The organism is Nitrospira sp. (assembly GCA_029194675.1).
Taxonomy (GTDB): Bacteria; Nitrospirota; Nitrospiria; order Nitrospirales; family Nitrospiraceae; genus Nitrospira_D.
This window is the reverse complement of record JARFXP010000007.1, coordinates 1-57,671: the sequence shown is the minus strand read 5'-3', so window position 1 is coordinate 57,671 and position 57,671 is coordinate 1. Positions and strand designations below refer to the sequence as shown.

Genomic DNA, 57,671 nt, shown 5'->3' with positions numbered 1-57,671 from the left:
TGATTACCGGGGCTGAGCTCAAAACCATCCTGGAGGCGACCTGAATCGAGCATGACGATTTCCTTGCGGTCGTCGGAGAGGATTGTGACCGAGGAAATGTTCAATGGCGGGAAGAGTCAAGGCGACCGATGGAGTGAACCAGGTGGAAGAGGCAACCATCTCTGTGAAAGATAATGTGATCCATTGCCGAGGGTCTTGGACGCTTCCACACTTGTCTCAATTGGAACGTGGAGGCCGAGCGCTCCGATGGCCTGAAACCTCCACCGTCCTCTACGATGCCGGCGAAGTGACCGCTATGGATACGGGCGGCGCGCTCATCCTGCACCGCTGCATCGACGGCGTACGACGCAAGGGCCAGGAGACCACCCTCCAAGGGTTGAAACCTGAATTCGCCGAATTGCTTGAGATGGTGGAGTCGCAATGGGCCCAACTCGAGCGTCGAGCCCCCGTCCGTCGGTCGGGGTGGATCGATCGCGTGGCGGGCGCGCTGCGGTCTCGTCGCACGGCCACGATTCGCGCACTCGCATTCGTCGGAGAAAGCACCATCGCGTTCGGTCGAGCGCTGATGCGGCCACGTTCCATTCGATGGCGGACGCTCTTGCGGATCGTGGAACTGGACGGCGTGCGGGCCTTGCCGATCACAGGCCTGCTGACGTTTCTGGTCGGTGTCGTGATCGCCTATCAGGGCGCGGAACAGCTCCGTAAGTTCGGCACGAACATTTTTATCGTGGATCTGGTCGGCATCTCGCTGTTGCGCGAAATCGCTCCGTTGATCGTAGCAATCCTCATCGCCGGTCGTTCGGGATCCGCCTATGCGGCTGAGATCGGCACCATGAAGGTGACGGAAGAATTGGATGCGGTGCGGACATTGGGCATCTCGCCCATGAATTTGCTCGTGTTGCCTCGAGCGCTGGCCTTGGTCATCGCTCTGCCTCTGTTAACAGTGTACGCAGATGTGGTGGGCGTGTTCGGCGGCATGCTGATTGCCCTGGGTGAGCTCAACGTGAGTTTCGTAGAGTTTATCACTCGCTTCGAGGAAGCCGTTCCTGTGCGGCATTTTCTGATCGGCTTGGGGAAGGCGCCGTTCTTTGCGGCGATCATCGCGTTGGTGGGCTGTTATCAAGGATTCCAGATTCGAGGCGGTGTGGACGATGTCGGCCGACACACCACCATCAGTGTCGTGCAGGGGATTTTTGGGGTGATCGTGTTCGACGCGATCTGCAGCATCCTGCTCAATTGGTGGGATTTATAGAAGAGCAGTATGAAGGTTGACGTTCAGGCTGAAGCTAAACCCTTAACCTCATTCAGCGGTCTGGTCGGTTAAAAGGTAGTCCCTGATGCCCTCTGCCACGAGCATCGAAGCATCGGTGATCGACGTGAGGCACGTCTCGACGAAGTTTGGACAGGCTGTCGTGCATGAGGACGTGAGTTTGTCTATTCGTCGGGGCGAAATCTTCGCGATCGCGGGCGGCAACGGGTGCGGCAAGACCACGTTGTTGCGGGAAATCATCGGCCTGATCACACCGTCGGCGGGAACAATCCGGCTGTTCGGAATAGACAGCCGGCAATTGGAAGCGTGTGATGTTCATCCCATCCATCGCCGGTTCGGTGTGATGTTCCAGCATGGCGCACTGTTCAGTTCGTTCACCCTGGCGGAGAATGTTGCCGTGCCCTTGCGCGAGCATACGACGCTGAGTGCCGGATTGATCCGCGACATCGTCGCCGCCAAAATTGCGATGGTGGGATTACCGCCGGACAGTGCCGTGAAATATCCCAACGAACTCAGCGGAGGGATGCGGAGAAGGGCCGCGCTCGCCCGAGCGATCGTCATGGACCCGGAGTTGTTGTTTCTCGACGAGCCGACGGCCGGGCTCGATCCGATCATCGCCGCAGGATTCGATGATCTCGTCCTCTCCTTGAAGAGTCTCTTAGGGCTGACGGTGGTGATGGTGACACACGACCTGGATTCATTGTGGCGGATCGCCAATCGTGTGGCAGTGCTCGGTCGTGGAACGGTGTTAGGCATCGGCACTATGCAGGAGTTGTCTCGATCGGACGACCCCGTCATCCGTGAATACTTCCAAGGTCCACGCGGAAGGGCGGCGAGCGAACAGGCGGCCTGGAACCACGAGGGGCGCCGCGCGTGAAGCATCCCTTGATGGAAGAATCGTTCATCTGATGAGATACGAGCGGCGAGATTCGCGCGACTGAAGGCACAAACGATGGAACCCAAGGTCAACTATATTCTGGTCGGCTCGTTCGTGGCGTTTCTGGGCGCGGCTGTCCTGGTTGGGATTTTGTGGCTAGGGAAGACGGATTACCGTGGCTCTTACGATCGGTACGAGGCCTATATGAAGGAGTCGGTCGCAGGATTGAGCGTCAATTCCACCGTCAAATATCGTGGTGTCGACGTGGGTCGAATCAAGACCATCGTCTTGAATCCCAATAATCCAGAGGAAGTTCTGTTGACCATGGACATTCTGCATGGGACGCCGATCAAGACCGATACGATCGCCGTACTCGAGACGCAGGGGCTCACCGGTCTAGCCACCATCAATTTGACGGGAGGAAGCCGAGATGCTCCCTCGTTGCAGGCCCAGGAGGGACAGGCGTATCCGGTCATCAACACCGGTCCCTCCCTCTTCTTCCGTTTGGATGAAGCCGTCTCTCGGTTACTTTCAGAAGAAGGCCTGGCTCAACTCTTGGTCGATCTTGGTATGGCGGCAAGAGGGGCGGCGAAGGTCCTGGATGAAGACAATCGCGCCACGCTGAAGCGAACGATCAAGGATCTCTCGGATGTGGCACAGACCATTGCGGCCCACAAGACTCAGATCGAGCAAAGCTTGAACGGTGCTGCCAGGAGCGCCGACAATCTGGTCAAGCTGACGGCGTCGTTGAATGCGGAAGTTCCGACCTTGCTCGTCGGCATCAACAAGAGCATTGCGACGCTGGGCACGGCGACGGACGACCTGGCTCGTACGAGCAAGGCCGTTGGAGCGGTCGTCAATGAAGCCCGACCCGAATTACAACAGTTCACCCGACGGACTCTGCCCGAGGTCGGCTTGTTGGTGACGGAGCTTCGGCAGCTCACTGGTACACTGAGCCGTGTGGCGCGGGAGTTGGAGCGAGAGCCGAGCTCGCTGGTGTTTGGACGAAAGGCCCCGTCACGCGGACCGGGGGAATAACGGTAGGGTGTGTGTACGGTCATGACATGATGAACTATCGATTGGCACATGTTGCCTGTGCGCTGCTGGCGTTGACGGCTGGTTGCTTGTCGCCTCGCACGGATTCTTCGCATATCCATACCTATCAATTGAGCCTTGATGGGTGGCCCAGCGAGGCCCGGCCCGGCAAGCTTGACGGTCCTGTGCTGCTCGTGAGTCAGCCTCAAGCCGAGCCCGGATTTGAAACGCAGCGCATGGTGTATGTCAAGCGGCCGTACGAACTGGAGTACTACGCGGTGAATCAATGGGCCGACACACCGGTGCGCATGTTCGCTCCGTTGATGGTTCAGGCGCTCAATCAGAATGATGCGTGGCGTGCCGTGATTCCACTACCGAGCTCGGTCCGCGGAGACTATCGTCTTGATACGCACGGATTTCTGTTACAGCAGGAATTTCTCCAACAACCCAGTCGTGTGAGGGTGGTGGTCCGAACGCAGCTGGTCGACCTGAAAGGGGCGACGATCTTGAGTACGCGGGCTTTTGAGGTCGTGGAGAATGCCACGAGCGAGAATCCCTATGGGGGTGTGCAGGCTGCCAATCGAGCGGTTGCAAGTTTGCTCAATCAACTCAACTCATGGCTTGGAGAATGCGTTCGGCGCTCGCCGGAATGCGGTCGCTGATGGAGGGTTTACTGCTCTTCCGGACCGCACTGTCGAACCGAGTCTAACGTTTGAGCAGCCACCGCTGCTTCCCATCCATTTTCACAATGGAGAACACGAACCCGCAACGTAATCGAGAACTGCGCACCCAATCTGGCCCGAACCTCTGTGTCGCCTGCGTCTCCCTCAAGGAAGATCTCGCAGTCAGGCAGTCCCCGAAGGCCGATACCTTGTGTCTTGAGCAGCGCCTCTTTGGCGACCCAGTAGCGGAAGAATCTCGTGGCGCGCCGCTCCTCGGGAACCTGCATGACGGCCGTATGTTCAGAGCGAGTAAAAAAGCGCTTGGATAGATTCTCAACCTCGATATCCGCGCGAACGAACTCAAGATCGACTCCCACCTCCTGCGCTTTGGAGACGGCAATGAGCGCGCGGTCATGGGCATGGGACAAATTGAAGGTGATCGCCGACCGATCTCGTAGTTCCTTCGTCAGGAAGGGTTTGCCTGTTGCACTGCGATTCAGCGCGATCACATTCGGATCGACTCCAAGGTACCGACTCAGCACTGCCCTGAGTCCACCGTGAGCCAGCACGTAGCGCTGCCGGAGATCCTCCCGGACTAGGCGGGCCGCTCGGTGCCGCTCGACCTCATCCAACCAGCCCGTGCATCGCTCCAAACAGCGTTGGGATCCGTCGAGTTCGATCCCCCAGAGATGAACGGCATTCTCATCAAGACGGGTAGGATCGAGCGGTATTGTATCGGCGAGGCGCTCAATGGACAGGAACGAAATCAGCACATTGTTACCGTGAACACCGACATCGCCTTCGTTATTCGGCAAAGGAAGGTGACGAAGTCACGCAGCCCTATTGTTCGACCGGACGGGTGTATTCTGAGAACGTTCGGCGATATAGCGTCGAATATGGGAGGATACTTCTTCGACATATGGCGGAACAAGCAGGTCTGCCGTTCGAAGGGCTGCGGTATCAACAGTCTGGCATCCTCCCCCTGCCAGCTCTCTCCAAACATATCTGGTATCCCCCGTTTCAATTCGTTGCGAAGCCACAATGTTGAGTATGTGTCCGGAATATGGACGCATCGTATAGCGGGCGGCCGCATGGAACATGGCTTGCCGAACGAGTCTGCTCCGATGTTGTCTCAGCTCATTCCCAGTAGGACCGTGGAGAATGGACAAGAACGAATGGTATTTACGTCGTATGAGCGACAGCTCCTCTCTCATGGGCATACGCGAGAGCTCGCCGACGGTGCTCAAGGTCTTCGAGAGAATTCCAAACGGCAATGCGAGCCTGTTTGGGCGATCGACATCATAGTGCCGGTGATACGAACTCGGATGCCAGCTATTGACGATACCGAGGATGACCTCTGTGTCCTGCTCCGCCAATTGTTGGGCCATCTCATAGGCAATCAGCCCACCGGTACAGGCCCCAATGATGACGTATGGTCCCTGAGGGAGGCATGTGCGGATCTCAGTGATGTACTGCTTTGCCATCTCCTGGACCGAGCCGAATGGTGCCTCGTTCCCATCCAATCCTCGCGCTTGTAAGCCGTACACCGGGTGAGTTTGGCCTAGAAGCCTCCCCAACTGAGCGAGCCACAACACATTGCCCATTACTCCAGGAACCAAGAAAATAGGGATGGCCGACCCGTTCGGCTGCATTGCCACCAGTGACTGCCATGGGGGTGTCCAGTGCTCCTGCGTAAGAAACGACGTGAGACCGGCGATAGTCGGCGCGTGAAACAGCGTGGAAAGCGGAAGATGGCGGCCGTATACCTGCTCAATGAGATAAAACAGCTGAGCCGCTCTCAGCGAGTGGCCGCCGAGATCGAAAAAGTTGTCGTGAATCCCGACCTTGTCGATCCCGAACACCTGTTGCCACAAGACCGCCATTTGTATATCCATGCGATCGCATGGTGCAACATAAACAGCGCTACTCGCGAGAGTGGAGTCTGGAGCCGGTAGTGCTTTCCTGTCGATCTTGTTATTGGCCGTCAAGGGCATGGCCTTCAGAAAGATGAAGAGTGAGGGGACCATATACTCAGGAATCTCGGATCGTAGAAACTCGCGAAGTTCCGGCTGGCTTGGAGCAGGGCCATCCTGGCAGACCACGTAAGCTACTAACTGCCTGGTACCTTGCTGATCCTCCCGTGCCGTGACCACTGCCTGACGGACAGCTCGATGGCGGCTTAGCGCCGCTTCGATCTCCCCCAATTCGATTCGGAACCCTCTGATCTTGACTTGGTGATCCAAGCGCCCGAGGTGCACGATGCGTCCATCCGGGCGATACCGTGCCAAGTCTCCCGTTCGATACAATCTCGCCGGCTCTTGAGAAAATGGATGAGGGATGAACCGCTCCTGCGTCAAATCAGGCCGCCCGTGATAGCCTCGGGCCAACCCCTGGCCTCCGATATAGAGCTCACCGGAAACTCCGACGGGAACCGGTTGAAGGCATTGATCCAGGATGTACACTTCTGTATTGGCAATTGGTCTTCCGATAGTGATTTCCCGATCACTCCGTTCGATTCTCTCGATCGTGGACCAAATCGTAGTTTCGGTCGGGCCATACATATTCCACAGGGCGACGCTCCGATCCAACAATAGCGCCGCAAGATCGAGCGGAAGGGGTTCCCCACCGCAGAGTACCGTCAATCTGTTACTGCCCTGCCATCCCGCCGCGATCAACATTCGCCATGTGGCAGGAGTCGCTTGCATGATCGTCGGCTGAACGGCTTCACAGAGGACCCGTAATTGTCGTCCGTCCATTGCAACAGCGCGACCGGCGATCTCGACGCGGGCTCCGACCAGTAACGGCACATACAACTCCAACCCGGCGATATCGAAAGAGAGCGTCGTGACGGAAAGCATGACATCTTGAGCGGAACATCCCGGCTCCTGTCGTATCGAACACAAGAAGTTCACCAAGGCTCGGTGTGGAATTTCCACGCCTTTAGGCTGTCCCGTCGAACCCGATGTATACAGGATGTACGCCGGGTCTTGGGGCGTCGCGATCGGGCCAAGATTGTGGTCAGCCTCCTGCGCGATACTCTCCTCCTCGCAATCAAGACACAGCATGCTGCAGACTTGAGCATCAAACCGATCGGCCAGCGATTCGGAGGTAAGGACGATGATGAGCGAGGCGTTCTCTGACATATACCGAAGTCGATCCCCTGGATAGTCGGGGTCAAGAGGCACGTAGGCGGCGCCGGTTTTGAGCACGGCCATCAGCGCAATGACCATCTCCAAGGATCGTTCAAGCCCGATACCCACCGTCACACCAGGCTTAGCGCCCAGCGTTTGGAGATAGCGTGCCAGCTGATTCGCCCGGGCATTGAGCTCGCTGTACCGCAGCGTCTCTCGTCCCATCGACAATGCCGCGGCGTCAGGCGTCCTTTCGACTTGTGCTTCAAACAACTGGGGAAAACATTCAGATTGGGGGTAATCTCTTTGCGTGTGATTCCAATCCTGCAACATCTGTCGGTACTCAGGCGCCGTCAGGGTCGGAAGCTCGGACAGCTTGCTCTGCGGATTCGCCAATGCGCTCTGGAGCAGAGTCTTATACTGTCCCAACATCCGTTCGGCGGTCTGAGGCTCGAAGAGATCGGTATTGAACGTCAAGTAGGCTTTTCGGGAGAACTCCGTCTCGATCGTCAAACTTAAGTCGAATTGCGCGGCTTGCGTCTCCACCTCGAACGGCACCCAACTCAACCCTTGAACGTTGATTTCCCCTATGGGAGCATTGGGTACATTGAAGAGCACCTGCACCAGCGGGGCGGAGCTGTGGTCGCGAGCGGAGTGCATCGTCTCGACCAACTTATCGAACGGGAAGTCCTGATTCGCATAGGCCTCCAACGCCGTATCACGCACCCGCACCATCAACTCGATGAACGTCGGATCGCCGGAGAGATCGGTACGCAAGACGAGTGTATTGACGAACGAGCCGATGATCGACTCGACCGCGGATTGAGTCCGGTTCGCGATCGGAGAGCCTACGGCCACATCGGTTTGGCCGGAATAGCGACTCAAGAGAATCTGGAAACAGGCCAACAGGGTCATGAACACCGTCGCATTGTGCTCAGCGCTGAACTGCTTCAGTCGCTCGATCAACGAGGTGGGCAACTCCAGCATGCGATGTGAACCATTGAATGTTTGCATCACCGGCCGTGGATAATCGGTCGGCAACGAAAGCTTGGAAAGCCCGGCCAGCTTCTTCTGCCAAGAATCCGATTGTGTGCCGAGCCGGTCGTCGGTCAGGCAACCTCGCTGCCACACCGCGTAGTCGGCATACTGAAGGGGGATCGGTTTGGCGAAAGGAATTTCCTCTCGGCAAAACGCGTTGTAGAAGAATGCGAACTCATAACCGATGACCCCGAACGACCACTGGTCTCCGATGATATGATGCATCGTGAGCACCAACACATGGTCCTCGGGTTCGATCGCAATCAAGAGGAACCGTGCCAGCGGGCCCTTCTCGAGATCGAACGGCTGGTTCGCTTCCTGTTCGACAAGCCGAGCCGCCTGCTGTCGTCGCTGTTCGAGGGGCAGTTCCTGAAGATCCACTTCAGTCCAATGAGGAGGGCGAAAGGGGTGGATCACTTGGACCGGTCCATCACCCCGCATCATGAACGTCGTTCTAAATGCCTCATGTCGGCTACAGATGGCATCGATCGTGCTCCGGAGGGCTGCTTTGTTGAGTCGTCCCATCTGCCGCGACGCAAACGGCATGTTATACGCTGTGCTCGCAGGAGCCAGCTGATACATCAGCCACATGCGTTGCTGCGAATAAGAAAGGGGAAGCGGCTGATCTCTGGGCACCGGAACGATCGGCGGCATCACGGAAGCCTTTTCCCTCTGGCGCAACCGTACTATTTCTTCGGCCAATGCCGCGATGGTGGGTCGCTCAAAAAGCGCCGGTAGGGAGACATCGACCTCAAAAAGCTCGCGTATCCGGGAGACGAGCTGAGTAGCCACCAGGGAGTGGCCGCCTTGTTCAAAGAAATGGTCGTGCACGCCTGCCTCAGGTACTTGAAGTACGGATTTCCACAGCTCAGCCAAGGATTCTTCGACCTGGTTTCTCGGAGCAATCCTGGCTGCCGCCAGACCGGTGGCATGTTCCGGGACGGGCAGAGCATGTCGATTCACCTTTCCGGTGACACTGAGCGGCATCGTTTCCAGCCACAGAATGGCGGATGGCACCATGTAGTGCGGTAATCGAGCTGCGAGATAACTGCGAAGCTGGTCGAGCCCTTCTTTGATCGACGACTCGCCGGCGACATAAGCGACCAATCGGTGCTGGTCCGGTTTATCTTGCCGAAGCAGCACCGCCGCTTGATGCACGCCCGGGAAGTTGCTCAATACATATTCAATCTCTCCCAGTTCGATCCTGTAGCCACGCAGTTTGACCTGCTGGTCCATCCGACCAAGAAACTCTACATTGCCGTCGGCTCGGTACCGAGCCAGGTCACCGGTTCGATAGAGCCTGGTGCCGGCCACGAAGGGATTCGCAAGAAACCGCTCCTGGGTCAGCTGCGGTTGGTTGACATAGCCGCGGGCCAGACACTCTCCCGAGATATAGAGTTCTCCCGGTACGTCGATAGGCATCGGTTGCAGGCGTCCATCCAGCACATAGAGCTGCATATGGTCGATGGGTTTGCCGATCGGTACGCGGGCTCCTGTTTCCTCACGAGTCGTTTGATACACGCTACACCAGACCGTGGTCTCCGTCGGTCCATATTCGTTGTACAGCGTGGCATGAGGCAGGAGCTGGTAATGTCGTTGCACAAGGTCGAGGGGCAGGCTTTCTCCGGCGGTAATGATGACAAGGAGCGATTCCAGCTGAGTACTCAACGCCTCACCCAGCACGGCACGGTACAACGAAGGGACCCACACGACGTGCGAGATGCGATGATGCTCGATGAGCGCAGCCAGCTCCGTTGGGTCGCGATGGGCGGTCTCGGATGGAATGACCAGTTCCCCGCCCTGCAGCAACGTCCAAAATATGCCCGTCACGGACCCATCAAAGGCCAGAGAGAAGGTCAGTAAAGACCGAGAAACCGGTTCCGGATAGTACTGAAGTCTGGCATGAAGAGAGGTCACCAGACTGCGGTGTGGCACGGCCACGCCCTTTGGCCGCCCCGTCGAGCCCGAAGTGTAGATGATATAGGCGAGCTGATCCGGGGAAATGGAAAGTGTTAAGTTCTCTCCCTCCGCTGCGCCCACGGTGGACGTCGACAAGGTTTCGACGTCACAGATTTGGCCGCGATAGCTCTGTAAATGGTGACGGAGGTGCGCCTGTGTGACCACGATGGAAACTTGGGCGTCCTCCAGTATGAGCTGGAGGCGGTGACTGGGGAAGGATGGATCCAGGGGAACATACCCGCCCCCGGCTTTGAGAATGCCCAACAGCCCCACGAGGGCGTCCACCGAGCGCTCGACACAGAGACCCACCGGGAGATCTGCAACGACCCCTAATTTCTGGAGCGCGCGAGCGACTCGATTTGCTCGTCGGTTCAGCTCTTGGTAGCTGATGGACTGGTCTCTGCACGTGACAGCCGGCGCATGGGGAGTCCGATCAACCTGCGCCTCGATGAGCGTATGGATACCGGAGACCGAATGAGGCGGTTCGTTCCACGTCAGTTGAATGTACCGTTTCTCATCGGCGGTCAGCCATGAAAGTCGGTCAAGCGGAGCCTCAGGTTTCGTGAGAAATTCCTCAAGAAGGATCTCAAGCTGCTCCAACATGCGGTCGATCGTCGAGTCGTCGAAAATCGTAGAATCATGGAGCAACGCCAAGTCCAGGCCGTCCACCTTGTTGACCACCATCAACACGAGGTCGAACTCCGACGCAGTCGGCTCCCAGGGGAGGTGAGCGACCTCAAGATCCCTGACGGTGAACGTGGATAAGGGATCGTCTTCGCACACGATCATCACGTTAAACAGCGGGGACAGTTGACGCGCTCGTTGTAATGACAGCGCCTCGATGACCTCTTCAAACGGTAGGTCCTGATGGTCATAGGCACCTACCACCACCCGGCGTACCTGTTTCAGCAATTCTTGTCCTGTCATCCCATCCGACAGCTCGGCCCGCAGCGCCACCGTATTGACGCAATAGCCCATCACGTCTTCGATCTCTCTCCGACGCCTGCCGGCCACGATCGATCCAATGACGATATCCGACTCTTGTGTGTAGCGATGCAGCCAAATTGCAAAGACGGCGTACAGCACCATGAACGTCGTGACGTTCTGATGCTGACAGAAGAGGTCGAGGCCGGCTGAAAGTTTCGGAGAAAGCGATCGTGATCGCACGCCTCCCTCGAACGTGCGCACCCGCGGCCTCTGACGATCGACCGGTAGTTCAGCGGGAGAACGAGCGCCGCTCAACTGCCGAACCCAGTAGGCTCGGTGGACCTCACGAAGACCGTGATCAAGCCTGACTCTCTGCCAATCGGCATAGTCCGCATACTGAACGGTCAATGTGGGAAGGCGAGCCTTTTGAATATCACCGTCGGCCTTCCAAAGAAGGGCCAATTCCTTCCAGAAGATACGAAGCGACCACCCATCAGCAACCAGACGGTGGAATGTCAGCGCCAGGACCTGCACAGCCGGTTCAAGCGTTAGCAGGGTCATCCTGAATAGCGGTCCCTGTCGCAAGTCAAACGGGCGGCTCCTCTCCGCTCGTAAGAATTGCCGCACCTGAATCTCTTGCTCTGGAGGGTCCAATGCTTGAAAATCTTGCCGTCCGATCGTGACGATTGCCTCAGAGGAAACTTCCGCGAATCCCTCCCCTCGCTCCGATCCGAAACGAGTTCGAAGAATCTCGTGACGACGGGCGATTTCCTGCACGGACCGCTCCAACACCTCGGGGTTGACCGCCCCCCGTATACGCACTTCCATGGAAATGTGGTTGATCGCGCTCCCAGGGCGAACTTGCTCCAGGAACCACAGTCGCTGCTGCGAGGGACTGAGAGGAATTCTGCCTTCTCTTGTGGATGCCGAAGGAAGCGGAACGAGTGGAATCCCTGTTCCGCCGTCGACATTTGTGTACCCATGCTTCTCCCCGGCCGAGTCTGCGGCATTCGAACTCGTGCTCGGTTGACCGATCTGAGCGGCGAGGGAGGACAATGTCGGACATTCGAACAGCACGCCGAGCGGGAGTTCGACGTGGAAGACATCGAGGATGCGCGCCACAACCTGTGCCGCGAGGAGCGAATTGCCTCCGAGAGCAAAGAAGTTCGCATGGCGATGCGGATGAGGCCCTCCCAGCACCTCTTGCCAGATATCGGCCAGCCGTTTCTCGATGGCAGTTTGCGGAGTCTCGCTCGGTACCCCATCGGTTGCAGCCTCTTGAGCTTGGTCCAGCGTGCTTGCTGCGACTATAGCGAGTTGACCAGCGTCAAAGGCGGCTCTGCAGGCGCCCCGCTGAATTTTTCCGCTGGAGGTTCTTGGGATCGTGCCGGACTTGATCAGCAGCACCGTGTGGATTTCGAGTTCATATTCTTCAGCTAGGGCACGACGAATGCAGCTCACCACTTCCGTCAGGTCGGATTCAGACACCTGCTTCTCGATCTCATGGACCAGCACCACCAGCTCTCCGGTCTTGCACTCAATGGAGAAAGCCGCCCCATATCCTCGTCGCAAACCTGGATGCGCTTGTTGGGCCGACCACTCCAGATCGTGAGGATAATAGTTCCGTCCACGCACGATGATCAGATCTTTGAGGCGTCCGGTCAGGAACAGCTCTCCACGCTGGAGGAATCCCAGATCGCCGGTCCGTAAATAGGGACCCTCTCCTGACCCAGCGATTGTGGCCTTAAATGTGGCGGCGGTTTCTTCCGGCTTGTCCCAGTATCCGGAGCCGACCCCGGCTCCAGCCAGCCACACTTCTCCCACAAGGCCTGGCGGACACTCGCGGTGAGTCGCAGGATTCACAATCCGTACATGAGTCTCTTCGAGGGGCTCCCCGCATCCGACCAATGTCCGAGTTCCCTGTCCCGATGCGGGAGACTCTTTGACGATCGAGTCTGCCAACGCGTCGGCCTCAACATGCAAGAACCTCGGTTCCGCCCCGGCCCGCTTCATCGTGGCCAATAGCGTAGCTTCAGCAAGTCCATATCCAGGGGAAAATGCCGTTCGCCGGAAGCCCCGTGGATGAAAAGTATTGATGAACTGCTCAACCGTATCCGGATGGATCGGTTCAGCGCCGCAACTGGCGACCATCCACTTGCTCAAGTCAGCCTGCCATTCTTCCTGTTGCCGCACAGCTCTGAGACAAGCCTCATAGGAAAAATTCGGTCCCCCGCTGTGGGTAATCGCAAATCGAGACACGGCTTCGAGCCAACGTAATGGCCTCCGGAGAAACGTGACGGGCGACATGAGATAGGCGGGAATACCGGCATAAAATGGGGCGATGATTCCGTGCAGTAACCCATAGTCATGGAAATACGGCAACCAGCAGAGTGATCGGCTGCTGCCCGACACTTCTCCGGCCAGACTCAAGGCCCTGCAGTGAGAAAGGACGTTCCCATGGCTGATCATGACGCCACGAGGAGTGGCCGTCGATCCTGAGGTATATTGCAAATAGGCAAGAGCGGTGCTGGGAGGGCAGGGCAACTCAATCGAGTCGGCCTGATCGTAGGGTTGATCAGTCGCTACCCATTTAATCTGACCAGCTCCCTTCGCGATTGATGGCTCGGAAGATAGAGCCTGGATGCCAGCGGTCGTAAGCACAAGCGATGTCCGGGCATCCTCAATAATAGAGCGAAGTCTCGGCAGGCTGTGTTTCTGTCTGACGGGATCAGGAGCCGGAGTGGGAACCGGCACGAGACCGGCACAGGCACATGCCCAAAAGGCGCATGCCGCATCGAGTCCCTGTGGATAGAGCAGAAGGACTTTCGTTCCTGGTGGGACCGCTCGCACGAGATGGCCGGCAAGCGAACGCACTCTGCGTTCAAGCTGACCATAGGTCAGCCGACTCTCGATTTCGAGGTTGTCACGAATAAGGGCATAGGCAAGCGCTTCCGGCTGTTGCCGACATCGAAATTCGAAAAGGTCAAGGAGGTTTTGGATAGCCCGAGGAGGAAGTTTAGACATGTAAGCGAGCCCCGAGCCTTCTATTGGGGGAAAATTCTATTCAACTGCTACCGGCTCTCCCTTCACCGATGACTAGGGTAGTGCGCTTGATAACAAAATCAAAGAATTTCCCGGTTTCCAACCACAAAGGAATTTTGTCCCGAACGGTTCATGCTCCATCGAAGGGCACCTTTCCTTGTGTAGGATCCGTCGTCGCCTTGAGGTCGGTGGAAGTAAGACAAGGTACTACCCACTAAACGCTAATTCAAGTGGCTCAAGAGGCAATGTCAAGCCCAAATAGAAATGTCCGCTTTCTCCCAAAGTAGAAATGTCCGGTTTATGTTCCGGCCGCCGCCGGGTGGTGTCCTCGTTCCTGCCGCCATCGCTTGCGCCATGGATGATCCGCCGGCGGTTTGATCGGGCGCTGCGATCGGGACACCGCCGTGACCGCTGCCGCCGACACAGGTCGCGCCGCGATCGCGTGAAAGGCGAGCGCCCGTCCGTGGTGCGTGAGCCGCATCGTCCCATCCACATGTTCTTCGACCACCACACGAGTGGCGCGGAGATTGTCGTGAACCTGATAGAGCCGCCCTTCATGAGCAATGGTGAAGTCCTTCCGCAGACACCGGGATGTCTTGATACACAGGCTTCGCTCCAGCACCTGGGCCGTCGGCTTCGGCCGATGCAGATTGACTGCGTGCGCCGGCCGCACCGCGAACCGGCGGTTGTAGACCGGCAGATAGCCCTCCAGGAATCGGTTCGCCGCCTCGAAGGTCCCAATCCGTGCGAGGCGCAACTCCTTGACCAGTCGATCCTGGAACGTCTTAAACAGCCGCTCCACCCGCCCCTTGGCCTGTGGGGAGTGCGCCGCGATCAGCTCAACCCCCAGCTCATCCAGTGCCCGTCCGAACTGACTCTGGGGTGCCTCCCCGGCCAGCTGCTCCGCCACCGTGGGCTCAGCTGGCGACTGGTAGGTCGTATGCTTGTCCGCATAGATGGCCAGCGGAATCCCCTGGTGCCGAATGTAGCGCTGGAAGCTGTCCATCGCCGGGATCGTGCCCTCGTACTCATAGAACCGAGCAAAGACGCGACTGCTCGCATCGTCGATGTAGGCCATCAGGACACCCCACGGGCCGCGCCCCTCCAACCAATCATGATGGGACCCATCCAGTTGCACCAGTTCCCCGACATGCGCCTTGCGCGCACGCCACGCGCGATGCGGTCGCTTCCGGCGTGCGAAATGATCAATCCCCCGCTCCCGCAACCAGCGCCGCAGAGTCTCGTCGCTGACCTCGAGTCGGTGCCGCTCCGTCAACTTCTCCGCCGCCAACGTCGGCCCAAAGTCTCCATAGCGTGTCTCATACAGCCGCAGCATCTTCGCCTTGACCGGCTCCGCGATGCGCCGATTCGACGGCTTCCCCCGTCCCCGATGGACACGTCCCTGGTCGCCCTCCTCCTTTACCCGCCCAAGAAGGCGCCGGATCTGACGCTCCGTCAGCCGCAACATGGTGCCCGCCTCCTGTTGTGTGATCCGCTTGTCCCGCACCTGGCGAATCACATGGATCCGCCGCAACTCCTTGGCACTCATCATCACCCTGTCCTCTCCCACCATCCCGTCCTCCTTTGAAGAACGGGCAGTCTATCAACGAAGAGGACATTTCTACTTTGGTGAAACCGGACATTATCATTTTGGGATTACAGTGGCTCAAGAGGCAAGCTCTGTAGCATTCTGCATCATTGGCGAAGCGGCCCTGCGGGTTTTTCGCCAATCCACTCCTGCTCCTCCGCGCGCGACTTCAATAAAACGACAGAAGTAATTGACAAATAAAGGTACAAATCACCATGCACATTGGCGGTTAATGGCACAGTGATCGCAAGATGGAGGTCATCGAGGGGATGAAAGATGCATGCTGGTAGACGAAGGGTGGTGTTGTGCGCAGCGTTAGCCGGTTTGTCAGCGCTGGGATTGAGCAATATCGGAGTGAAAGATCTTACTGGTTCCCCAAATGGAGGTGATCCAGTCACTGGGCGAGAAATCTATGTGAATACTTGCATCCGTTGCCACGGAATCGACGGCAAGGGTGCGCTCGGAATCAAACTCGTTCCGCCTCCGGCCGACCGCACGTCGGCTATTGTCCAAAATCGACTCGACGGCACGTTGTTCCGGCGCATTCATGATGGCAAACCGAATACTGCTATGGGTGCGTGGAAATACAGTCTCTCAGACGAAGAGATTTGGGATGTCTTGACCTATGTGCGCACACTCGGAGTTGAGTCTAGTGGGCAACCATAGAGGTGAATCCAATGTGCGTGCGTTGTCTCATATCACGGTGACAGACAAATCAACAGCGCTCAGATTTATGGAGGAGGTGTTGCGATGACGTGCAATGTCGGAGGGATTGAGAGACCAATTCGAATTGGAGCAGGACTACTGGCGATCATGATCGGCCTCTTTGCGGGGTTTTCAACCGCCGTTGCAGGAGCAGCACTTGCGGTGGGGGTCATACTGCTGCTCACTGGGGCGGTGGGGTATTGCCCCCTATTCACGTTGTTCGAGATCAGTACCCGTTCTCCGGCGTCCGGTGTGAATAAATGAGGTCCAGTCTATGAACCGACCGGTCATTGTAGGCGTCGTGCTGGTGAGTACGTTCTTGGGGACGATCAGTTGTGTCCCACCTCCAAGTGTGACGGGGAATGAGGAGGCGGCTGGTCGTCGGAACGCGGAATCGCCGGTCGATGCGTTGCTTGCCCCACTTCCGGAGCCAGAAGCGACATGAAACTCACGGCCACTTTTCACGGCGGGACACGCTACGACATTGTGAGCGGCCAGCATCGAATCATCACCGATCAGGCAGTGGAGGACGGGGGGCAGGGTGCCGGAATGGGTCCGGTTGAACTCTTTGTCGGGTCCGTCGCTAGTTGCGTTGCGTACTTCGTCGGGCAATTCTGCGGGCGGCACGGTATTTCACGAGATGGCTTGACCGTCGACGCCGAATGGGCGATGGCTGAAAGCCCGCATCGTGTCGGTCGTATCGATATCGGAATCCACCTTCCCCATCGAATCACGGTGGAACAAAGAGAGCGGCTGTTGAAGGTGGCGCATGGGTGCACTGTGCACCAATCAATCGCGGTGAGGCCGACCATCGAGATCAAGTTGAATCCGTCCACACATCAGAAAGCCAACGGGTCGTGAGAGCACACACAAGACACAGCGTGAAATTAAGGCGTCATCAACCGAAGGAGAGGAAGATGGGTCTGGAAGAATTCAGGAGAGTGATTGCAGCCACTGTGACTCTGACGGCAGGAGTGGCTCTATTTCAGGACCCCTCCTTTGCGAGTGATCAATCCCGCGCAAAGGATCCGCTCCAACAAACCTGTGTGCAATGTCACCGGTTGGAAGGGACAGCCGACTCTCGGTTCAATCTCCGAGCTCCTGACTTGATCTGGGCTGGCAGCAAGTATCAACGGTCTTGGCTTATTCGTTGGCTCACCGGAAAAGAAGCCCCGATCTATGCCAAAGGCTATCGGTGGGATGTGACGGACGTTCCATCGAAGCACCCCATGGTGACAGAATCTGAGGCGAACGAAATCGCCGATTACTTCGCCCAACACAACAAAGACCCGCGCGTAACGGTCGGCGCATTTGATCTCTCAAAGGTCACGAAGTTCGACGTCAAGTTTGGTGCGGCGGCCTATAAGGCCCATGCCTGCCTCGGCTGCCACACGATCGAGGAGAACGGTAAATTGATTGGGGGGCAACAGAGCGCGGCTCTGCAGAAGTCCGGTCAGCGATATGACAAGGACTGGCTGTTTCGCTTCGGTCTGAACCCACAGGACTTCGTCCCGCACAGCGGTGAATTCCTGGCTGATGCGACGGAACCGCAACTGCGTGCCGTGATCGGCTATCTGATGGTCCAAGGAGTGCCCGACTTTCAATATTATGAGCCGTGGACGAGTCCTGAGTTCGGCAAGGCGGACGCGGAGCGCGGCAAGGTGTTGTACAAGGAATACTGCGCCCAGTGTCACGGGCTGACCGGCAAAGGTGACGGCCCTGCCGCGTCGGGCTTGGAGCCGAAGCCGGCGATTCACGCCAACATGCCGTTTGAAAAACTTCCGATGGAATATCTCTATACCGTGATCAACCATGGTGGTCCGGCTGTCGGCAAATCGCCGAATATGCCGTACTGGGGGCTGACCATCGGGCAGCAGGGGGTAGCAGATGTAATCGCCTATTTGAAGGTGACGTTCAAGGGACTACCGGATGTCGCCGCCGCGGGTGGCGGTGCTCAAGGCGCGGCCTGTGTGCAGCCGCGCAAGACGGCCAAGGCGCCGGAAGACTTCCTCTCCAAAACAAATCCGCATTCATCCTCGGCTGGTTCAATCCAAGCGGGCAAGGAGTTGTTTCTCAAGACAGCGCCACCCGTCGCCTGTGTCATGTGTCACGGCGAGCAAGGCGATGGCAAGGGCTTGATGGGCGCGGCCCTGGTGCCGCCGCCAAGAAATTTTACCTGTGGGACGATGATGCGAGACATTCCCGATGGTCAACTGTTCTGGATCATCAAGAATGGTTCCCCTGGAACAGGGATGATGTCGTTTGCCTTGCTGCCGGATGAACAAGTATGGCAGCTGATTCACTACATTCGTTCGCTGGCGAAGTAACGCATGAAGCGTGGCTTGTCTGTCGCTAGGATGGGAAAGGCAAGATTTGATGACCGCCTTGGCCCCACACGTGAATTGGGAATCCCGCTTGTCCAGCCGGATACGATTGAAGAACGACGGAGTAGAAAGGAATGACTGATGCCGACACCGCAACCTGGCGTCCTTGCAGCAGGAAGCCCTCATGCCTATTTTCTCACGTTTACAACCGGCCATGGTGCCGAACGCTCGGCATGGATCAAGGCAATACGGGATATTCTCCCGACAGCGAAGACGCTCGCAATTCGTGAGAAAAGGGCAGGGCTCTTCTGCGCGTTTGGTATCGGTTCCGGCCTCTGGGATCGGCTCTCACCGGAGAACCGTCCTGCCGGACTTCGGCCGTTCCGCGCCATTGAAGCAAATGGGCGCGTAGCACCTGCGACCGGAGGAGATCTCCTGGTGCAGATCCGTTCCGGGCGTCATGACTTGAATCTCGATCTCGCAATGAAGCTCGCACAACGTTTGCAGCACGTTGCGACGGTGAGCGAGGAGATACACGGATTCCGGTATCGCGATTCACGAGACCTGACTGGATTCATCGACGGAACAGAAAACCCCACAGGGAAGGCCAGGGCGGGCGCCGCCTTGATCGGAGCAGAGGATCGGCGTTTCGCCTGCGGCAGCTACGTGGCGGTCCAGCGCTATATTCACGATCTCGAACGGTGGCGGCGGTTGGGGGACCAGGAGCAGGAAGGGATTATCGGAAGGACGAAGCGGAACAGCGTCGAGCTGCCGAAATCGAGAAAACCCGACACGGCTCACATCAGCCGCGTGGTGATCGAGCGAGACGGGGAGGAACTGCAAATCCTGAGACAAAGTTATCCTTGGGGGACCGTCCGTGAAGCGGGGCTTTACTTCGTCGCCTACACGAAGTCTCTCAACGTTTTCGACCTGATGCTGGCTCGCATGATGGGGACGACGCACGATGGGAAGCACGATCGATTAATGGAATTCAGCCGGGCTGTCACAGGCGCGACATTCTTCGCGCCATCACTGGAAACGATAGCGTCACTCAAACCATGACAGTCCACACAGGAAAGGAGTACTAGACGATGGCGACTTTCATCATTTCCGGCAGCCGAGGAACCGACGATCCCACGATGGCGACCTTGCCGTTCATGGCCGCCAAAACGGCCAAGGAACAAGGACATGACGTGGTGCTGTGGCTGTGGAATGAAGCCGTGACGTTGGGACGGAAAGGTGCCGCTGATCATGTGACCGGTGTGAACCTGACTCCGTTGAAAGAACTACTCGCAGCTATCCAGGCGTCTGGTGTGTCGATCTGGGTGTGCGGTGCCTGTGCTGTGGCCAGACAAATTGGCGGAGGAGATCTGGTGGCCGGTGCTTCCATCAAAGGCATGCCGGATTACATCAAAGCCGTCGCCGAGCGCGATCGGAACGTGATGTTCTGATTTCTGGAATGAAATGAATGGGGGAACAGGGTGATGAAGACGAGCCGGTTCCTGTTATTGGTCGTCGTGGTTGTCTTTGCGATCCCCGCCGCTTCAGCAGAGCGGCACATGATGCAGCCGAGAGTGCCTGCCGATAAGCTGGCTGAAGCAAGGGCTCTCAGAAGCCCCTTGTCGAATTCGCCCGAGGTAATTGAGCAGGGCAAAGCGCTGTATCATGGTAAGGGCACGTGCTTCACCTGTCATGGAGCGGACGGAGACGGCAAAGGACCAGCGGGCGCCAAACTGAATCCCGCTCCTCGCAATTTTCAGCACCACGGATTTTGGCGCCATCGCACCGAAGGAGAACTTTTCTGGGTCATTAAACATGGCTCGCTCGGCACCGGCATGATCGGATTCGGGCCGGTCTTATCCGATGAAGAGATCTGGGCCCTCATTCAGTATGAACGGACCTTTTCCAGGAGACATGGACCAGGCATGAGGGGTCATAGAGGGGGCATGGGACCGAGTGAGGGCATGGATGGGATGCAAGGCAGGGAACATCAAGGCCGAAGAGACGGTATAGATGAGTGAAAGCCTTTGCTGTTTCTTAACGAAGCACGCATCACCTGACCGAGGGTCGATTACGAGGTCATTGGAAGCATTGACTAAGCGTTCAGAAGCCATCGGCCCATCACACTCTTTTGTCGCGTTTTTCCCCACCTGATAATATCGCCCTGGGTATTCCTGCATCACATCGGCCTCTCACCGCTTGGTTTAGCTCTCACAAGCCGCAGTTTCACTCAATACCTATCGCACATGTCTTGCAACGTGGTGATGGTATTAGGATCGTACTCAACTTTTCTGAATCCAATGTTGGGGGGGAAGGCTCTCAGTCAATAGAGGAAAGGGAGGCTTACGTGAAAACAACGGATTCAGCTATATCAGCCATCAATCAGGAGGAGGCGCAATGAGTACGCTAACCGGGCCAGGGGTTCCTATGGGAGGGTTCAAGACCGTCGGGCAGATACGTGCAACGAACGAGCTTGTTTTTCGTCGTGATCAGAATGCGATGGGAGTTGCCGTTGAACTCCTGGCCACTCATACCCCCGGCGCACCGATCGTCGACGAACGAGGTAGCTTCATCGGCTTCATCAGCGAGTTCGACATTCTTCGGGCGTTGGAAGCCAAAAAGGATCTCAACCGTTTAACAGCCGAAGATGTGATGGTGAAGGAGCACATCGCCGTGACCGAGGAGACGAGTGTCGATGAAGCTGTGAAAATCATGGAGGACAAACGACTCTTAAGCTTGCCGGTGAAGAAGAATGGGAAGGTGGCGTACTCAATCACCCGTCACGATCTCTTAAGGGCCTGGATCGGACTTGGAGTGTCTATCGAAGATGGGGGTGTGTAGGGACAGAGGATCCCGCGTAGATCTGGTGGTGTCGTAACCCTCCCTGGCTCAACCACGGTTTGAGTACCGTCTGATCGAGGTCCCGCCGGACAGGCGAGGCACCCAGGCCGCGCTTGACGAGTACGGTCATGCGGGGTGGGAGCTTATGGCGTTTGAGATGAAAGAACTGCAAGGCCAGCGGATGATCGTCAAGAAATCAATTTCCACCGTCCCACAAGGGAGGGAGGGAAGGATTCGCCATTTTTATCATGTTGTTGTGCCGGTCTCCCAGCTGGACGAAGTTCGGTCGAAGGGAGGGTGTCATGTCAACAAGGAAGTGTCTTATCGCAGGATTGAGCGTTACGCTCTGCGTACTCGGGAGTTGGGGAATGGGTAACGCCGGCAAGGAATCGACCGGCAGCGTTCCATTGGAGACGGTGGCGGACTATATTTATTCAGTCCTGGCAGCCGACAGGACATTTTATACAGTCCACGTCGTGGAGCGAATGCAGAAGAGAGGTGCGATCAAATCGTCGGAAAAATGGCGTTTGGAAAGCGCACTCCCTCTCCCGGCTCAATTCGTTCAGGAGTCATCGAGCTTGGCCGAGCTGACGGGAAGCAAAGTGCGTTATCGGTTGATCAGCCTCAACCCGATCAACAAGCAGAGCGGCCCGCGAACCGAGTTTGAACAGAAAGCGCTCGAGGCGGTTATGACGCATCCCGATCAGCCATACAAGGGCTTTGTCAGGGAGGGAGGCGGTCGATATTTCCAAGCCGTCTACGCAGACCAAGCCGTTTCGCCAAGCTGTGTGACCTGTCACAACGCCGACCCTCGTAGCGCGAAGCATGACTATAAGCTCAACGACGTGCTGGGCGGCGTCCTGATTTCACTCCCGGCATCCGAGTGATCGGAGGCTGTTGGGTCGTAGGAACAGGCCCTCAGCACGCGGGATCCAGGATTTCCGATTGTCTAAGGTGGGAGGTAATGGTCATGACGAAGTGGATTGTTGGGTTAAGGGGAGCGGCGGTGATTATCGCGATGGCCGCACTCCTGGGCCTTGCGGACGAAGGCCGGGGGATGATGACACACGGTGGTCATGATCAGGAAGACCAAGATGACCATGGCGGGCACTATCTGAAACATCTGCTGAAGCATGCCAAAGAGTTTGGGTTGACGCCGGAACAAATCGGCAAGCTCAAGGCCTTGCAACTGGATTTCAGACGAACCGAAGCTCGGTTGGAAGCCGATGTCAAGGTGGCAAGACTTGAACTCCATGCGCTGGCGGAAGATGAACCGGCAGACCTCAATGCGATTCAGGCGAAAGTCGAGCAACTAAAACAAGCGGAAGGGGCCTGTCTATTCGAGGCGATCAAAAGTAAGCGCAGCGCCATGGCACTATTGACTCCTGACCAACGAGAGAAGGACAGTGCCCATCACGAACAAATGAAGAGCGAAACGCGGCACGGAGGCGGAATGGGTCGCGGTGGGATGGGTGGCATGGGTCGTGGGGGCATGGGAGGTAGCGGGCAGGGGCAGGGTGGTAGCGATCATGGGAGTGGAGGATCCGGCGGAGGGGAGCAACATCAACACTGACAATCGCGCGCCGATGTCCGTTCTCGATTGCGCATGCATTGCCGGTTGATACGGTGCCCTGGAAACAATCTAACCGGAGGGATGGGTAGGTACTCACGTATTGTGATGAGTCTTGTCGCAGTCGCTTTGACCGGATCCGTCGCGCTGGCGCAACACTCCCCGGGAAATCAAAAGAACGGAGAGAGAATTTACCAACAGCACTGTGTCGGTTGCCACGGAACCTCCGGTGATGGGCTGGGGCTTGATATCAAGGAGTTGATCGTTCCTCCCATAAGCTTTCGAGCAGTGAAATCGCCACCAAGACCGACATGGAGCTCTATCTGCCGATCAAACAGGGAATCCTCTTCAGTCCGATGCACAGATAGGTGGATCGGAAGTTTGGCTCTCTTAAATCCCATCGGCTGGAGCGGAGAGGATAAGGGGACAAGGGTTTTACCCGAGAGACTTTGGGGGTTACACTCTGACACGGCACCACGTATGCCTTGGGATTTGAAGGAGGAGGTATGTCGCGAAATCCGGCTGATCGCTAGCGACTCAGGCTGCCGCGAATTGCCCGGACCTTGACGTCTCGACAGGAGAGTCCCGCTCCTGATACCCTTTCTTCCCATGGCTCGCAACACCTCACCATCCGGCTCTTCCCGCGCTTCGAGTGAGCAACCGCCGGTTCTTGAAGGAAAGCTGTCTGCGGATCAGACAGCGTCGTTGGAAATCTACGATACGACGCTGCGTGATGGCGCCCAGGCAGAGGATGTCAGTTTTTCAGCCGAAGACAAAGTGCTCATTGCGCAAAAGTTGGATGGCCTTGGGGTTCATTTTATTGAAGGCGGCTGGCCCGGAGCGAATCCGAAAGACATTGAGTTCTTCCGGATGATTAAGACGATCCCGCTGCAACATGCCGAGGTCATCGCGTTCGGTTCTACGAGAAAAGCCGGCAATGCTGTCCGCAAGGACCCCAATCTTCAGGCATTGCTCCGTGCCGAAACAAAGACGATCACTCTGTTCGGAAAAACCTGGTCCTTCCATGTAACGGATGCCCTCGGGATCTCGCTGGCTAAGAATCTGGAGTTGATCGCGGATTCCATCGCATACCTCCACGGGAAGGGACGCCGGGTGTTCTACGATGCGGAACATTTCTTCGACGGATACAAGACTAATCCCGAGTATGCGCTCGCCACCATCAGAAAAGCGGTAGAGGCCGGAGCTGAGCGAGTGATCCTGTGTGACACCAACGGTGGAACGATGCCGTGGGAGATCGGAGAGATTTGCCGAGTGGTTCAACGCGAATGCCCGGTTCCGCTCGGAATTCACGCTCATAACGACTGCGAAATGGCGGTGGCCAATTCCCTGGTGGCGATCGAGACCGGCATCGTTCAGGTGCAGGGTACGATCAACGGGATTGGTGAGCGATGTGGGAACGCGAACCTTTGTTCGATCATTCCCAATTTGGAGTTGAAGATGAAGCGGCCTGTTTTGGCCGATCGCTTGAGCCATCTGAAAGCTGTTTCAGGCTTCGTCACCGAAGTGGCAAACCTGATGCCGAACAAGCATCAACCCTATGTCGGCGATGCCGCGTTTGCGCACAAAGGCGGAGTCCATATTCATGCGGTGCTGAAGAATTCTGCGACCTATGAGCATGTCGATCCGACCAAAGTCGGTAATCGACAGCGGATGCTGATCTCGGACTATGGTGGACGGAGCAGCCTGCTCGATAAGATTGACGCCTACGGCATCAAGCTTCCAAAGAACCATTCCAAGGTCGACGAGCTGATACATACGCTGAAAGACCGTGAGAACCAGGGCTATCAATTCGAAGGCGCAGAAGGATCGTTCGAACTGTTGATGCGGAAGGCGATGGGGAGCCACAAACCTTCGTTTCAATTGCTCGGATTCCGAGTCATCGTTGAAAAAAAGCAGGAGAACGGAGCTCCTCTTTCTGAGGCGACGGTAATGGTCAAGGTGGGAGAGGCTATCGAACATACGGCGGCTGTCGGGACCGGACCGGTCAATGCGCTTGACCATGCGCTGCGTAAGTCATTGGAAAAATTCTACCCTCAGCTTCGAGAAGTAAAGCTGCTTGACTATAAGGTGCGTGTGCTGGCGGCCAATCGGGGGACCGAATCAAAAGTACGTGTCCTGATCGAATCCGGAGACCACAAAGATAAGTGGGGGACGGTGGGGGTTTCAGAAAACATCATCGAAGCGACCTGGCAGGCACTCGTAGACAGTATCGAGTACAAGCTTCTCGCCAAGGGCTAGAGTATTTTTCATAAACATTCACCAAATTAATTCTTGACAGGTCTCATAACCTCACGTAACTTAAGCAAAACTCATCGAATCGCGAGAGGAGCCGGTCGGACAGAAACGCGGCGGGTTGCAGTGGTCACGTATGGGGGTGGCATGAGAAAGGCGGATATCGGTGACGAAATTTTCAAGCAAGTCGGCATCTCAAAAAATGAAGCAGCTGATATCGTTGAGTTTGTGCTGAATTTGCTGAAGTCCGTCTTGCAGAAGGGCGAATCGGTCAAAATCGCGGGGTTTGGAAATTTTGTTGTCCGCAGCAAGGGAGCCCGTAAAGGACGAAATCCTCGAACTGGAGAAGAAATCGGCATTACCCCCCGTCGAGTGGTGACGTTTCGGCCGAGCCAGGTATTCAAGAAATACGTCAATTCATAGCAGGATGCTGAAAAAAACCGCCCGCTTCGTTCTCGCATCGCTCAAAGCCTCACCGTACGACGCATTGTACGGCTCGGCTTGTCGCTCGCTGCGGCCTTGCGGGTGGTCTTTTTGATCATCCTGCGTAAACAAAGCAGACAGGTCAACAACCAGCTCGGCTCCGTCGACAAACGACAAGGCGTACCGTGAGGCCGGTCATGGGAACTGAACCCAGGCTGGGGAGCAAGGTTTTCTATAAAATCGGCGAAGTGAGTCGATTGACGAAGCTTCCCGCGTATGTGCTTCGTTTCTGGGAAACTCAATTCACTTTTTTGAAGCCCAAAAAGAGTCGAGGGAACCAACGCCTCTATATTCAACGGGATGTCGAAACCGTTCTGGAAATCAAGCGTATGCTCTATGAGGAGGGGCATACCCTTGAGGGCGTCAAGCGATACTGGGTACGTCGTGGGCAGGCTGCTTCACGTCGGCTGCGCCCGAAGGAGGTCGCCAAAAAGTTGAGGGGGGATCTCCAAGTGATTCTCAAGATTATCGACGCTCATTCGTTGTGAGAGAAGGGCAGTTTCACCGAAGACAGTCGCCTACTCATCTGCCAGGATGGGTACCTACGGAGTTAAGACCGTGTCGGGGCGTAGCGCAGCCCGGTAGCGCACTCGCTTGGGGTGCGAGTGGTCGTGGGTTCAAATCCCGCCGCCCCGACCAATCTCCAAAGTGCTGAGTGATGGGGGCTCAGAACTGAGCGGCTGTATCCACCGACTCGGTCTTGATCCAGCGCGCAGCTCTTTGTGTTGAAGGCTGATCATGCGCATCCTCGTGACCAACGACGACGGTATCTATTCGCCGGGGATCACCGCATTGGCGAAGGCGCTCGCTGCGATCGGTGAAGTCTGGATTGTCGCCCCGGATCGGGAACGCACGGCAGTCGCTCACGCCGTGACATTGCACAAGCCATTGCGCCTCCATGAACTGAGTCCACGCACGTATGCCGTGAATGGAACCCCTGTGGATTGTGTGAATCTTGCGCTGCTCAAAGTCATGCCAAAACCGCCTGCGATCGTCGTGTCCGGCATTAACAAAGGGGTCAACCTCGGCGATGATGTGATGTACTCGGGCACCGTGTCGGCGGCGATGGAAGGGACCATCCTTGGAATACCGTCCGTAGCGGTATCCCAAGAAGGAGTGCAGACATTTCGCTTTGACGTCGGTGCAACCTATGCGGTACGTGTGGTTCGGCTTGTCCTTGCCCACGGTCTGCCGGAGGAGACGCTCGTGAACGTGAATATCCCAAATCGCCCGCAACGCGGAATCAGCGGCGTGCGGGTCACCTGTCTCAGCCGAAGGCGGTTTCATAATCCGATCATCGAAAAGCTCGATCCGCGCGGGCGTAAATATTATTGGATTGCCGGTGAGCGGATATCGTGGAGTCGCAGTAAAGACGCTGATCACGAGGCGATCGAAGAAGGGTTTGTCTCCATCACCCCGATCCGTCTGGACACGACGCATCATGGCGTGCTGGATCAATTCCGCGAGTGGGCGCCGATCATTGCCAGGGGTGTCAAGAAGTCCTCAATCGCTCGGGCAGCGATCGGCCGTACAGGGCAGGTAGGGGCGTGATGGGAGGACTGATCGAGACCATCATCAGCGAGCTGAGCCGATTCGTCATTGCCTGCATTTCCAGGTTCGGCTATGGGGGCATCCTCTTCACGATGGCCGTCGAAAGTGCCTGCATTCCGCTCCCCAGTGAAATTATCATGCCGTTTTCCGGCTATCTGGTCATGACCGGACAGTTTACGATGCTCGGGGTCACGCTGGCCGGCGCGGTCGGCAATGTGCTCGGTTCGATTGTGGCCTACTATGCGGGCGTCTGGGGTGGGCGACCATTTGCAGAGCGCTATGGACCGTATTTCCTGGTCTCACAACACGATCTAGATATCGCCGATCGCTGGTTCGCCAAATATGGAGAGGCAGCCGTCTTTTTCGGCAGAATGCTCCCGGTGGTGCGGACGTTCATATCGCTTCCGGCCGGCATTGCGAAGATGAATTTCCCACGGTTTATCGTCTTCACATTTGTAGGGGCGCTGCCCTGGTGCTATCTGTTGGCCTATATCGGTCTTCGTATGGGTGAACAGTGGGAACATCTTCGGGATTACTTTCATCAATTTGACATCGTCATCGGACTTGTCCTGGCTGCAGCCATTGGGTACTTCCTCTGGTCTCACTGGCCAAGGCGACGAACGAGTCCGGAAGCTTAAACCGTATGCTTAAACTGTTCAATACCCTGACTGGGAGACAAGAGGCGTTCGAGTCGATTGAACTGCAGAAAGTACGTATGTACGTTTGCGGTGTGACGGTCTATGACTATTGCCACATCGGTCATGCCCGCAGCGCGTTGGTATTCGATGTGCTCCGGCGGTACTTGGAGTATAGCGGTTATGCTGTGGCTTTCGTCAAGAACTTCACTGATGTGGACGACAAGATCATCAAGCGGGCGAATGAACAGGGAGTTTCTTGTGATGCCGTGACGGCCAAGTTCATTCAGGCCTACCATGAGGATATGGGTAAGCTCGGGATCCGAGCTGCGACTGCAGAGCCCAAGGCCACGGAACATATAGGCGACATCATTCAGCTGACAGAACGACTGATCAAAAAGGGATTGGCCTACGCAGTGGATGGAGACGTGTATTTTGAGGTCTCGAAATATCCGGAATATGGAAGGCTGTCAAAACGACGGCTCGATGACTTGCAAGCCGGCGCTCGTGTGGATGTGGATGACCGAAAACATCACCCGATGGACTTTGCCCTTTGGAAGAGCAGTAAGCCAGGCGAGCCGGCATGGGAAAGCCCGTGGGGACCAGGGCGGCCGGGCTGGCACATCGAGTGTTCAGCCATGTCGATTCGACACCTCGGTGAAACCTTCGACATCCATGGCGGTGGGATGGATCTCATCTTCCCACATCATGAAAACGAGATTGCCCAATCATGCGGCGCGACAGGAAAAGAATTCGCACGCTATTGGGTTCACAACGGGTTCGTTCAGATCAACAAAGAGAAGATGTCGAAGTCTCTCGGCAACTTCTTCACAATCCGTGAAATTTTTGAGAAGTCGGAGTGGCCGCAAGAAATCATGGGGGAAATCCTCAGATACTTTCTCCTTTCAACTCATTACCACGGGCCACTGGATTTTTCTGATCAGGCATTGAAGGAGACAAAGAGCGCTCTCAATGGGTTCTATGACCTCTTCGGACGCTTAGCCGAGTCCGGCGGAAATGCGATCGTGGACCAGGGGCTTGACCACGCGATCGATCGCTGCAGGGCCGCGTTCAAGTCAGCGATGGATGATGACTTCAACACGCCGATGGCGATTGCGTCCTTACAGGCCTTGCGGAGCGATGTGAACAAACTCCTGGGAGCCGGACTATCCACAGAAGGTAGACAGACTGCGCGCCAGGTATTTCATTCCCTAGGCGCCGTGTTGGGTTTGTTTCATCTAGATCGGTGGGATTTCAACGTCCGCATTGTACCAGAGCCTGCTCAGCTGGTGCTTAAAACTTTTCCACCGACGGTAATAGTAGCAAAACAAATGACTGAAGCGGAGATCGACGGCAAATTGATTGAACGCATCGAGGCAAAGAAGAGAAGAGATTTCAAAAGAGCTGACGAAATTCGTGCCGACCTAAAGTCTTTGGGTATCACGCTAGAGGACAAGCCAGATGGCACAACCCGGTGGAAGCGTTAATTCCCAGGAGATTCTCTACGGCCTCCATGCCGTACGCGAAGCGCTGAAAGCCGGAAACCGACCATTGCAACGTGTGCTGGTTATTCGAACCGACAAACAGTTCACCGATTTGGTGCAGCTAGCTCGAGCACAGCATATTCCGATTCATGTTCAGCCTCTGACCTCCTTCGACCGTCTGGTTCCCAACGGCAAGCACCAAGGGGTGGTGGCCTTTACCTCAGCAAAGGCTTATCAGACGGAGGAGTCGATCCTCGCTCGAGCTGCCGAAAGGCATGAAGCGCCACTCTTGGTAGTCTTGGACGGAGTCGAAGATCCACACAATCTCGGCGCCGTGCTGCGCACGGCGGAGGGGGCAGGTGCCCACGGAGTATTTGTCCCCGAACGACGAGCCGCCGGACTTACGTCCGTGGTGGCCAAGGCCTCGGCCGGAGCGATCGACCATATTCCCGTTGCACGCGTGACAAACATGAGCAGATCGATCGAGTCGTTGAAAGCGGCCGGAGTTTGGCTCTATGGGGTGACGCCGTCAGCGAATAAGGTATATACGGACATCGACCTACGAGAAGCGGTCGGGTTGGTTCTGGGAGGGGAAGGAGCGGGAATCAGGCCTGGCGTCCTGCAACATTGCGATGACCGTGTCCGCATTCCTCTGAGGGGCCAGGTCCAATCGCTGAATGTGTCGGCTGCTGCCGCAATAGTTCTGTTTGAGGCGGTTCGTCAGCGCCGTCCGACCTAGGATGATGTTACCTGACCCTCAGCGCGCCACCCTGGATGGCGGTTTTCAACAGTTGAGCCGTATTCGACACTCGCATTTTCTTCATCATATTGGCGCGGTGGGCTTCGACGGTTTTGACGCTAATCTTCAACCGGTGACCGATTTCCTTGTTCTTAAATCCCGCCCAGATCAACTCCAAAATTTCCTGCTCGCGTGACGTAAGCGACTCAGGCCGTTTTGTGCGTGGAGGAGGTTCAAGATCGGCTAAAGATTTCCGAGGTCGTGGCTTCCCAATTGCTTTGGCCATGATGCTGAGTTCTCCTTTGACAGGTATACGTTTCAGGTATACTCGGTGTGAGATCGTATAACCCACTAGGTCATTATGGAAGGATTGTGCGAGAAAGTAAATGCGGGACTTCGGCCCTAGTAGGGTTGCTGGGTAGGGTAATGACTCTGAGCAATTATGCATGAGAGCCAGGTTCTATTGTGGCTGCCGATGGTCGGTCTTTTCGGCGCACTCATCGGTAGCTTTCTCAATGTCTGTATCTACCGCTTGCCACGGCAGGAGTCGATCGCATGGCCAGGCTCCCATTGCCCGAGCTGCTCTCATTCCATTGCCTGGCACGATAACATTCCCGTTCTAAGTTACTTCACGTTGGCGGGACGCTGCAGGCATTGTGCCGTGCGCATTCCCTTCCGCTATCCCTTGGTGGAGATCCTGAATGCCTCTGGTTATGTAGGGCTCCTTTGGTTCTTCGGCCCAAGCTGGGTTGCTGTGGCGTACGGCCTGCTCTATTCAGCCCTCCTCGTGGTAGCTGGGACCGATCTTTCGCATAAGATCATCCCCAATGTCGTGACGTTTCCAGGGATCATTGTAGGCCTCGTCTGCGCCACCACTGTCTTACCTCTCGGGTTCCTGGGGGGCATGCTGGGGGTTCTTGTCGGCGGAGGAATCCTGTGGCTTCTGGCCTGGGCCAGTCCCTATCTTTTTGGTAAGGAGGGGATGGGGGGGGGGGACATCAAGCTTCTGGCGATGATAGGGGCATTTCTGGGATGGAAACCCGCGCTGATGACCATCATGGTAGGGTCGTTCCTGGGATCACTCGTGGGGCTTACTCTTATTGCCGCACAGGTGATCAAACGCGAGGATTACATTCCCTTCGGGCCGTTTCTGGTTTGCGGGGCGCTGGTGGCACTATTCTTTGGCCAATCTATCCTTGATTGGTATCAGGGCATCTTGGCCGGATAACGGCTCTCCTGGCCGATTCCCACCCTTTCGTACTGTATCTCTTCAGTCAACAACTGTATCTCTTGAGGTACTACTGCTATCTGCTTTTCTCTCTTTCCGGATAACGGTATACCTTCGAGGTCATCCCAGATCCTTCTCATTGTGGCCCTATCGATTCAATGGCTTAGGTATCTTCATCCAACAGTTATTCGGTAAGCGCACAATCCGAAAAGGATTCAATGATGAGTGGCACGAGTCTTGACATAGCGTCGAACTACCGAATCAACTCAAGATAAGGAGAAGGATATGGAGCAAGACGGTACGACGTTGACGGAGCTCATGGTGGTTGTCGCGATCATAGGGATGGTCGCCACAATGGCGGCTCCCGACTATTTGGTCCTCAACAAGCGCAATCAGCTTCGTTGTACGACCGAGGAGCTCGCTTCGGAACTGCGTGGTGCTCGGCAGCTGGCGATGACCTATCGGGACCGCGTTCGAATCGTCGTCGACATGGACCAGCAGATCCTTACCACTGAGTTCATCAACAAGGCCACCACGCATCACGCGTATCACTATGGGGGAAAAGGGATTGTCATCGAAGAGCCAAGCGCAGGGCCGGAGATCCTCTTCCATCCAAGCGGACGCTCGGCCAGTGCTACGACGATTCAACTTCACAGCTTAGAAGGGCAGACCCAACAGCTCACCGTGAGCATCACGGGTCGGGTATCGATCCTATGAGTCGAACGATGAAGAATGATGGTTTCAGTCTGATCGAAGTGATGGTGGCAATGGTGATTTCAGGAGTGGCCCTGATGGGTACTCTCGGTGCAGTGGAGTTTTCGTCTAGGCACGTACAGCAGGGAGGCCTAACCAGTAAGGCGATCGAGTTGGCCCAGGCCAGGTTGGAAGCCAAGCGGTCCATTCGTTGGCAGTCCCTTCTGGAAGACGATCTCAATCACGATGGCACCCCGGAAACGGTCATGGCCGATGACGGCCAAGGGTCCGACATAACTGCGGGTGATGGGATCTACACAGCCAGTTACGAACGTGACGGAGTGACAGTCGTGTGGATGATCGAAACAGAACGCCCAGGACCGCTGCGCTCGGCCGCTATGGTGATGATTCGAGCGGTCGCGTCCTATGCCGGGCTCAACGGGCACAAGCGGGAAGTACAGGTGGCAACCATTCGAGCCAATCCCAACTTTGTGGGACAACGATGAACCAAAGGGAAATCGCCAAATCTCACGAGCAGTGCCGGAGATCGATCAACGAGATGTTCGACCAGCGCGGTGTTTGTCTGGCCGAAGTGATGGTTAGCTTGACGGTCGGAGCGATCGTATTGGCCGCCGCGTTGAATGCGTTGAATGTCGCGCAGTCCCACGCGGGCAAGCAGCACAATGATCTGAGACATCAGCAAGACCTTCGACTGGGGTTAGAGGTATTCGAACAAGAAGTTCGATTAGCGGTGGCTGATTCTATCGTCTCAGCGACTCCGAACGAACTTCGGTTTCATGCCAATATCAGCGCCCAGCGGACGGTAACCACCGGTGCGGTTGCGCCGGGCCAATCAGTTATTGCAGTGCAGGATGGCAGTGGATGGAGCGAGGGGAAGACCGTAATCATTTGTGGGCACCAAGCCTGTGAAGCGCATCAACTCTCCCGTTCAGGGCAACGGTATCAGCTGACCGTAACTGAACCGGTAGCCTTGTCGTTTCCTGCGGGTGCCTCTGTGGAAGTGAGCAATCGGGTGGCCTATTACACCAAGCGAGAGGATGCCGGAACGATGAAGCTGATGCGGATGGTCGATGGAGGAGCGAATACTCTCATCGAGGGTTTAGAAGCTCTTCATTTTTCGTATTGGGACGAGCATGGTCATGCGACACAGCAGCCCTCGCTCGTGAGGCGAGTCGTGCTTGAGATCGAGTCGAATCACTCCCTGCATAGAATGATGCGGGAGGTATGCCTTCGATCATAGGAGTGAAGACATGTTGTATTTCAATATCAATGATCGTCAACAGGGAATTGCACTTCTGGGAGCCATGGTTGTCGCTCTCATGTTATCGCTGCTGGGCGCGACACTTCTCAATCTGGCTGGACAAGAGACCGTCAGTGCTGGGCTAGCTGGTCAGTCGGCGGTTGCCCAGCAACTGGCGGATGCGGCGGGCGAATTGGTGGTGGCTTGGTTTCACAACCCCGAGACAACTGCGGGGGTATCTCAACTTTCGTCTCTTCATGAAAAAAGAAATCGCGATAAAGACGGAGCGCCATCCTTTTTCGATGTGTCCGGTCGCTCGCAATTCGTCGGTACGGCGGAGCAGCCGGATGTACGGCTACAGACTGGCAATCCCTCAGACAACCGACTGTTGAACGATTCAGAGACCGGCATGTTTCGCACATTGACACATCTAGGGCAGGTGGAAGAACTCAAAGTCTACGCGCCGTCCAAGCCGGGCCTCTTGTGCACAATCGACGCTACGGTTGCAACCAATACCAATCCTCCAGTCAGGCAATCGATACTCATGCAATTGGGCGCGCTGGAGTTGCCGCCGTTACGAGCCGCGGTGCAAGTGGGTCAGCATCTTGGCCGGTTCCAGCCAGGAAGCGAATCACCGGTCTCTGCGCATTGGGGTGAGTTAAAGGTGCGAGGCGATCTGGTCCTCACACAGGCTGATGAGATCCCGCTAAGGAGTGCGCTGGCTCCGGTAACAGGGCAGGCCTATGACGAAATGGCGCAACCAGAAGATCGGTGGATGGAAGGATGGATAGGCGGAACGGTTCAAGTTACGCAGGCATCTGCGGGACAGACTCCTAGTTTCCCCAGCAACCTGCACATGGTCCAGAATCCGGTTCCGGGAGTTCGCCTCGATCAATGGCCCTATGAAGACATAAAGCGGGTGGCAAAAAGGTTCGGACGGTACTTCGCGATTGATCGAGCAGGTCTTCTCTATCCACAAGGTTTTGTAGAACCAGGACATGGAATTTCGGCGGACGAGGTATTTCGGTCACAAGGAAGCGGCGATCAGCTTGGTCTGATATTCATCGACACACTCGATCAGATGGCTCCCCGCCCGGACAATCTCGGGGTTGTCAAATTGCATGTTCCGTACTTTGAGGGCATGGCGGTAGTACAAGGCCACGTTGTGCTTGCTCCCAGTGGAACAGGACAGTCGGTCTGGGTACGTAGTCCTCCACCAATAGACCAGGGTAAGGATGTCGCTCGGATGTCTGTTCAACTTACGGACATGCATTTCAATGGAGTACTCCACGCAAGTGGGGATATTACGGTAGCCGGACGAGTCAGGTTATATGGAGCAGTGGCAGCGGGTGGGACAATCACCTCAGCCGGTTCAGGAAGCAGATTGGAGGTGTGGTATGACCACGATCTCAGTCGAGGGTTATATCGTGGATTGCCCGTGGTCTATGGTGCCCCTGGTACCTGGATGACACGATATTAAACCATAGTCGAAGATCGAACGTGTGAAGAAGAAGGCCACATAAAAACAACTTCCTATTGTCGATGAGAAAGGATGAGATAGAATGATCACGCAAGGCGTTGAAAGGCATCACAAACGGCAGATCCTCTCGGTACCCAGTCTGAAAAAGTCGTCGATGGCCAAACAATCTCGTAAGATGACGATGGGACGCAGTCTCCTAGACTGCATCGCCTATCGGGGGCTTATCAAACAGACTGACCTCGATGCAGCGATAGAAGAATCTCTGTCACGGGAAATTGATCTAGAAACCCTCTTGCTCGATAAGTATCGCGTGCCGAAGTCAGCGCTCGGGTCGGCGCTCAGCGAGTTTTACCAATGCCCCTACGTCTCCTATGATGAGCGAACCGTCATCGACCCGGAGCTTTTGAAGAATCTCAGTTTCGATTATCTCAGAAGGAGCGCCTGGATTCCGTTGAAACGACAGGGGACTATCCTCGACATTGTCATCAATGATCCGCACGATCTGGAGAAGGGCCTCGATATACGACGCGCGTTCCCTGGAACGACGATACGATTTTCCGTCGGGCTTCGGCGGGATATCGAACAATATCTCCTTGTCGCAACAGGGCAGGCCAACGGGGGATCGATAACCGAGATTCTTGGAGAACTCGTCGATGAAGCGGGCCTCGAGCGAAACCGGGACGCCGAGTCCGGAGAGATCGATGAAAACGATTCGGCCATCGTGCGTCTCGCAAACCAGGTGATTGCCGAGGCGTATCGATTAGGGGCCTCGGATGTCCATATTGAGCCCTATTCAGATCGCAAGGAGACGGCAGTACGGTTCCGTGTCGATGGGACCTGTTTTACCTATATGCATATTCCTGCAGTCTATCGGCGCGCCATTGTTTCGCGGCTGAAGATCATGGCCAACCTCGATATAGCCGAGAGACGGAAGCCTCAGGACGGCAAAATCCGCTACAAATTGGCGAAGGATCGTGAAATCGAATTGCGGGTAGCTACATTGCCTACAGCAGGAAACAACGAAGATGTGGTGCTGCGTCTCCTAACGGCAAAGGAAACCATGCCTTTAGAGGCCATGGACTTTTCCCAAGACGTTCTGCAGATGGTTAAAGAATTGTCCGAACGTCCGCATGGCATTTTCCTTTGTGTGGGTCCGACTGGTTCAGGGAAAACCACCACCCTGCACGCCGTAATGAAGGACATCAACACCGACGAGCGAAAGATTTGGACGGCAGAGGATCCCATTGAGATCACACAAGAAGGTTTGAGACAGGTTCAGGTCCATCCGAAAATCGGTTTTACTTTTGCCGCAGCGATGCGCGCGTTCCTTCGGGCCGATCCGGACGTGATCATGATCGGGGAGATGCGCGACAAAGAAACGGCCGATGTCGCGATAGAAGCTTCGCTCACCGGTCATCTGGTGATGAGCACGCTCCATACGAACAGCGCGGTAGAAACCGTCACTCGATTGCTGGACATGGGTTGCGACTCGTTCAACTTTGCCGACGCGATGTTGGGGGTGTTGGCTATGCGCCTCTGCAAGCGCATTTGCTCTCAGTGCAAAGAAAGCTACCACCCGACTCAGCAAGAATATGACGACCTCGTGCAAGGCTATGGAGCCCGTTATTGGGATAAGCTCGGAGTTACCTACACCGACGATTTGGCTCTCTACCGTGGAAGAGGTTGTGACGCCTGCAATCACAGTGGGTTCAAGGGAAGGGTGGCGCTGCAAGAACTCCTAGTTGGATCGGAGGAGATTAAGAATCTGATCCAAGCCAGAGCGAGGACGGCCGAAATACTTAGCGTGGCGATGCGGGATGGAATGGTCACCTTGTTGCAGAATGGCATCCAGAAAGTCCTGAAAGGTCTGACGACGTATCGGCAAGTCCGGGCTGTGGCGATAAAGTGAGACTCAGGTTAAGACGCCTTCTCCAGCAGCAAAGCGAAAGCCTGCAACCGCGTCAACATTTCGGGTGAGACGCGGATAAATTCCAGCCCACATCGTTGTCCAGATATCCAGCGAACTCCAGCCAATTCGATGTCGGCAGGAGCTTCGCCGTTCAAGAGATCGATCTCCAGCGAAACGTGGGTCGATACGGACGGAAGTTGCTCCGCCAGCATGGCACATCCCTGTGCCGAAAGATTTAAGACAATTCCGTTCAACTTGTCCTTATTGCTCCCAAATTTGCAAGGAAGCTGGACGGCGAACCGTTGGACCTTGCGAGACTCTTGTTTCATACGATTCCTTTTCACCTATGCAGGTTAAATCCTACCCGATCATACGCCTATTGTCCTAACTCTGTTCTGAAAATGCCACCGTACTTAGGCGGCTGGCTCAAGGATCACGCGATGGCCCAAGCGCTCCAACTGCTTGACGTGCCGGCGGGTGGCCTGCTCTCGATCCCGTTGATCGAGGTAGGCAGCGCCCACCTCGTGGTAGGGCACACGGTCCTTCAGCATGTGATAGACGACTACGAGGATCGTATGCCCGACTGCCACCACCGCTTTCTTGTGCCCGCGATGCCGCATGAGGCGCCGGTAGCGAGCGGCGAGCCGACTGTCTTTGACCCGAATCGCGGCCAAGGCGGCTTCCGTCAACGTGGTGCGCAGCCAGCGGTTGCCCTTGCGGGGCTTGCCGCTCTGCCGCTTGCCCGCACTCTCGTGGTGCCCCGGACAGATGCCCGTCCAACTGCTGAGATGGCGATCCGAAGGAAAGGAGGCCATGTCGACGCCGATCTCGGCCACGATCCCTTCAATCGTGCGCTGGTTCACCCCCGGGATCGCATCCAGCGGGGCCACCACCTCTGCAAAAGGGCGGAGCTGCTCCTCGATGCGCTGGCTCAGGCGTTCAATGGCCTCCTCCAGATAGTCCAGATGCGACAGGAGTTCACTCACCAGGAACGCATGATGCCGACGAAAGCGGCCGGTCAGAGCCTGTTGCAACGCCGACAGCTTGGCGCGCAAGCGCCCCCGGGCCAAGTCGGCCAACACCTCGGGGTCCGTGGTACCAGCGACCAGCGCGTCCAGCATCGCCCGGCCCGACACGCCCAGGATATCGGTGGCGACCGACGCCAATTTCACGCCGGCATCTTCCAGGACCTTGTGCAGCCGCTGGACTTCGCGGGCGCGTTCCTGAATGAGCGTTTTGCGGTAGCGCGTCAGATCCCGGAGCTCCCGGATCGGGGCCGGCGGCACGAAGCTGCCCCGCAGCAGCCCATGCTCCAGCAATTGCGCGATCCAGACGCCGTCTTGAACGTCGGTCTTGCGACCTGGCACGTTGCGCATGTGAGCAGCATTGACCAAGAGACACGTGAAGGCCTCTTCGAGCACGTAATAGATCGGCTTCCAGTACACCCCCGTGCTCTCCATGGCCACGTGGGTGACCCCGTGGGTGGTCAGCCAATCCCGCAACGTCAGCAACTCAGCCGTCGTCGTGCCAAAGGTCCGCACGTGCTGGAGGCGTTCGCCCCCTGGCCCTGCCACCCGCACGCACACCGCGACGGTCTCTTTGTGCACATCCAGTCCCGCGCATCGCTCGAGTACTCGCTCCATGGCCTCCCTCCTCCTGATAGGGGTCAAGGCCGTGGCCTGGAGGCGCCTCCTGTTCACGACTCTGTTCTGCGTGCTCGTGGCAACAATGCGGGGTGCCGAAAGCGCCCGCGGCAGACTAATCGCGGACTCGTGGTACCAAGGGTACCCGCCGTTGACCAGGCCACGGTGCTTATCAGAATAGCGCATGTTCATCATGCGGGGTGAGCCATCGCTCATGAGGACTAATCCGAAAATAAAAATTCGTCTGTTGGTTTATTCCGAGGGCCCTATCATGCCAAACAGCCCCACCGTTCGCACTGAAGACCAGGCCGGGTCACCAACGTGGCGCTCGTTATCCCTCGCGCCGTGCACCCCGTCCCCCAGGCCTTCCGTAGCGCGCGCCATGGGGAAGAGGCGTGTCTTGGCCAGCGTGGGGTAGGAGGGTGGAAAGACTCGCCCCGTTCGCCATGCCACCCGCAACGGCTATCCATTCTGATGTCAAAATTATTTCGCATTAGGGCTAACTCTCCGTCACTTTCCGTAGGGATCACTCACGCATTCTGAATGCTATACAACCGCTCCGTGTACAGAAACCGTACAACGTCCAAGCAGAAAATTGTCCTTCCTGAGTGCGAAAAATGACCGCATTTGTTTGAGTTCTGTAGGGTGAGAATACCATCACATCAAGGGGTTAGGCGATGGCGATGCGGTGCTTAGAGCGGCATGCCCTTTGCTCGATAAGGAGAAGCCATGTTGTTTCAACAAGCAATACGCGACAGACGATCGCAGGACGACCAGCGAGGGTTCACCCTGCTGGAGATCATGATCGTTGTCGCGATTCTAGGGATAAGCGCGGCATTAGCTGTTCCCAATTTCACGATGATGTACGCTCGCCACGAACTCTACCAGACGACCACGAGTCTCTATAACCGACTCGTGTTTGCTCGGTCGGCGGCCATCAGCCGCAATGCGATGATCGTGGCGACACCCGCCAATGTACCGGGCTCCCAGAGTCAAGTCACATTCACAGCCCCTCTGGGTGTCGAAACATTGCCGCTCAACGTGACCTTTGTTCTGCCGTTGCCGGCTACGCCGATCGGCTTTACGCCCAGAGGACTAAGTACGACTCCTCTCGCGCCCATGACGATTCAGCTGCAAAGCGTCCGAGACCCTACTTTGATCTATTCGATCTCGTTGGCGCCGTCTGGAAAAGTCACCTGGTGCAACCAGCAAATCGATCCTTGCATTCGGAATCAGTAGGGAGAAAGAGGACAATGTGATGAAGGCCAGGGATGAAAAAGGCTTTACCTTGGTGGAAGTCTTAGTATCGGCCGCGATTTTGGGTATCGGTGTGATGGGTATGGCGGCGATGCAAGGCATGGCCTTTACCAAGAATGTCGATGCCAATGATCTGTCGCTTGTCACGAACATCGCGTCAGACATGATGGAACGCATTCAAGCCAACCGACAGTATGCCTGGGCCTATCACAATGTTCAGACACTTGGGCCTGGTAATTGTGCAGCAGTTCCGGCTCCGCCACCAATCGGAGTGACCAAGCCGGCGCCTCTCAATATCATCCGAGTCGTTCAGGGCGATTGCACACAGTGGCGTACCTTGGTTCTGGCATCAAACCTGACCAACGTACAAGGAACGATCCAAGTTACTAACGGCGTTCCGGCCAATCCATCACTAGGAGCGATGCAAGTGCTTGTGCAGGTGCAGTGGAATGATCGCGGCGCAGGCCAACGACTCAGGGCTGTAAGCTTTCAGACAACTCTCGTCGCTGAATGACATGGACAGCTAAAGGACAAGACAGGTGGATTCATGATCGCATCTCAAAATCCAACCATATTTGACCAGCGTGGATTTACCCTCACTGAGATTATGGTTGCTACCATGATGACCACAGCCATCGTAGCGGCGGGCTTAGGGGCCCTCACAGTCACACAAAAGACGACCAGAATGACCAATCAAGTGGTGAATACTCAAGCAACAGCGAGAACCGGCCTCGATATGATCACGGCCGACCTAAAGCTCGCAGGTTTTGGCACGCAGGGCCTGGTGGGAGGAGTCGTGCCAGGAGCAGTGGGTAACTGTGTAGTAAACGGAATGCCTGCGGCCCTGGTGCCAGCGGATAATACTCCCGGCGGGCCCGATCTCGGGCCCGATTCAATATCAATGGTCGTGCCGATGACGAATTCAATTGCCACAGTGGGGGCGCTGTGGCAGTTGAACATTCCGGCTGCGCCTGGGACGATCGGCGGTGCGAAACAACCAATAGCCACACTCCCTTTGATGAACAACGCGGTCAATGGTATGGGAGCGGTGATTCCTGGCGGAACGGCTGTATTGCCTGGAATGGCGGTCTCGGTTGGAGGTGTCGCCGGATCACGAATTGCTCCGGGAGGAGTAACCCCCGCAGGATTGAACCTGAACCCAGCCATACCAGATCCGTCGACATTTGGCCACGGCACACAAGTCTACTTACTCCAGTGCATCACCTATCAAGTCATTCCTCCACCTGATCCTCTCGATCTCTGTCAGGGCAATGCCCCTTGTTTGGTCCGCGGAGTGGCACCTGGCGTCCCTCTCCCAGGGACTCCGCCCAATTGTGCTAACCCGAATCCGAATCCTCTCCTTCCTCATCCCTGCGTGCCGGTCATGGATGGGGTAGAAGATCTACAGTTGGCCTACGCGTGCGACGGCTGCAACGTCAACATTAACGGGGGTGAGCCAGACGGTGCGATTGACGATATGAACGGATCCAACTCATTCGATCAGGGAGACTTTATGTCCGGTATCACCGGTGTAAATTGGTTCCTTCAACCGCCTGGCAGCAAGATGACCACAAACAAGATCCGCATGGTTCAGGTCAGCATTGTGGCGAGGCAAACCAGGACTGATCAAGGGACGGGCGAAGGAATATCAACCCTTGTCCAAAACACTAATACGATCCCCACGATCAGCGATCATAATCATGTGAATGGGGTGTTTACTCTCGGCGATAACAGCACGCCGGCTCAGCAACAAGCCTATCTACAGTTTAGGAGACGAATCCTAACCAGGACAGTCGAACTCAGAAACCAGAGGTACTAACGATGAAGTCAGGAAGTAGATTGGAGAGACTGAGGCGGAGAACGCTTGATGAACAAGGGATGTCATTCATGACGGTCATGATGATCATGCTCATGGCCGGAGCGCTGGGTGTTGCAGCACTGACGATGACCGGTCTGGAAAATTCGACGGCCGGAGCCATGCGCATGGTGGAAGAGGGGACTGACGCGGCTGAATCATGTGTAGGGATGGGGGTCAAGGTTATCAAAGATTCAATCGACGATGGACAGGTCATGCCCTGGCTGATCGCTCCCAATGGCCCGGTACCTGCTTCCAACGCAGGCTTCTTAGGGCAAGAGATCAACTTTATTCGCAACAGCCCGGACGTTGCCTGGGGAGCGGGTGCTGTTCCGAACATTGTCATGAACGTCAACAATTATGTTGTGAATGGTGACATCGACCTACAATTTGGGAAGCAACGTGCTGGTGGATCAACTGAAGAACAAACTCCCGCGATGGACATGGTTTACCGGATAGACTGTCAGGCTGTGAATGCTGCGACTGGCGCGACGAGCCGCGTCATAGCTGTGTATCAATGCCTCAAGAGCGGTGATAGTTGTCTGCAACGCTTCTTATAGGCCATATCCATGAGCAAGACGCGCCAGAAAAGAGGAGGCCAGGAGTCATGATCACCCTAAGTATTAAGAGGGCTTGGAGCAAGGGGGCAGCCTATGCAGTGGCCTTTGGAATTGGGGCGATGGTTGGGCTTGCTCCTGGGACGACTTACGCGGATCAACAGCCTCCGATGATGACGGTCGGATATCAGAGCGGAATGATCACGGGTGTCTATGAAGCGACTTTTCAGATCGATCACAGGACCTATAGCTTAACCCCTGATGCGGTTCTGCTGGATCGCCACGGCGACGAGTTGAACGCCGGTTATCTCAGAATGGATATCGAGGTGAAGTTCCATCTCCAAAAGGATTCGAAAGACAAGATTGATCGGATGATTCTATTTTTGCCGGAATAGTCCTCCGGCGGAACCCACTTGCGAGAAATCCATGATGAGATTGGAGAAGAGGGAGGGTGCCATGAATAGCCGGAACCTTGCGCTTCGTGGAACCGCCGTACTCGTGCTGATCGGTTGCCTTGCGCTGCCTGCGGTGGGCAAGGCCCAGACGATGGATCAGTACTATACCGTGCCTCCCTTTGTCAGCGATCAGGTCTCGCCGAACATCATCCTGGTGCTCGATAACTCCGGCAGTATGAGCGGTTTAGGGTGTGATCGCACTGATGACGGAGACTGTGTGGATGCTGCGGATCTCGTGTTCACAAACACCACGAACTGGTCCGGCTACTTTGATACGTTGACCTGTTATACGTACGATACAGGGGATACACGTTTTGAACCAACAACTGCGAAGGCGACCCTAGCCACGGCCTGCCCGAGTACTCAGTGGGATGGTAACTTTCTCAATTGGGCCACATTCCGGCGATTCGATGCGCTCAAGAAAGCCATGAGTGGAGGTGATTGTTTTGTGGCCCGTGCGGCTGATGGATCTTGCCCGACAAACGGAAGCCCCGCGCTGAAGACGGTGAGGGCTCAGGTGTCGGGGGTGAATACAGAATTGGCACTCGTGAACTATAACGCTGGTGCAGGGGCTAACACCTATGTGGGTAGGATTCCTTCAGCTGATAGGGGGAGCAATCCAGCAACTATATATATTGGCACCGATGCTGCCTATTTCTGCGTCGACAACGACAACAGTTTTGATAGCAACTGCGGTGATAGCTTCAGCCAGCGGAAATATGAAATCAAGGTCGGCTATAGCCTCGAGCAAACGGGTGTCATCCAGCAGATCGGAGCTTCCGCACGATTCGGTCTCTTTGAATTCAAACCGACCGGCGATGGCGCCCGGATGTTGGTGGGGGTTGGATCACGTCAATCAATCGACTTCAATGGCAGTACTGTAGAAACGTTCAACACCAATACGGCTGCCATGCTGGATGCAGTTCAGGAATCATTCCCCTCGACCTGGACACCCCTCTCTGAGTCGCTCTATGAAACGACGCGTTACGTGGCACAGATTAAGTCAACCTACCTCTCTGGATCGTACGTGTACCCGGTTGCATATTCTGGGGGTAATTCAAACGGGGTGAGTTTTCAGGGAACAGGAGAGGGATCCATCGGGGCTTCAGAACTTACCGTTCTGACCGGCACGGAGGTCTGTCCACCCGGCTACATCACCAATGCTTGTGGGCGAGATCCTTATTTTTTTGGCAGCAATCACACACCGGCATGGGCGTCCACCTCTACTCAGGTGGCTTGTTGTAAGACCTTTATCATCCTCGTAACAGACGGAGAACCGACTCAGGATACGAACATTCCTGCCGGGTTGCAGGACTATGCTCATGGGAGACACGGGCTCCATTGTGTTGGAGGCAACGCCACGATTCATGCGCCGAACGGGACGTGCAATACGAATAGTACTACTCCCCCGGCTACCCTGCTTGGTGAACATAAAACAGATTATGCCAGCAGTGGGAACCACTACCTTGACGACGTCGCCTACTGGGCCCATACGAATGATCTTCGGCCCTGTAATGGGACAGCCGACGGGATGATTCCGGTTCTTGCTGTGACAGGCCATTGCCTGCAAGGGTTCCAGAATCTCACTGTCTATACATTCTTTGCCTTCGGGAACATCGCCGGGCGTGAAATCCTGATGCACACCGCCCAGCTCGGTGGATTTGAGGATAGTAATGGTAACAATATCCCTGACTTGGTTTCAGAATGGGACAAAGTCATCAACGCTACCGGCGCTCCAGGAACCGACGGTATCCCAGATAATTATTTCGAATCTTCGAACGTCGATGACCTCCAAGATCGCCTGATGGCCACGATCACCGCTATCTTGCGGAAGAGCGCCTCCGGTACGTCGGTCTCTGTGTTGTCATCGTCCTCGACTGGTGAGGGATCGATCTACCAGGCCTATTTCTTCACTAGCGACATCGGACAGGGTGGAGCGAACGTCAAGTGGACGGGCTATGCCCATGGCCTGTTCGTCGATGGGTTCGGCAACTTCAGAGAAGATACCGTAAAGGATGGTGTGCTCGATTATAGGAACGATCTGATCATTACGACGAGGTACGACAATAATCCACTCAGCCCAACGTATAGAAAAGTGTTAGTGGACAAGTATGTGGATCTCAATGGTGACGGTGTCGCTGATAATTCCGCGCCGACCATCCTCGGCGATGATCTGAAGAATATCAAGCCGATCTGGGAGGCCGGTGCGGAACTCGCGAACACTCCCTCCGCATCGCGCAAGATTCTCACATGGGTTGATTCAAATATTAATGGCCTCGTGGATCCTGCTGAGCAGATCGATTTCAGTACAGTGAACTGTAACGCCTTGAGGGACTATCTTCGCTATCCGGGGGATGTTTGTTCGGGTAGCAGTAATGCCGTGAATCTCATCAATTTCATCCGGGGCGATGAAGTGGCAGGGTTGCGCACCAGGATGATCGAGACTCCGCTCGGCAGCGGAACGTTCAAGGTCTGGAAACTCGGTGACGCGATTCACTCCACGCCGACCATTGTTGCCGCACCAAGAGCTCGGTTTGATTTGATATACGGCGATGCATCATATAATGCCTACTATCTGCAGTATCGTAACAGGCGGCAGGTGATGTACCTGGGAGCGAATGATGGGATGCTCCACGCCTTCAACGGCGGCTTCTATCACAGGGGCGATGACCCAGCGACTCCCGGAACAGTCGAGCACGGGTGGTTCACCAAGAACCCTACTGATAATTCAAGTGGGCCAAATCTGGGAGCCGAGCTGTGGGGATTTGTTCCGATGCACTTGCTTCCCCAACTGCAATGGTTGGCAAGGACCGACTATACGCATGTCTATTACGTCGATCTCAAGCCGACTGTGGCAGATGTCCGCATCTTCACGCCGGATGCCGATCACCCAGGAGGATGGGGCACGATTCTGATCGGAGGGTTCCGCATGGGTGGGAGCTGCGGAAGATGTGTCGTAGGGTCTGGTGCGCCTCCCATGACGGCCACTATCGGTGGTGTCCCGCGTACGTTCTATAGCGCGTTCTTTGTCCTCGACATCACTAACCCCGAAGTAGATCCGAAACTCTTATGGACCTTCTCCGATATTGACCTTGGTCTGACAACCAGCACTCCGACCGTTGTTCGGACGAATCCGACAGGTGATGCCATAACGAGCAAGGTCAATGAGAAGTGGTATGTCGTGTTCGGGTCTGGTCCCAATAGTTATCAAGGAGACCTTCCAACCCCGCCGACTCAGTCAGCGGCTCTCTACACGGTGGATCTGGCTGCGGGACCTGGCATAGGCAACGTCAATGTAACCCGTATGCCTGTAGGGACCCTTCGATCCTTCATGACAGGCCTGATCTCGGCCGATAAGGATCTCGATTTCAGGACGGATGTCGTGTATGCGGGACGAACTTTGCATGACGGGTCTCTGCCTTGGAGAGGGAAAATGTATCGTCTCACGATGGGCTGTACGGCAGCTCCCTGTTTGCCGATCAGCTGGGGGATAGCAAGCGGGGGCAATCGTGTGCCGACCGAAATGATTGATACTTTCAACGATCCTCTACTTGGAACAGTTGAATTAGGTCCTGTGACCGCTGCTCCGACCTGGACAATCGATGATAGTAATCAAGTGTGGGTCTTCTTTGGAACGGGACGATATATCGGGAATTCCGACAAGGTTGATAACACCATCCAGCGCTTGTACGGCATGAAAGACAAAGTGGTGAACGGATTCTGCACACAGTCCAACCAGCTCAGTTGTTGGACGAATGATCTTGTCGATGCAACGAACGCCGTGGTCTGCATTGTTTGCAGTGGCTCCACCAATCAAGTAACTGATCCGACCAATCCTGGTGTCACAACGTTCAACGGAACGGGAACGACCTCGATGGTCGGCCTGGTGGCCTCGAAAGATGGTTGGCGCGTCACCTTGCCAGGTCCAGTCAGTATTACGAATGGAGGCATTGTCACGAACTACTCAGCTGAACGGTCTGTCGTGATTCCGGCTCTGTTTGGAGGGACGGTCTTCTTTCCGACCTTCACTCCGACATCCGATTTCTGCGCCTCGGACGGGGCCAGCTATCTCTATGGGCTCTTCTACAAGACTGGAACTGCCTCCATGTCACCGGTTATTGGAACTTCGACGTCCGGTAGCAATACCAATGTGACGACGAAAGTCTCGCTTGGGGTTGGTATGGCCTCTGCCTTGTCAGTCCACTTCGGCTATGAAGGAGGAGGCGGTGGAGGAACCGGCCCAGGAGCCAAGGTATGCTCGCAGATGAGTAATAGCAGCACGATATGCACGAATACGGGCAAAGGCGACACTTATAGTAGGTTCGTCAGCTGGGTCCATCAACGGGACTAGGGTGCCATGATGGGAATGTTGTTTAAACAGGTCATGGGTGTGGCACATTCTCGCCATGACTTCCGTGAGTGTAACGAATCGATAGCGACCGATGTGCACACGTCATCTATAAATATTACTCGATATTTACTCCTGGCTTTGGGTATCTGCGCAGTACTCTTCAGCACGTCCTGTACAGCTTCTTCGCCAGGTGCGGCTAATGGATCGACTTCGGGTAAGGGTAACCAGCCTCCAACCATTACTTCTGCGAAGATCCTTAACGAACCTATCCAGCTGACCGGGCCTGTAGGTGTTCAGGTCGATGCACAAGATCCTGAGCGAGAGGCGGTGTCATTCTTATATCAATGGTATGTGGATAACACCGCTCTTGCCGGACAAACCCACGCTACCTTGTCAGCTGAAATGTTAAGTCGTGGGCAGTCAGTTTTTGTGGAAATTATCCCCTCGGACGGTGTTAATAAAGGTCACCCATATCGAGCGAAAAGCATCGAGGTTGGGAATACTTCCCCGAAGGTGGTGGCTATTTTACTGACACCTCAGGCTGCGCGGAGTGGGGATAAGATTGAAGCTGTGGTTGAAGCGAGCGATCCAGACCATGATCGAGTTGATTTGACCTACAAATGGTATCGCAATGAAACCGCGATTAAGGAAGGAGAAGAATCCTTTCTCGATACGACTGGATTTGTGGCTCACGATAAAATTATGGTTGAGGTGACAGCGCATGATCCCGCCGTTACGGGGAATTCTTTGAAGTCTGAACCACTCGTTTTTGGGAATAGTGCTCCGCGGATCGTCTCCACTCCTCCCATCTCAGACTCGCAAGACCGTTTCGACTACACTGTGAAAGCTATGGATCCGGATGGCGACCGAGTGATTTATTATCTAGAAGCCGCCCCGACCGGAATGAGCATCAATGAAACATCCGGCCATATCCTATGGCAGATCCCGTCCGATCAAGAGGGAATCTTCCATATCAAAGTAGCGGCCAAAGACGGGTATGGTGGTATGGCCACACAGGAATTCGATTTGACTTTGACCAGCACAGGTCCCGCTAAGCCGTCGGGAACCTGAAATCTCCTCCGAATGTTGTCTCCGCTTGTGTCTGCTTTTTCTAGTCTGTTACAATCTCTTCATGGTGTAGGAGGGAGACCACCCTAAACTCGTGCGTAAGCTCAAGCTACGAGAAGGCACCAATACCGCTGTTCTGTTCGGTCACCATGACCGGCACCTCAAGTTGATCGAGGACGAGTTGGGAGTCCGGCTCTCTGCGCGAGGGGAGGAACTTACGCTGGACGGTCTTCCCGAGGCTGTCCGTCAAGCAGAACGCATCCTCGTCGAGCTTGCCTCCCTGACCAACCAAGGGATCTCACTCCAAGCTGAAGATGTAACTCATGCGCTCAGCGCATTGCGTCGAACTCCCGAAGCTTCGCTCATGAACCTGCTCGGCGAGTCGGCAATGATCGTCACAAAAAAACGGTTCGTTGGTCCCAAGTCGCCCACACAGAAGGCCTACATCGAAGCGATTGAGGGGCATGACATTGTGATCGCCATCGGCCCGGCCGGAACGGGGAAAACCTATCTAGCTATGGCGATGGCCGTCAGTGCCCTGCTGAACAAAGAGGTAAGCCGGATCATTCTTGCTCGGCCAGCGGTTGAGGCAGGGGAAAAACTCGGTTTTCTGCCCGGCGATATATACGAAAAAGTGAATCCTTATCTGCGGCCACTCTACGATGCATTGTTTGATATGATGGACATGGAGCGAGCGAATCGCTTGATCGAGCGGGGAGATATTGAAATCGCCCCCCTGGCTTTCATGCGCGGAAGAACGCTCAACGATTCCTTCGTCATTCTAGATGAAGCACAAAATGCTACAGCAGAGCAGATGAAAATGTTTCTCACCCGATTGGGGTTCCATTCAAAAGTTGTCGTTACCGGCGACATCACGCAAGTCGATTTACCGAGTGATAGAGTGTCCGGCCTCATTCAGGTGAAAGACATTCTCCGAGAGGTTGAGGGAATTGAGTTCGTGTACTTTGATGAAAAGGATGTGGTCCGACATCGACTGGTTCAAGATATTATCAAGGCCTATGATCGTCATCATCCCATAAATAGCGGTGATTCTCGACATGCTCGAGGGCAGGTCGCCTCTCACCAGCGCCCATCATCCAACCCCCGCAAGTCGCCCGTTGCCGGCTCGTCGTCGCCCGATCTATCCAGCAGTTCCCATTGATGGCTGTCTATCTTCGCGTACGTCTCACGCGGCTGGTTGTACGACAAACCACACTGGCCTATCTAGCCGAACGTGTCTTGTCGGCAGTCGGAGAGCCTCGATCGGAACTGAGTCTAGAATTGATTGGAGACGGACGTATGCGACGGCTGAACCGTGAATACCGCAAGAAGGATCGAACGACCGATGTACTGGCTTTCCCTATCCGCGAAGCCGTTATGCCGCGAGGTGCGAGTCCTCCAACCCAGATGCTTGGTGACGTCGTGATTTCGTTACCAACTGCCATTCGCCAAGCAAAAGAAGCCGGACGATCGATCGACAATGAGCTGGCTATGCTGTTGGTGCACGGGGTGCTCCATCTCTGCGGATACGATCATGAACGTAATCAACGAGAAGCGGCGAGAATGTCACGTCGTGAACGGACCCTGGTGCATCTGATTTCTCCTGTGTCTCGCATAATAACGTTCCGTAGTGAACGGCAAATGCGAGGTCGTTGACGATGGGATGGTTTCAACGGCTGAGCGAAGGGCTAGGCAAAACACGCAATGTCGTGCAACAATCCCTCGACCAATTCCTCGGACGTACACCGGACGAAGAACTGCTTGAAGATCTGGAGGCGGCGCTGCTCGCTGCTGACCTTGGCGCCTGCGCCGTCGGCCGTTTGATGCAGCGGGTTCGGGAAGAGACGCGCGGAGCGGACGCAAAAACTTCGGAAGGGCTTCAGAATGTCTTAAGTCGGTCACTCTACAGTATTTTAAAATCCGTATCTGGACCTACAATCGATCAGCTGGTCAATGAAGGCCCTAGACCGTTTGTCACCCTTGTCATTGGTGTCAACGGCGTAGGAAAAACAACCACCATCGCCAAAATTGCACAGCGAATGAGTCAGGCTGGACGGCGACCACTTCTCGTCGCAGGAGATACCTTTCGTGCAGCCGCCATTGAACAACTTCAAGTTTGGGGGGATCGGATCGGAGTGGAGGTGATCCGTCAACGACACGGTGCAGATCCGGCTGCCGTGGCATTCGACGGCATTGTTTCAGCCAAAGCCAGGATGATGGACATGGTTCTAGTCGATACCGCGGGCCGCTTGCACACAAAGCTTAATCTGATGGACGAGCTGCGGAAAGTCAAACGGGTGATCGCTCAGGAATTACCCGGTGCACCACATGAAGTGCTGTTGGTCCTGGATGCCACGGTCGGACAGAACGCGCTGGCGCAGGCCCGTCAATTTCACGAGGCAGTGGGGGTCACTGGACTTGCTCTGACAAAGCTTGATGGGACCGCACGAGGGGGTATCGTCGTCGCGATTGCCGAAGAATTGAAGCTTCCCTTGCGCCTCATCGGTGTGGGAGAAGGAGCCGAGGACCTCCAGGACTTCAATGCCGAGGCGTTTGTCGCGGCTCTGTTCGGACAGCCGACTTCCTCTTCATAAACCCCGCATTGTCTTCTCATCGTTCACGGTCTCGTGCTATTCTTTTTCCCCAGGGTACGGTTTTTCAGGTTGAGGAAGGGTTGGCAGCGATGATCAAAGTCTTGATCGTGGATGACGATCAGATGAATTGCGATCTACTGCAGAGTGTATTTACCCGCCAAGGGTGCCACGTCATTTCGACGACCAGTGGACGAGAAGGTCTTGATCTATTCCGTGTACACAATCCCCGAGTCACCCTGCTGGATCTTCGTATGCCGGAGATGGACGGACTAACTGTTTTGAAGGAAATCCGGGCTATCGACCCCCATGCGCCGGTGATTATCCTGGGCGGAGGAGCAACCGAAATTCAGGAGAATCAAGCACGCGCTCTACGAGCCACGGATTTTATCAGAAAAGGATTGTCGTTGGACGTCCTCGTCGAAGCCGTCAGTCGACTCTCAAAGCTACCTGTGCCGTCAACAACCGCGCAGCCTCCTCTTGGCAGCGGGAATGTCATCGAGCAGATCGATGAATCTGTCTTGATAATCGATGACGAACCTCTCCTGTGCGACCTCTTGGTCCGTTTTCTCAGTCTGCGCGGTTATCGAGCCTTTGGTGGCAAAGATGGTCACGAGGCTCTGCGGATAGTCGAAGACATGTCGCCCGATGCGATCGTGCTCGATCTGATCATGCCCGGAATGCCAGGGATCGAAGTTCTTCGCTCCCTGCGTGACAAGGGTTATTCGGGTGGTATCATCATCATGACCGGAAGTCACAATGAGGAGTTGCTTCAAGAAGCGTGGAGTCTAGGCCCTCAGGAGATTCTTATAAAACCGGTCGACCTTGAGCGACTCTTGACCGCGATCCAGCTTGTACTCGTCTGCCGCGAGTGTTAAAAAGTTTCCTGATGTCTATCGGGAAACTGGCTCTTCAATTTTGCCTCATTAATCTTCTATTGATCTCCGTCGTCCCGATTCGGGACGCTTTGGCCTCACCATCCAATGAAGGTTTCACACTCGTTCACCATGACCTCTCTGTCGAGCTGAATCCCGCTGTGCACGAATTGATGGCGAGCGATCAGATCGAACTGGAGGTTGATCCACAGGTTACATCGGTCACGTTCACGCTTGCACATACGCTGCATGTCGAGTCCATCGCCGTGCGAACGCACGCGATCTCGGGCGGGCAACGAAACGGGGGCGACGTCGTCCCATTCACGAGCCTGCGTCCTTCTGAGACCACGGTTCAGCGCATCATAGTTTCCCTTCCAACAGAGCGTGGCCGGATGGTCACATTGGTCATGCACTATCGTGGCCAGATCAATGAACCGCCGAAGGAACCGCGTCACTTGCGGTTCGTCACCCCCAGCGAAACAGCGGGGCACATCGGCCTGGAAGGCGTGTATCTGAGCGGTGAAAGCCGATGGTACCCCGATGTCGCCGGCTCACTCAGTACCTATCGAGTGGCTGCTCAGATTCCGCAGGAATGGACTGCGATCGCATCGGGACGGAAGGAAACCGAGACGACGAATGCAGGAAAGGTCTCCTCGACCTGGGTCGCTCAGGACCGGTCTGAAGCGTTCACGCTCGTCGCCAATAAGTTTGTGGCCAAATTGAGAGAATGGAAAGGTCCGACCGGACAACGGGTTGAGCTCCAGACCTATTTCTTTCCCGACAATGCGGGCGTGGCGGAGGAGTATCTCGAGGCGGCGGCAAAATACCTCGACGCGTATGTCAAGATATTGGGGGACTATCCGTTTGAGAAATTTGCGGTGGTAGAGAATTTTTTTCCGAGCGGCCTTGGTCTGCCGTCGTTCACTCTCCTCGGTAGCGGCAGCATCAAGCGGCACTACGTGCAACCCTATGCCTTGGGGCATGAGATCGTCCATTCCTGGATCGGCAATTCGGTGTTCAATCGCGATGAGCACGGCAACTGGGTCGAAGGATTGACGACCTACCTGGCAAATTACTACTGGCACGAGTTGGTTCAGGATACCCAGCAGGCTTTTGAGCAAAGACGAATGATGCTTCAAGGGTACAACCTCTATGTGAAACCCGACGAAGATTATGCAGTGGCGCAGTTCCTCAGAAAACACGACGAGAAGGACAATGCCATCGGATATCAGAAATCGGCCTTCGTGTTTCACCTCCTTCGCCAAGAAATCGGAGACGAGCCATTCTGGCGAGGCTTGAAGGCCTTCGTCAGTATCTATCGCAATCGCCCGGCCGACTGGAGATCGATCGAGGAAGTCTTTTCTCGAGAGAGCGGTCAGAACTTGCGGTGGTTTTTCGAGCAATGGGTCGAACAGCCCGGCGCTCCTCTTGTATCCTTGCGCGATGCCTACGCTCGCCGTGTGAAAGGAGAGGAGAGCAGAGAAGTTTGGCGATTGACGGTTCAGGTGGAGCAGGCCGGGAAGTCGTTTCGGATGGCGATCCCCGTCCGCATCGTGATGAAGGAATCGACGGACATCAAGCCGATAGTGCTTAGCCTCTCATCGGCGAGCGTTGCCGAGTTCGTCCTTCCCGATCAGCCGTTACGGGTGGAGCTTGATCCCGATCTGATGAGTTTTCGCCGGCTGACGAGACGTCAGCTGCCGCCCATGCTGAACGGCTATGTGACGGATCGACAGAAGACCGTGGTACGGGCGTTTTCCGACCCTGCTTCCCCGTTGCAGCAGGTTGTGTCTCGCATCACCGATCATGAACAAACGGGATCGCATAGAACTACGGTGATCTCTCTCAAAGAGAATTCCCTCCCCCGCGATGGATCGATCCTGGTATTGGCAGGAGCCGACGAGCGACAGGCTGTTCAGTCCGCGGTGCAGGAATCATGCGGTGACCGAGTTGCACTCGGAGAGAGAGGTTTCCAGATCGATGGCCAGGCGTATGATGGGCCGAAGCTGGCCGTGCTCTTCTCTTGCCATCGGGCGAATGTGCCGGACAGCATCATCACGGTTCTGTATGGTGTGACTTCTGGCGCAGTCGAAAAACTCTCGCGCTTCCTGTTTTATTATGGGTGGCATAGTTTCGTCGTTTTTCAAGACGGAGTCGTGACGAAACGGGAAGTGTGGCAAGGTTCTCCGGATGTGAAGGAGGTCAGGATTGATGCAAGGCCGTAGGACCGCGGGAATGTGGCTATGGGGGTTCTGTGCCTTGATGAGTATTTCCCCGTTTGCAGTGGCAGCTGATCAGCCGAAGGAGCTTGTGGTGTCGGCGCGTTCTATGGAACCGCATCTCGCCAATATCCGCCAGCTGACCTTTGGTCGCCAGAACGCGGAGGCCTATTTTTCCTTCAGCGGGACCAAGTTGATTTTGCAATCGACGAACAACTGGCTGAGGGATTCGCCGGCCTCTGTCGGCAAACCAGCCGAGTCGGGCCTGGGCTGCTATCAAATGTATGTGATGGATGTGGAAAGCAGGACCGTCCACTTGGTGAGTACCGGGAAAGGCGCAACGACCTGCGGCTATTTTTTCCCCAGTGACAGTCGGGTGCTCTACTCCTCGACACACGCGGCCGGGCCCGATTGTCCGCCAAAACCTAAACGGGATGGGGCCTATCGATGGGCGCTCGACGATTACGATGTCTACTCTTCGAATCTTGACGGACAGGACATGCGGAGGCTGACGGCTTCGCCGGGATATGATGCCGAGGCCACGATCTCGCCTGATGGGAAAACCATTGTCTGGACATCCGTGAAGGATGGAGATCTTGACCTATACACGATGAATCTGGACGGCTCGAACGTGCGTCGCCTGACGGACGATGTCGGATACGACGGCGGAGCGTTCTTTTCACCGGACAGCAAGCGAATCGTCTATCGGGCGGCCCATCCGACCGATCCATCCGAAGTGGCCAAATACAAGGAGTTGCTGGCACAACGTCTGGTTGAGCCCGGTCAGCTTGAACTTTTTGTGATGAATGCCGATGGGTCGAACAAGAAACAGGTCACAACCAACGGCGCGTCGAATTTCTCTCCCTATTTTCATCCCGACGGCACACGCATCATCTTTTCCTCAAACATAGAAACGAGAGGGGAAGGGGGACGCCCCAGTTTCCATCTGTATCTGGTGCGTGATGACGGAACCGGATTAGAACGTCTCACCATGGAGGGACATTTTAATAGCTTCCCTATGTTTTCTCCGGACGGTAAACGTCTCGTCTGGGTATCGGATCGACATGCAAAGGAGCCTGGGGAATTCAACGTGTTCCTGGCTGACTGGGTGCCGTAAGGCACGGTAATCGACGATGAGCGATTGGTGGTCAGTTCCGGAAATCCAGGGAGCCTTGCTACAGATCGTGGCTTGATGAGTGCCTCGTCACAGTCATCCCGGAACAAGCTTACCTCGATCGCCGCAGGCGGTTGTTCCTGCGCCGCATTGGCCATCAACTTTCTCGGCGTGGCTCAGTTTGATCTGCCGATTACCAAGTATGTGCGCTCGGTGACCATTCATCTACCATGGGATCAACTCACTGTTCCGTGGATGGCGTTCACCAGCGATATGGGAGACTGGATCGGCGAAGGATGGCGACTGGCATCCTTAAGCATCCTACTGCTCCTTGGCGCATGGGCTTTTGAAAAGCCGACTATCAGGCTGGTTGCCGTTCAGTCGCTGATCGCTCATGGCATCGCCGCATTGCTCGCCAACGGACTGAAACATCTCATCGGAAGGCCCCGACCGAAGTTCGTCCACTCGGGAGACTGGCAGATGACTCTTTCCTTGGCATCGGGGCTGGACTCATTTCCATCGGGACATAGCACGGCGAGTTTTGCCGTCGCCACGGTGCTGGCTAAACAATTTCCTTTTTTTGGACCGCTCTGTATCGCGATCGCACTGTTCGTCGCGCTCAGTCGTATCCTTCGAGGGTCGCATTTCCTGACTGATGTTGTCGGAGGAGCGGTGCTCGGCATTCTCAGCGGTTTCATCGCTACGGCTCCATTAAGACAGTGGCGCACTTCAATCCAGGATGGGCTACGACATGCTACGATGGGAACGTCGGCGCTCTTTGCCTCGCTCTGGGTCCTATCCCGTCAAATGGAGGGTGGAGCACTGGGCATCCTCTTCTTGACGCTAGGGGCTGGGGCGGTAGCGGGCGGCTTATGGCTTCGGCGACCTCATTGGGTTCGTCGAGGAGGAACAGGAGAGAGTCGGCACTTGAATACCTCGACGCTGTTGATCGCGTACGGCCTGGCTGCCATGACGACTTCACCTCTCGTCCTCTCGTCGGTTGGATTTGCCTGCATGGCGGCTTGGCTCGACGCGTTAGGCCGGAACGGCGACCAGGCTGAGCAATCGCCTGGCTGGTCCATGATACGGGAAAGTGCTCTCATGGCGGGCTTGGCCATTGCCATTTTGATTCTCGTTGATGCACGAGGAGTGCTGCCCTTTCAGTGACCGTTGCACCTTGCCCCGATTTACTCCCGATCCAGTATCTCCCGCACCTTCTGCGTCAGGGCCGCGATGTCGAACGGCTTGTGCAGGAAGTCCACTGTGGATGACTCCACACCCTGCTGAATGACCACATCCTCGGTGTATCCCGACATAAACAGCACCCGTAGCCCAGGCCTGAGCACCGTCAGCCGATCGGCCATCTCCCGCCCGGACAACTTCGGCATCACCAAGTCTGTGATCACCAGATGGATCGGTTCCCGGTGGTTCTCCGCTACCGCCAGCCCTTCCGATCCGTTCGACGCCTCCAGCACGTTGTAGCCATGCTGCTGGAGGAGCATCGCGATCATATTCCTGACCGTGTCATGGTCCTCGACGATCAGGATCGTTTCGTGGCCCTTCGTCGCCGGCTGGATGCTCGGGCTGCTCGGCGTGGTTGGGGCTTCCTTGACCACCGGCAGGTACACCCGGAACGTGGTTCCCTGCCCCACTTTGCTCGACACGTCGATGTGACCTCTGCTCTGTTTGACGATCCCGTACACCGTGGCGAGGCCGAGGCCGGTTCCTTTGCCGGCATCTTTCGTCGTGAAGAATGGCTCGAAGATGTGAGACAGCACATCATCGGACATGCCGCTTCCGGTGTCGCGAATCGACAGCAGGACGTATCGGCCCGGCGTCACGTCGGGATGCTGCTGGCTCGTCGGTTCGCCCAACTCGACGTTCGCTGTGGCAACGGTCAGCCGCCCGCCTTTCGGCATGGCGTCATGGGCGTTCGCCGCCAAGTTCAAGACCACCTGCCCTATCTGCGACGGGTCGGCTTTGACGAGGGCGAGGTCCGGGGCCAGCTCGACCACGAGCTCAATGCCGCTCCCGATGAGGCTCTTCACCATCGGCCCCATATCCCGCAGGACGGTGTTCAGGCTCAGCACAAAGGGCATGAGGATTTGCTTACGGCTGAACGCCATGATCTGCCGGGTGAGCATGGCGCCCTGTTTCCCGACCTCAAGGATGTTCCGTGCGAGTTCTTGTCTCTGTTTGGCGCGCTGGTTGCCGGCGAGCAATAGTTCGCCGAACCACATGACAACGGCCATGATGTTGTTGAAGTCGTGGGCGATGCCGCCCGCCAGCCGCCCGATGGCCTCCATCTTCTGCGCCTGCCGCAGATGCTCTTCCAGTCGGCGGCGCTCCGTGACGTCCCGGAACACCAGCACCGCTCCCTCGACCCTGCCGTTCACGTCCCGGATGGGGGCCGCAATATCGTCGAGGAGGAATTCGGCCCCGGCCCTGCCGATCAGAATGGTATCCTGGGAGAGATTGGTGGGAGAGCCCGTTGCCAGTGCGCCATGAACCGGGTTCGGGACGGGCTGACGGGTCTTTTCCTCAACGATGTGGAAAATCTCAAGCACGTCTCTACCCCGGGCGTCGGCCTTTGTCCACCCCGTCAGCCGCTCGGCCACCAGGTTCATGAACCGCACCCGCCCGCCCTCATCCGTAGCAATCACGCCGTCGCCGATGCTGGAGAGCGAGGCCGTAAGCCATTGCTCGTTTTCCCGCAGCCGACGGTCCATCATGGACTTGTACAGCCCGATCTCGATGGCTGTTTGGATGTCCCTATCCTCGTAGGGCTTGAGGATGAAGCCGGAGGGCTCCGTGACCTTGGCCCGCTGGAGGGTGGCTTCGTCGGAGTGGGCCGTCAGGAACACAATCGGGGTACCCAACCTGGTACGGATCAGGTTCGCCGCCTCCACGCCGTCCATGCCGGCACCGAGATGGATGTCCATGAGGATCAGGTCCGGCCGAAGTTCCTTCGCCTGCCTGACGGCTTCTTCTCCGGACGAAA

General features: G+C 56.0%; 49 protein-coding genes, 1 tRNA gene and 1 pseudogene (1 of these 51 running past the window's edge). 44 read left to right on the top strand and 7 right to left on the bottom strand.

Annotation, left to right across the window (positions count from 1 at the left end):
• From ftsH to P0120_22950, 5 genes are all read left to right on the top strand, one after another.
• Positions 1-44, top strand: partial view of an ATP-dependent zinc metalloprotease FtsH gene (gene ftsH, locus P0120_22970; protein ID MDF0677173.1) — the end only. The gene continues 1,759 nt to the left of window position 1, outside the view; only the last 44 of its 1,803 coding nucleotides appear in the window; the start codon falls outside the window, past its left edge; the stop codon is at positions 42-44.
• Between the two features lie 59 nt (positions 45-103).
• Complete coding sequence (locus P0120_22965) at positions 104-1,252, top strand: ABC transporter permease (protein ID MDF0677172.1); 1,149 nt, start codon at positions 104-106, stop codon at positions 1,250-1,252.
• 85 nt (positions 1,253-1,337) lie between these two features.
• A complete protein-coding gene (locus P0120_22960) occupies positions 1,338-2,147 on the top strand; it encodes an ATP-binding cassette domain-containing protein (protein MDF0677171.1) in 810 nt (269 codons plus the stop codon).
• A 75-nt stretch (positions 2,148-2,222) separates the two neighbouring features.
• Positions 2,223-3,185 (top strand): MlaD family protein, encoded by a 963-nt coding sequence (locus P0120_22955; protein ID MDF0677170.1) that lies wholly within the window; start codon positions 2,223-2,225, stop codon positions 3,183-3,185.
• 26 nt (positions 3,186-3,211) lie between these two features.
• The gene (locus tag P0120_22950; GenBank protein ID MDF0677169.1) at positions 3,212-3,844 is read left to right on the top strand and encodes an ABC-type transport auxiliary lipoprotein family protein; all 633 of its coding nucleotides are present in this window, start codon (positions 3,212-3,214) and stop codon (positions 3,842-3,844) included.
• A gap of 8 nt (positions 3,845-3,852) precedes the next feature.
• On the opposite strand, the gene P0120_22945 is transcribed toward P0120_22950, so the two are convergent.
• The 3 genes from P0120_22945 to P0120_22935 form a co-directional block, all read right to left on the bottom strand.
• Positions 3,853-4,659 carry a 4'-phosphopantetheinyl transferase superfamily protein gene (locus P0120_22945; GenBank protein MDF0677168.1) on the bottom strand — a complete coding sequence of 269 codons (807 nt, stop codon included), beginning with the start codon at positions 4,657-4,659 and terminating at the stop codon, positions 3,853-3,855.
• Between the two features lie 15 nt (positions 4,660-4,674).
• A complete protein-coding gene (locus P0120_22940) occupies positions 4,675-13,923 on the bottom strand; it encodes an amino acid adenylation domain-containing protein (GenBank protein ID MDF0677167.1) in 9,249 nt (3,082 codons plus the stop codon).
• Positions 13,924-14,239: 316 nt separating this feature from the next.
• Positions 14,240-15,514, bottom strand: a complete 1,275-nt coding sequence (locus tag P0120_22935) for an ISNCY family transposase (GenBank protein ID MDF0677166.1) — start codon at positions 15,512-15,514, stop codon at positions 14,240-14,242.
• A gap of 291 nt (positions 15,515-15,805) precedes the next feature.
• Between P0120_22935 and P0120_22930 the strand changes: the two genes are divergently transcribed.
• From P0120_22930 to rlmB, 19 genes are all read left to right on the top strand, one after another.
• Positions 15,806-16,195: a cytochrome c gene (locus tag P0120_22930; GenBank protein ID MDF0677165.1), complete on the top strand. Its 390-nt coding sequence runs from the start codon at positions 15,806-15,808 to the stop codon at positions 16,193-16,195.
• Between the two features lie 84 nt (positions 16,196-16,279).
• Complete coding sequence (locus P0120_22925; GenBank protein ID MDF0677164.1) at positions 16,280-16,498, top strand: DUF2892 domain-containing protein; 219 nt, start codon at positions 16,280-16,282, stop codon at positions 16,496-16,498.
• Between the two features lie 10 nt (positions 16,499-16,508).
• The gene (locus P0120_22920; protein MDF0677163.1) at positions 16,509-16,679 is read left to right on the top strand and encodes a hypothetical protein; all 171 of its coding nucleotides are present in this window, start codon (positions 16,509-16,511) and stop codon (positions 16,677-16,679) included.
• Positions 16,676-17,095, top strand: coding sequence for an OsmC family protein (locus P0120_22915; protein ID MDF0677162.1), 420 nt, complete (start codon positions 16,676-16,678; stop codon positions 17,093-17,095). Before P0120_22920 ends, P0120_22915 begins: the two co-directional genes overlap by 4 nt.
• 56 nt (positions 17,096-17,151) lie before the next feature.
• A complete protein-coding gene (locus tag P0120_22910; GenBank protein ID MDF0677161.1) occupies positions 17,152-18,561 on the top strand; it encodes a c-type cytochrome in 1,410 nt (469 codons plus the stop codon).
• A 138-nt stretch (positions 18,562-18,699) separates the two neighbouring features.
• On the top strand, positions 18,700-19,620 hold the full coding sequence (locus P0120_22905) for a Dyp-type peroxidase (GenBank protein MDF0677160.1): 921 nt from the start codon (positions 18,700-18,702) through the stop codon (positions 19,618-19,620).
• A gap of 29 nt (positions 19,621-19,649) precedes the next feature.
• Entirely contained in the window at positions 19,650-20,009 is a 360-nt protein-coding gene (locus tag P0120_22900) for a DsrE family protein (GenBank protein MDF0677159.1), read from the top strand.
• Between the two features lie 33 nt (positions 20,010-20,042).
• Positions 20,043-20,579, top strand: a complete 537-nt coding sequence (locus P0120_22895) for a cytochrome c (protein MDF0677158.1) — start codon at positions 20,043-20,045, stop codon at positions 20,577-20,579.
• A 376-nt stretch (positions 20,580-20,955) separates the two neighbouring features.
• Positions 20,956-21,399 (top strand): CBS domain-containing protein, encoded by a 444-nt coding sequence (locus P0120_22890; protein ID MDF0677157.1) that lies wholly within the window; start codon positions 20,956-20,958, stop codon positions 21,397-21,399.
• Between the two features lie 302 nt (positions 21,400-21,701).
• Complete coding sequence (locus P0120_22885; GenBank protein ID MDF0677156.1) at positions 21,702-22,286, top strand: DUF3365 domain-containing protein; 585 nt, start codon at positions 21,702-21,704, stop codon at positions 22,284-22,286.
• An 83-nt stretch (positions 22,287-22,369) separates the two neighbouring features.
• Entirely contained in the window at positions 22,370-22,972 is a 603-nt protein-coding gene (locus P0120_22880; protein MDF0677155.1) for a hypothetical protein, read from the top strand.
• Between the two features lie 606 nt (positions 22,973-23,578).
• Positions 23,579-25,228: a citramalate synthase gene (gene cimA, locus P0120_22875; protein ID MDF0677154.1), complete on the top strand. Its 1,650-nt coding sequence runs from the start codon at positions 23,579-23,581 to the stop codon at positions 25,226-25,228.
• A gap of 141 nt (positions 25,229-25,369) precedes the next feature.
• The gene (locus tag P0120_22870) at positions 25,370-25,645 is read left to right on the top strand and encodes an integration host factor subunit alpha (protein ID MDF0677153.1); all 276 of its coding nucleotides are present in this window, start codon (positions 25,370-25,372) and stop codon (positions 25,643-25,645) included.
• A gap of 197 nt (positions 25,646-25,842) precedes the next feature.
• Positions 25,843-26,193, top strand: a complete 351-nt coding sequence (locus P0120_22865; GenBank protein ID MDF0677152.1) for a MerR family transcriptional regulator — start codon at positions 25,843-25,845, stop codon at positions 26,191-26,193.
• 74 nt (positions 26,194-26,267) lie between these two features.
• A tRNA-Pro gene (locus P0120_22860) sits at positions 26,268-26,344 on the top strand.
• Between the two features lie 99 nt (positions 26,345-26,443).
• A complete protein-coding gene (surE, locus tag P0120_22855) occupies positions 26,444-27,256 on the top strand; it encodes a 5'/3'-nucleotidase SurE (protein ID MDF0677151.1) in 813 nt (270 codons plus the stop codon).
• Entirely contained in the window at positions 27,256-27,894 is a 639-nt protein-coding gene (locus P0120_22850; GenBank protein MDF0677150.1) for a DedA family protein, read from the top strand. Before surE ends, P0120_22850 begins: the two co-directional genes overlap by 1 nt.
• A gap of 5 nt (positions 27,895-27,899) precedes the next feature.
• Positions 27,900-29,378 (top strand): cysteine--tRNA ligase, encoded by a 1,479-nt coding sequence (cysS, locus tag P0120_22845; protein ID MDF0677149.1) that lies wholly within the window; start codon positions 27,900-27,902, stop codon positions 29,376-29,378.
• Positions 29,353-30,114: a 23S rRNA (guanosine(2251)-2'-O)-methyltransferase RlmB gene (gene rlmB, locus P0120_22840; protein MDF0677148.1), complete on the top strand. Its 762-nt coding sequence runs from the start codon at positions 29,353-29,355 to the stop codon at positions 30,112-30,114. The genes cysS and rlmB overlap by 26 nt, the downstream gene beginning before the upstream one ends.
• Before the next feature lie 7 nt (positions 30,115-30,121).
• Here rlmB and P0120_22835 read toward each other — a convergent pair whose 3' ends face one another.
• On the bottom strand, positions 30,122-30,400 hold the full coding sequence (locus tag P0120_22835) for a LuxR C-terminal-related transcriptional regulator (GenBank protein ID MDF0677147.1): 279 nt from the start codon (positions 30,398-30,400) through the stop codon (positions 30,122-30,124).
• Between the two features lie 156 nt (positions 30,401-30,556).
• Between P0120_22835 and P0120_22830 the strand changes: the two genes are divergently transcribed.
• From P0120_22830 to P0120_22805, 6 genes are all read left to right on the top strand, one after another.
• A complete protein-coding gene (locus P0120_22830; protein ID MDF0677146.1) occupies positions 30,557-31,342 on the top strand; it encodes an A24 family peptidase in 786 nt (261 codons plus the stop codon).
• Between the two features lie 285 nt (positions 31,343-31,627).
• Positions 31,628-32,059: a prepilin-type N-terminal cleavage/methylation domain-containing protein gene (locus tag P0120_22825; GenBank protein MDF0677145.1), complete on the top strand. Its 432-nt coding sequence runs from the start codon at positions 31,628-31,630 to the stop codon at positions 32,057-32,059.
• Between the two features lie 8 nt (positions 32,060-32,067).
• Positions 32,068-32,541: a prepilin-type N-terminal cleavage/methylation domain-containing protein gene (locus P0120_22820; protein MDF0677144.1), complete on the top strand. Its 474-nt coding sequence runs from the start codon at positions 32,068-32,070 to the stop codon at positions 32,539-32,541.
• A complete protein-coding gene (locus P0120_22815) occupies positions 32,538-33,296 on the top strand; it encodes a hypothetical protein (GenBank protein MDF0677143.1) in 759 nt (252 codons plus the stop codon). Before P0120_22820 ends, P0120_22815 begins: the two co-directional genes overlap by 4 nt.
• A 10-nt stretch (positions 33,297-33,306) precedes the next feature.
• On the top strand, positions 33,307-34,776 hold the full coding sequence (locus P0120_22810; GenBank protein ID MDF0677142.1) for a hypothetical protein: 1,470 nt from the start codon (positions 33,307-33,309) through the stop codon (positions 34,774-34,776).
• 82 nt (positions 34,777-34,858) lie between these two features.
• Positions 34,859-36,685 (top strand): GspE/PulE family protein, encoded by a 1,827-nt coding sequence (locus P0120_22805; GenBank protein MDF0677141.1) that lies wholly within the window; start codon positions 34,859-34,861, stop codon positions 36,683-36,685.
• An 8-nt stretch (positions 36,686-36,693) separates the two neighbouring features.
• On the opposite strand, the gene P0120_22800 is transcribed toward P0120_22805, so the two are convergent.
• Both P0120_22800 and P0120_22795 read right to left on the bottom strand, forming a co-directional pair.
• On the bottom strand, positions 36,694-37,014 hold the full coding sequence (locus P0120_22800) for a PilZ domain-containing protein (GenBank protein MDF0677140.1): 321 nt from the start codon (positions 37,012-37,014) through the stop codon (positions 36,694-36,696).
• An 84-nt stretch (positions 37,015-37,098) separates the two neighbouring features.
• Positions 37,099-38,328: an IS110 family transposase gene (locus P0120_22795; protein MDF0677139.1), complete on the bottom strand. Its 1,230-nt coding sequence runs from the start codon at positions 38,326-38,328 to the stop codon at positions 37,099-37,101.
• A 729-nt stretch (positions 38,329-39,057) separates the two neighbouring features.
• On the opposite strand from P0120_22795, the pseudogene P0120_22790 reads away from it, so the two are divergent.
• The 14 genes and pseudogenes from P0120_22790 (at position 39,058) to P0120_22725 (ending at position 55,837) form a co-directional block, all read left to right on the top strand.
• Positions 39,058-39,177 (top strand): annotated as a pseudogene (locus P0120_22790) (prepilin-type N-terminal cleavage/methylation domain-containing protein).
• A 409-nt stretch (positions 39,178-39,586) separates the two neighbouring features.
• Complete coding sequence (gene pilV / locus P0120_22785; protein MDF0677138.1) at positions 39,587-40,099, top strand: type IV pilus modification protein PilV; 513 nt, start codon at positions 39,587-39,589, stop codon at positions 40,097-40,099.
• Positions 40,100-40,132: 33 nt separating this feature from the next.
• Entirely contained in the window at positions 40,133-41,404 is a 1,272-nt protein-coding gene (locus tag P0120_22780; GenBank protein MDF0677137.1) for a PilW family protein, read from the top strand.
• A 68-nt stretch (positions 41,405-41,472) separates the two neighbouring features.
• Positions 41,473-42,000, top strand: a complete 528-nt coding sequence (locus P0120_22775; GenBank protein MDF0677136.1) for a hypothetical protein — start codon at positions 41,473-41,475, stop codon at positions 41,998-42,000.
• 47 nt (positions 42,001-42,047) lie between these two features.
• Entirely contained in the window at positions 42,048-42,392 is a 345-nt protein-coding gene (locus P0120_22770; GenBank protein ID MDF0677135.1) for a hypothetical protein, read from the top strand.
• Positions 42,393-42,453: 61 nt separating this feature from the next.
• Positions 42,454-46,803 carry a PilC/PilY family type IV pilus protein gene (locus P0120_22765; GenBank protein ID MDF0677134.1) on the top strand — a complete coding sequence of 1,450 codons (4,350 nt, stop codon included), beginning with the start codon at positions 42,454-42,456 and terminating at the stop codon, positions 46,801-46,803.
• Positions 46,804-46,809: 6 nt separating this feature from the next.
• Positions 46,810-47,874: an Ig domain-containing protein gene (locus P0120_22760; protein MDF0677133.1), complete on the top strand. Its 1,065-nt coding sequence runs from the start codon at positions 46,810-46,812 to the stop codon at positions 47,872-47,874.
• 91 nt (positions 47,875-47,965) lie between these two features.
• Positions 47,966-49,033 carry a PhoH family protein gene (locus P0120_22755; protein ID MDF0677132.1) on the top strand — a complete coding sequence of 356 codons (1,068 nt, stop codon included), beginning with the start codon at positions 47,966-47,968 and terminating at the stop codon, positions 49,031-49,033.
• Positions 49,033-49,527, top strand: a complete 495-nt coding sequence (gene ybeY / locus P0120_22750; GenBank protein MDF0677131.1) for an rRNA maturation RNase YbeY — start codon at positions 49,033-49,035, stop codon at positions 49,525-49,527. Before P0120_22755 ends, ybeY begins: the two co-directional genes overlap by 1 nt.
• A 2-nt stretch (positions 49,528-49,529) precedes the next feature.
• Complete coding sequence (gene ftsY / locus P0120_22745) at positions 49,530-50,465, top strand: signal recognition particle-docking protein FtsY (GenBank protein MDF0677130.1); 936 nt, start codon at positions 49,530-49,532, stop codon at positions 50,463-50,465.
• An 89-nt stretch (positions 50,466-50,554) separates the two neighbouring features.
• The gene (locus P0120_22740) at positions 50,555-51,340 is read left to right on the top strand and encodes a response regulator (GenBank protein MDF0677129.1); all 786 of its coding nucleotides are present in this window, start codon (positions 50,555-50,557) and stop codon (positions 51,338-51,340) included.
• Positions 51,341-51,351: 11 nt separating this feature from the next.
• Positions 51,352-53,562, top strand: coding sequence for a M1 family aminopeptidase (locus P0120_22735; protein ID MDF0677128.1), 2,211 nt, complete (start codon positions 51,352-51,354; stop codon positions 53,560-53,562).
• On the top strand, positions 53,549-54,673 hold the full coding sequence (locus tag P0120_22730) for a hypothetical protein (protein MDF0677127.1): 1,125 nt from the start codon (positions 53,549-53,551) through the stop codon (positions 54,671-54,673). The genes P0120_22735 and P0120_22730 overlap by 14 nt, the downstream gene beginning before the upstream one ends.
• Before the next feature lie 75 nt (positions 54,674-54,748).
• A complete protein-coding gene (locus P0120_22725) occupies positions 54,749-55,837 on the top strand; it encodes a phosphatase PAP2 family protein (GenBank protein ID MDF0677126.1) in 1,089 nt (362 codons plus the stop codon).
• Between the two features lie 20 nt (positions 55,838-55,857).
• On the opposite strand, the gene P0120_22720 is transcribed toward P0120_22725, so the two are convergent.
• On the bottom strand, positions 55,858-57,671 hold a 1,814-nt coding region (locus P0120_22720; GenBank protein ID MDF0677125.1), incomplete at its 5' end, for a response regulator.

Coding starts and splice junctions, on each gene's coding strand:
- P0120_22965 (MDF0677172.1), top strand. CDS start 104: ATGGCGGGAAGAGTCAAGGCGACCGATGGAGTGAACCAGGTGGAAGAG.
- P0120_22960 (MDF0677171.1), top strand. CDS start 1,338: ATGCCCTCTGCCACGAGCATCGAAGCATCGGTGATCGACGTGAGGCAC.
- P0120_22955 (MDF0677170.1), top strand. CDS start 2,223: ATGGAACCCAAGGTCAACTATATTCTGGTCGGCTCGTTCGTGGCGTTT.
- P0120_22950 (MDF0677169.1), top strand. CDS start 3,212: ATGATGAACTATCGATTGGCACATGTTGCCTGTGCGCTGCTGGCGTTG.
- P0120_22940 (MDF0677167.1), bottom strand. CDS start 13,923: ATGTCTAAACTTCCTCCTCGGGCTATCCAAAACCTCCTTGACCTTTTC.
- P0120_22935 (MDF0677166.1), bottom strand. CDS start 15,514: ATGGTGGGAGAGGACAGGGTGATGATGAGTGCCAAGGAGTTGCGGCGG.
- P0120_22930 (MDF0677165.1), top strand. CDS start 15,806: ATGCATGCTGGTAGACGAAGGGTGGTGTTGTGCGCAGCGTTAGCCGGT.
- P0120_22925 (MDF0677164.1), top strand. CDS start 16,280: ATGACGTGCAATGTCGGAGGGATTGAGAGACCAATTCGAATTGGAGCA.
- P0120_22920 (MDF0677163.1), top strand. CDS start 16,509: ATGAACCGACCGGTCATTGTAGGCGTCGTGCTGGTGAGTACGTTCTTG.
- P0120_22915 (MDF0677162.1), top strand. CDS start 16,676: ATGAAACTCACGGCCACTTTTCACGGCGGGACACGCTACGACATTGTG.
- P0120_22910 (MDF0677161.1), top strand. CDS start 17,152: ATGGGTCTGGAAGAATTCAGGAGAGTGATTGCAGCCACTGTGACTCTG.
- P0120_22905 (MDF0677160.1), top strand. CDS start 18,700: ATGCCGACACCGCAACCTGGCGTCCTTGCAGCAGGAAGCCCTCATGCC.
- P0120_22900 (MDF0677159.1), top strand. CDS start 19,650: ATGGCGACTTTCATCATTTCCGGCAGCCGAGGAACCGACGATCCCACG.
- P0120_22895 (MDF0677158.1), top strand. CDS start 20,043: ATGAAGACGAGCCGGTTCCTGTTATTGGTCGTCGTGGTTGTCTTTGCG.
- P0120_22890 (MDF0677157.1), top strand. CDS start 20,956: ATGAGTACGCTAACCGGGCCAGGGGTTCCTATGGGAGGGTTCAAGACC.
- P0120_22885 (MDF0677156.1), top strand. CDS start 21,702: ATGTCAACAAGGAAGTGTCTTATCGCAGGATTGAGCGTTACGCTCTGC.
- P0120_22880 (MDF0677155.1), top strand. CDS start 22,370: ATGACGAAGTGGATTGTTGGGTTAAGGGGAGCGGCGGTGATTATCGCG.
- cimA (MDF0677154.1), top strand. CDS start 23,579: ATGGCTCGCAACACCTCACCATCCGGCTCTTCCCGCGCTTCGAGTGAG.
- P0120_22870 (MDF0677153.1), top strand. CDS start 25,370: ATGAGAAAGGCGGATATCGGTGACGAAATTTTCAAGCAAGTCGGCATC.
- P0120_22865 (MDF0677152.1), top strand. CDS start 25,843: ATGGGAACTGAACCCAGGCTGGGGAGCAAGGTTTTCTATAAAATCGGC.
- surE (MDF0677151.1), top strand. CDS start 26,444: ATGCGCATCCTCGTGACCAACGACGACGGTATCTATTCGCCGGGGATC.
- P0120_22850 (MDF0677150.1), top strand. CDS start 27,256: ATGGGAGGACTGATCGAGACCATCATCAGCGAGCTGAGCCGATTCGTC.
- cysS (MDF0677149.1), top strand. CDS start 27,900: ATGCTTAAACTGTTCAATACCCTGACTGGGAGACAAGAGGCGTTCGAG.
- rlmB (MDF0677148.1), top strand. CDS start 29,353: ATGGCACAACCCGGTGGAAGCGTTAATTCCCAGGAGATTCTCTACGGC.
- P0120_22835 (MDF0677147.1), bottom strand. CDS start 30,400: ATGGCCAAAGCAATTGGGAAGCCACGACCTCGGAAATCTTTAGCCGAT.
- P0120_22830 (MDF0677146.1), top strand. CDS start 30,557: ATGCATGAGAGCCAGGTTCTATTGTGGCTGCCGATGGTCGGTCTTTTC.
- P0120_22825 (MDF0677145.1), top strand. CDS start 31,628: ATGGAGCAAGACGGTACGACGTTGACGGAGCTCATGGTGGTTGTCGCG.
- P0120_22820 (MDF0677144.1), top strand. CDS start 32,068: ATGAAGAATGATGGTTTCAGTCTGATCGAAGTGATGGTGGCAATGGTG.
- P0120_22815 (MDF0677143.1), top strand. CDS start 32,538: ATGAACCAAAGGGAAATCGCCAAATCTCACGAGCAGTGCCGGAGATCG.
- P0120_22810 (MDF0677142.1), top strand. CDS start 33,307: ATGTTGTATTTCAATATCAATGATCGTCAACAGGGAATTGCACTTCTG.
- P0120_22805 (MDF0677141.1), top strand. CDS start 34,859: ATGATCACGCAAGGCGTTGAAAGGCATCACAAACGGCAGATCCTCTCG.
- P0120_22800 (MDF0677140.1), bottom strand. CDS start 37,014: ATGAAACAAGAGTCTCGCAAGGTCCAACGGTTCGCCGTCCAGCTTCCT.
- P0120_22795 (MDF0677139.1), bottom strand. CDS start 38,328: ATGGAGCGAGTACTCGAGCGATGCGCGGGACTGGATGTGCACAAAGAG.
- pilV (MDF0677138.1), top strand. CDS start 39,587: ATGAAGGCCAGGGATGAAAAAGGCTTTACCTTGGTGGAAGTCTTAGTA.
- P0120_22780 (MDF0677137.1), top strand. CDS start 40,133: ATGATCGCATCTCAAAATCCAACCATATTTGACCAGCGTGGATTTACC.
- P0120_22775 (MDF0677136.1), top strand. CDS start 41,473: ATGACGGTCATGATGATCATGCTCATGGCCGGAGCGCTGGGTGTTGCA.
- P0120_22770 (MDF0677135.1), top strand. CDS start 42,048: ATGATCACCCTAAGTATTAAGAGGGCTTGGAGCAAGGGGGCAGCCTAT.
- P0120_22765 (MDF0677134.1), top strand. CDS start 42,454: ATGAATAGCCGGAACCTTGCGCTTCGTGGAACCGCCGTACTCGTGCTG.
- P0120_22760 (MDF0677133.1), top strand. CDS start 46,810: ATGATGGGAATGTTGTTTAAACAGGTCATGGGTGTGGCACATTCTCGC.
- ybeY (MDF0677131.1), top strand. CDS start 49,033: ATGGCTGTCTATCTTCGCGTACGTCTCACGCGGCTGGTTGTACGACAA.
- ftsY (MDF0677130.1), top strand. CDS start 49,530: ATGGGATGGTTTCAACGGCTGAGCGAAGGGCTAGGCAAAACACGCAAT.
- P0120_22740 (MDF0677129.1), top strand. CDS start 50,555: ATGATCAAAGTCTTGATCGTGGATGACGATCAGATGAATTGCGATCTA.
- P0120_22735 (MDF0677128.1), top strand. CDS start 51,352: ATGTCTATCGGGAAACTGGCTCTTCAATTTTGCCTCATTAATCTTCTA.
- P0120_22730 (MDF0677127.1), top strand. CDS start 53,549: ATGCAAGGCCGTAGGACCGCGGGAATGTGGCTATGGGGGTTCTGTGCC.
- P0120_22725 (MDF0677126.1), top strand. CDS start 54,749: ATGAGTGCCTCGTCACAGTCATCCCGGAACAAGCTTACCTCGATCGCC.